The 57,671-nt window shown below is 70.5% G+C and carries 34 protein-coding genes and 2 pseudogenes (2 of these 36 only partly in view); 17 read left to right on the top strand and 19 right to left on the bottom strand.

Features of this window, described 5'->3' with window-relative positions; translation table 11 throughout:
* A protein-coding gene (locus ACQP1V_RS34125; RefSeq protein WP_433426049.1) for a GntR family transcriptional regulator crosses the window boundary here: on the bottom strand, positions 1-530 show its 5' portion. 40 nt of this gene lie to the left of the window's left edge; 530 of the gene's 570 nt are visible here — the first part of the coding sequence; its start codon is at positions 528-530; its stop codon lies beyond the left edge, outside the window.
* 605 nt (positions 531-1,135) lie between these two features.
* Between ACQP1V_RS34125 and ACQP1V_RS34120 the strand changes: the two genes are divergently transcribed.
* The 9 genes and pseudogenes from ACQP1V_RS34120 to ACQP1V_RS34080 form a co-directional block, all read left to right on the top strand.
* Entirely contained in the window at positions 1,136-1,351 is a 216-nt protein-coding gene (locus ACQP1V_RS34120; RefSeq protein WP_433414429.1) for a hypothetical protein, read from the top strand.
* 262 nt (positions 1,352-1,613) lie between these two features.
* A complete protein-coding gene (locus ACQP1V_RS34115) occupies positions 1,614-3,068 on the top strand; it encodes a transposase (RefSeq protein WP_433411367.1) in 1,455 nt (484 codons plus the stop codon).
* Positions 3,069-3,450: 382 nt separating this feature from the next.
* Positions 3,451-4,590 carry an AAA family ATPase gene (locus ACQP1V_RS34110; protein WP_433414427.1) on the top strand — a complete coding sequence of 380 codons (1,140 nt, stop codon included), beginning with the start codon at positions 3,451-3,453 and terminating at the stop codon, positions 4,588-4,590.
* A 2-nt stretch (positions 4,591-4,592) separates the two neighbouring features.
* Positions 4,593-4,994: a hypothetical protein gene (locus ACQP1V_RS34105; RefSeq protein WP_387417518.1), complete on the top strand. Its 402-nt coding sequence runs from the start codon at positions 4,593-4,595 to the stop codon at positions 4,992-4,994.
* Positions 4,991-6,682, top strand: coding sequence for a hypothetical protein (locus ACQP1V_RS34100; RefSeq protein ID WP_433414425.1), 1,692 nt, complete (start codon positions 4,991-4,993; stop codon positions 6,680-6,682). The genes ACQP1V_RS34105 and ACQP1V_RS34100 overlap by 4 nt, the downstream gene beginning before the upstream one ends.
* Positions 6,679-9,345 carry a bpX6 domain-containing protein gene (locus ACQP1V_RS34095; protein ID WP_433414423.1) on the top strand — a complete coding sequence of 889 codons (2,667 nt, stop codon included), beginning with the start codon at positions 6,679-6,681 and terminating at the stop codon, positions 9,343-9,345. Before ACQP1V_RS34100 ends, ACQP1V_RS34095 begins: the two co-directional genes overlap by 4 nt.
* A 219-nt stretch (positions 9,346-9,564) precedes the next feature.
* Positions 9,565-9,900 carry a hypothetical protein gene (locus ACQP1V_RS34090; RefSeq protein WP_433414421.1) on the top strand — a complete coding sequence of 112 codons (336 nt, stop codon included), beginning with the start codon at positions 9,565-9,567 and terminating at the stop codon, positions 9,898-9,900.
* Positions 9,901-10,277: 377 nt separating this feature from the next.
* A complete protein-coding gene (locus ACQP1V_RS34085; protein WP_433414419.1) occupies positions 10,278-10,625 on the top strand; it encodes a hypothetical protein in 348 nt (115 codons plus the stop codon).
* Between the two features lie 142 nt (positions 10,626-10,767).
* Positions 10,768-10,914 (top strand): annotated as a pseudogene (locus ACQP1V_RS34080) (IS256 family transposase); the annotation flags it as partial.
* Between the two features lie 40 nt (positions 10,915-10,954).
* Here the strand turns inward: ACQP1V_RS34080 and ACQP1V_RS34075 are convergent.
* The 4 genes from ACQP1V_RS34075 to ACQP1V_RS34060 all read right to left on the bottom strand — a co-directional run bounded on the left by ACQP1V_RS34075 (position 10,955) and on the right by ACQP1V_RS34060 (position 13,695).
* A complete protein-coding gene (locus tag ACQP1V_RS34075) occupies positions 10,955-11,584 on the bottom strand; it encodes a hypothetical protein (protein ID WP_387417537.1) in 630 nt (209 codons plus the stop codon).
* Entirely contained in the window at positions 11,581-12,096 is a 516-nt protein-coding gene (locus tag ACQP1V_RS34070) for a sigma-70 family RNA polymerase sigma factor (protein WP_433414417.1), read from the bottom strand. Before ACQP1V_RS34070 ends, ACQP1V_RS34075 begins: the two co-directional genes overlap by 4 nt.
* A gap of 730 nt (positions 12,097-12,826) precedes the next feature.
* Positions 12,827-12,955 (bottom strand): hypothetical protein, encoded by a 129-nt coding sequence (locus ACQP1V_RS34065; protein ID WP_433414415.1) that lies wholly within the window; start codon positions 12,953-12,955, stop codon positions 12,827-12,829.
* Between the two features lie 440 nt (positions 12,956-13,395).
* Entirely contained in the window at positions 13,396-13,695 is a 300-nt protein-coding gene (locus ACQP1V_RS34060; protein ID WP_433414413.1) for a hypothetical protein, read from the bottom strand.
* 1,028 nt (positions 13,696-14,723) lie between these two features.
* On the opposite strand from ACQP1V_RS34060, the gene ACQP1V_RS34055 reads away from it, so the two are divergent.
* Entirely contained in the window at positions 14,724-17,120 is a 2,397-nt protein-coding gene (locus ACQP1V_RS34055; protein WP_433414412.1) for a DUF4132 domain-containing protein, read from the top strand.
* 211 nt (positions 17,121-17,331) lie between these two features.
* On the opposite strand, the gene ACQP1V_RS34050 is transcribed toward ACQP1V_RS34055, so the two are convergent.
* Positions 17,332-18,465 carry an IS630 family transposase gene (locus ACQP1V_RS34050; RefSeq protein WP_433411369.1) on the bottom strand — a complete coding sequence of 378 codons (1,134 nt, stop codon included), beginning with the start codon at positions 18,463-18,465 and terminating at the stop codon, positions 17,332-17,334.
* Positions 18,466-18,565: 100 nt separating this feature from the next.
* Here ACQP1V_RS34050 and ACQP1V_RS34045 point away from each other — a divergent pair, with 100 nt between their 5' ends.
* Entirely contained in the window at positions 18,566-18,901 is a 336-nt protein-coding gene (locus tag ACQP1V_RS34045; protein WP_433411371.1) for a hypothetical protein, read from the top strand.
* A 102-nt stretch (positions 18,902-19,003) separates the two neighbouring features.
* On the opposite strand, the pseudogene ACQP1V_RS34040 reads toward ACQP1V_RS34045, so the two are convergent.
* Positions 19,004-19,180 (bottom strand): annotated as a pseudogene (locus tag ACQP1V_RS34040) (IS3-like element ISMxa1 family transposase); the annotation flags it as partial.
* Positions 19,181-19,244: 64 nt separating this feature from the next.
* Positions 19,245-20,126, bottom strand: a complete 882-nt coding sequence (locus tag ACQP1V_RS34035) for a serine hydrolase domain-containing protein (protein ID WP_433414410.1) — start codon at positions 20,124-20,126, stop codon at positions 19,245-19,247.
* Between the two features lie 274 nt (positions 20,127-20,400).
* Here ACQP1V_RS34035 and ACQP1V_RS34030 point away from each other — a divergent pair, with 274 nt between their 5' ends.
* The 4 genes from ACQP1V_RS34030 to ACQP1V_RS34015 are packed head-to-tail and all read left to right on the top strand — an operon-like array spanning position 20,401 to position 26,376.
* Entirely contained in the window at positions 20,401-20,706 is a 306-nt protein-coding gene (locus tag ACQP1V_RS34030) for an acyl carrier protein (protein WP_387418363.1), read from the top strand.
* The gene (locus ACQP1V_RS34025) at positions 20,703-24,650 is read left to right on the top strand and encodes an amino acid adenylation domain-containing protein (protein ID WP_433414407.1); all 3,948 of its coding nucleotides are present in this window, start codon (positions 20,703-20,705) and stop codon (positions 24,648-24,650) included. The genes ACQP1V_RS34030 and ACQP1V_RS34025 overlap by 4 nt, the downstream gene beginning before the upstream one ends.
* Positions 24,647-25,378 carry a thioesterase II family protein gene (locus ACQP1V_RS34020; RefSeq protein ID WP_433414405.1) on the top strand — a complete coding sequence of 244 codons (732 nt, stop codon included), beginning with the start codon at positions 24,647-24,649 and terminating at the stop codon, positions 25,376-25,378. Before ACQP1V_RS34025 ends, ACQP1V_RS34020 begins: the two co-directional genes overlap by 4 nt.
* The gene (locus ACQP1V_RS34015) at positions 25,357-26,376 is read left to right on the top strand and encodes an LLM class F420-dependent oxidoreductase (protein ID WP_433414403.1); all 1,020 of its coding nucleotides are present in this window, start codon (positions 25,357-25,359) and stop codon (positions 26,374-26,376) included. Before ACQP1V_RS34020 ends, ACQP1V_RS34015 begins: the two co-directional genes overlap by 22 nt.
* Here ACQP1V_RS34015 and ACQP1V_RS34010 read toward each other — a convergent pair.
* The 9 genes from ACQP1V_RS34010 to ACQP1V_RS33970 are packed head-to-tail and all read right to left on the bottom strand — an operon-like array spanning position 26,345 to position 51,923.
* Positions 26,345-27,616 carry an MFS transporter gene (locus tag ACQP1V_RS34010; protein WP_433414401.1) on the bottom strand — a complete coding sequence of 424 codons (1,272 nt, stop codon included), beginning with the start codon at positions 27,614-27,616 and terminating at the stop codon, positions 26,345-26,347. The genes ACQP1V_RS34015 and ACQP1V_RS34010 overlap by 32 nt on opposite strands.
* Positions 27,597-31,160 carry an AMP-binding protein gene (locus tag ACQP1V_RS34005; protein ID WP_433414399.1) on the bottom strand — a complete coding sequence of 1,188 codons (3,564 nt, stop codon included), beginning with the start codon at positions 31,158-31,160 and terminating at the stop codon, positions 27,597-27,599. The genes ACQP1V_RS34010 and ACQP1V_RS34005 overlap by 20 nt, the downstream gene beginning before the upstream one ends.
* Complete coding sequence (locus ACQP1V_RS34000; RefSeq protein WP_433414397.1) at positions 31,157-34,129, bottom strand: condensation domain-containing protein; 2,973 nt, start codon at positions 34,127-34,129, stop codon at positions 31,157-31,159. The genes ACQP1V_RS34005 and ACQP1V_RS34000 overlap by 4 nt, the downstream gene beginning before the upstream one ends.
* On the bottom strand, positions 34,122-37,223 hold the full coding sequence (locus ACQP1V_RS33995) for a condensation domain-containing protein (RefSeq protein ID WP_433414396.1): 3,102 nt from the start codon (positions 37,221-37,223) through the stop codon (positions 34,122-34,124). The genes ACQP1V_RS34000 and ACQP1V_RS33995 overlap by 8 nt, the downstream gene beginning before the upstream one ends.
* Positions 37,220-40,348, bottom strand: a complete 3,129-nt coding sequence (locus ACQP1V_RS33990) for a non-ribosomal peptide synthetase (RefSeq protein WP_433414394.1) — start codon at positions 40,346-40,348, stop codon at positions 37,220-37,222. Before ACQP1V_RS33990 ends, ACQP1V_RS33995 begins: the two co-directional genes overlap by 4 nt.
* Positions 40,341-40,526: an MbtH family protein gene (locus ACQP1V_RS33985; protein ID WP_067144059.1), complete on the bottom strand. Its 186-nt coding sequence runs from the start codon at positions 40,524-40,526 to the stop codon at positions 40,341-40,343. Before ACQP1V_RS33985 ends, ACQP1V_RS33990 begins: the two co-directional genes overlap by 8 nt.
* Positions 40,523-45,865 carry an SDR family NAD(P)-dependent oxidoreductase gene (locus ACQP1V_RS33980; RefSeq protein WP_433414392.1) on the bottom strand — a complete coding sequence of 1,781 codons (5,343 nt, stop codon included), beginning with the start codon at positions 45,863-45,865 and terminating at the stop codon, positions 40,523-40,525. The genes ACQP1V_RS33985 and ACQP1V_RS33980 overlap by 4 nt, the downstream gene beginning before the upstream one ends.
* Positions 45,862-50,469, bottom strand: coding sequence for an amino acid adenylation domain-containing protein (locus tag ACQP1V_RS33975; RefSeq protein ID WP_433414390.1), 4,608 nt, complete (start codon positions 50,467-50,469; stop codon positions 45,862-45,864). The genes ACQP1V_RS33980 and ACQP1V_RS33975 overlap by 4 nt, the downstream gene beginning before the upstream one ends.
* The gene (locus ACQP1V_RS33970; RefSeq protein ID WP_433414388.1) at positions 50,466-51,923 is read right to left on the bottom strand and encodes a thioesterase domain-containing protein; all 1,458 of its coding nucleotides are present in this window, start codon (positions 51,921-51,923) and stop codon (positions 50,466-50,468) included. The genes ACQP1V_RS33975 and ACQP1V_RS33970 overlap by 4 nt, the downstream gene beginning before the upstream one ends.
* Positions 51,924-52,627: 704 nt before the next feature.
* Here ACQP1V_RS33970 and ACQP1V_RS33965 point away from each other — a divergent pair.
* Positions 52,628-53,902 (top strand): FAD-dependent oxidoreductase, encoded by a 1,275-nt coding sequence (locus ACQP1V_RS33965; RefSeq protein ID WP_433414386.1) that lies wholly within the window; start codon positions 52,628-52,630, stop codon positions 53,900-53,902.
* A gap of 54 nt (positions 53,903-53,956) precedes the next feature.
* Here the strand turns inward: ACQP1V_RS33965 and ACQP1V_RS33960 are convergent, their stop codons facing one another.
* On the bottom strand, positions 53,957-56,596 hold the full coding sequence (locus ACQP1V_RS33960; protein ID WP_433414384.1) for an ATP-binding protein: 2,640 nt from the start codon (positions 56,594-56,596) through the stop codon (positions 53,957-53,959).
* A gap of 113 nt (positions 56,597-56,709) precedes the next feature.
* On the opposite strand from ACQP1V_RS33960, the gene ACQP1V_RS33955 reads away from it, so the two are divergent.
* The gene (locus tag ACQP1V_RS33955; RefSeq protein WP_433414382.1) at positions 56,710-57,270 is read left to right on the top strand and encodes a hypothetical protein; all 561 of its coding nucleotides are present in this window, start codon (positions 56,710-56,712) and stop codon (positions 57,268-57,270) included.
* Positions 57,271-57,359: 89 nt separating this feature from the next.
* Here ACQP1V_RS33955 and ACQP1V_RS33950 read toward each other — a convergent pair whose 3' ends face one another.
* Positions 57,360-57,671 carry the final stretch of a winged helix DNA-binding domain-containing protein gene (locus tag ACQP1V_RS33950; RefSeq protein WP_433414380.1) on the bottom strand. 801 nt of this gene lie beyond the right edge of the window, so only the last 312 of its 1,113 coding nucleotides appear in the window; its start codon lies off the right edge, out of view; the stop codon is at positions 57,360-57,362.

Below are 57,671 nucleotides of genomic sequence, written 5' to 3'. Positions count from 1 at the left end.
CGTGCGGCGCGAGTGCCCTCGTGCTCGGCGATGGCGTCGCGGATCAGCCGGTGGAACAGGTGTGAGCGCTCCATCTCGCCCCGGTCGAACTGGCGGAACGCCTGGAACACCAGGGGGACGTCGACCGTGCGGGCGAGGAGCTGGGCGAGCCGCTCGTGCCGGGCCGCGTGGATGATCGCGCTGTGGATGCGCCGGTTCGCCTCGCTGAGAGCCCGCACTCCTTCGAGCGTTCCGCCGGCGGCAACCTCGATCGACTCCGCGAACAGCGCGATGCCCTCGTCGATGCGGGCGAGATCCTCGTCGGTGATCCGGGCCGCCGTCAGCTCCGCGGCGAACGACTTGAGGAGCGCGCGCAGGGCGTAGAGATCCGCCAGCTCCTCCACCGAGACGGAACGCACCACCGCGCCCCGGTTGGGCTCGCTGCGGACGAGTCCCTCGGCCTCCAGCATGCGCAGCGACTCGCGCACCGGCGTGCGGGACAGCTCGAACTCCTTGGCGATGCGCTGCTCGATCAGCCGCTGCCCCGGCAGGTATCGACGATCGCCTGGCGGATCTGCTCGTAGGCGGTACGCGTGTTGCCCTTGGCCTCGGTCAACTCGTCCCTCGCTGCGCTGTGCTCCGACCCGGTCCCGCTTCTCGCTGGATTAGACGCAATTCGCGGGGATCAGGTCGTGGATCCATGAACCCGGCGCGGGGCCGCCACCAGGAGCTTGTCCCGTACGGCCTCGGCCACGGCCGTCGCGCCCTTCTCGCCGCGCAACGAGCACGCCTGTCCGCCGGGCGATATGGGCGTTGGAGTAGCCGTGTGCTGCGTCGAGCACGATGCGGACGCGGATAACTCGCTGGTGAGGGGCGGTGTGGGAGTAGGCCAGCTGCTTGAGGCAACGCCGTTCGGCGGTGGTCAAGACGATCTGGCGTGCGCGGGGGGCGGACACGGGCAGGCGCAGCACTTTCCATAGAGATCTGCCAGGTGACCCGCCGACAATGCCCTGAAATGCGCCGAGTGTAGGCGTACGACACGCCGAATCGGCATGATGACCTCCATGCCCGCGATCCCCGAGTCGACCAAGACCTCCCTGGCCCAGCGGCTTCGTGCTACGCCAAGGAGGCCTGGCCCCAGCTGGCCACCGTCCATGTGCGCTACCGCGCGTCCTTCGGCTACGTCGAAGGGGAGTTGGCCGACGGTGAGATGCTGCCGCTGATGAGGTTGCGCTACGGCGGTTCAGCTCACCGCTGGGGCCTTGCCATCTATTCGGCCGGCAAGGACGGCTATGAGGACCAGATCTGGTTCACCGGCAGCCCGGAAGAGTCCCTCGACCTCGTCTGCGACATCTACGTCACGAACGCCTGACCGCTGATCCAGCCCCGCACAGGATCAGCTTTTAGGTCAACCCCCGAGGGACTTCCGCCGCCGACCACTAAGCTTGCGATTTAAGCAGGTCCGGGTGTTGGTGCGGTCTGGGGTGGATAGCGCCCGATAGCAGGACTATCGCGACATAGCGGGATGCACCGGAATGTGACCGTTGTGGTACGGCGTGTCGCACCCAGGAGAGCGGCCACCATCTCCATCTTCGGTGTTGTCGAGACGCCGGAGACCCGAGAGGTGGCCGCAGATGCTCACTATCGCATCGGTGCGCGAGGTGACGGAGCACATCGGCGCATCCAGTCGGTCACATCTTCGTTCCCTGATCGATTTCCGGGCCGGCCTCCACCGGCTCTTATGGCGCCGGGCGGACGCGTTGTTCGAGCTCACCGACGCGATGCTGTGCGCTCAGGGGCCGGTGCGCTCGCCGGTGGAGTTGTCGATGGAGCCGGAGTTCCGCCGCGGGCACGGCTCGGTCTATGCCGCTTTGGATCAGGGCCGGATCGACACGGGCGGGCTGCGGCGCCTGCTGCTCGGGGTGTCTGCCGCGGCCCGGCCGGGCGAGCCGTTGATGTTCGCGCTGGACGTCACGCCGGACGCGCGACCCGACGCCGAATACGCCGATGAGCGGGTGATGGTGCAGGTTCGCGGCAAGGGCGGGGACAAGTTCCTGCCCGGCTGGCCCTACAGCCTGCTGGTGGGCGTGCAGTGGGGAGACTCCTCCTGGGTGGACCCGATCGAGGCGCGCCGGCTGCGGCCGGGCGAAGAACACACCGATGTCACCATCGAGCAGATCACCGGCCTGCTGGCCGACCTGGAGGCGACCGGCCGGCTCACCGCAGGCGATCCGCCACCGCTGATCATGCTGGACGCCGGGAACTACGCCACCGACATCACCCACGCCCTGGCCGGCCGGCACGTTCAGATCCTGGTCCGGCTGCGCGCCACCCGCGTCTTCTACGCCGACCCCGAACCCCGCCGACCCGGCGAAATGGGCGCGGGTAAGCGTCACGGCCGGGAGTTCTCCTGCTCGGATGCGGCCAAGCGGCACGCCCCGGACATCGACTTGACCGCAGGCTCGGTCCGGTACGGCACCGTGACGGTGCGCGCCTGGAAGGGCCTACATCAAAAGCTCACCCGCACCGGCCGCTGGGCCGGCCACTCCGCCGATGAGCGGCTGCCCATCGTGCGCGGCACCGTCCTGCAGATAGTCGTGGACCGGCTGCCCGACGGCCGCAGACCCACCAAAGATCTCTGGCTGTGGCACGCCGGGCCCGTCGAGGTCGACCCGGATCTGGTGGATCTGTTGTGGAAGGCCTACCTGCGTCGCTTCGACCAAGAGCATTTTCACCGGTTCGCCAAGGTCTACCTGGGCATGGCCCGCGCCCATCTGGCCTCGGCGCAGGCCACCGATCGCTGGATGCATCTGATCATGGCCGCCTACGCCCAACTTCGGCTGGCCAGTCCGCACGTCGATGATCTGCGCCGTCCCTGGCATCCACGCCCCGAACGGGGAAAGCCGCTCAGCCCGTACCGGGTCCGCCTCGGGTTTCGCCGTCTCCGCGCAAAACTCGGGACACCCACCGACTCACCGAAACTCACCCGACCCGGCCCCGGACGTCCCAAAGGATCAAGGAACCGGCCGAAGGACAAGCGTCCGCCTTACCGAAAGACCGTAACGACCGACAACGAACACCGAGAGTGACGTTAAATCGCAAGCTAAGGCAGCGCCTGCTGGTCTCGGATGATGGCCGGCGTGTGGACGTCGTGGCGTTCGCTGAACAGGTGGCGGGTGGTGGATCGGTGCCGGATTGGCTGCCGCGTGGCGGAGAAGGCCCGGACCTGTCGCGGAGATCGTAGAGATCGCCCTCCATCGCTCGCCCCTCGCCCCGCGCGACCTCCGCAGCTCTGATCCAGGAGTAGGGGTGCCGAAGAACCAGCCGCTCCGCCAGCGGGCAATTTTGCCTCCGGCAGGGCGGTGACTATCTCTTCACCAGGATTCGAAGGCGTGATCCTGTCCCGCCAGCCGCACCAGAATGCACCAAATTAGGTGATTCTTCGGCGCGGCCTTTCGTACACTCCAGCCGGTGGAGATCGATTCTGAAGTGAGCATCAGCCTGGAGCAGGATGCCGCCGCAGTGCGCAACGCGGTAGCCGCGGCACGCACCGGATTGGTTGAGCGAGAGCTGATCGCTGAGTTGGTCGCGCTGTGCGCGGTGGCGGGTGAGCACCTGCTGGTGATCGGTGCGCCGGGGACGGCCAAGTCGGAGGCCGTCCGTCGTGTCGCCGGGAGCTACTTCGAGTACCTGCTTGGGCGTTTCACCGAGCCGAACGAGGTGTTCGGTCCGGTGGATCTGCGCCGTCTGCGGGACGGCGTGGTGGAGATCGAGACCACCGGTATGTTGCCGGAGGCGGATGTCGCTTTCCTGGACGAGGTCTTCCTCGGATCGACTGCGATCTTGAATACGTTGCTGGGCATCCTCAACGAGCGCGTCTTCCGGCGTGGCCGTACGGCTGTCGCTTCACCGCTCAGGGTGTGCGTCGGCGCGGCCAACACGCTGCCCGACGATCCGGCGCTGGCGGCGTTCGCCGACAGGTTCCTGGCCAGGCTGTTCGTCGAGCCGGTCCCCGATGCGCGGCTCGAGGAGTTGCTGGAGGCGGGCTGGCGGTTGCCTCATGTGGTCAGGGAAGAGCCCGCAAACCTGATGGATGCGGTGGATCGATTGGCCACAGCGGCACGGCGATGCCAGATGTCGTCGGTCCAGCCGCTCATCGGTACCGCGATCCGCCGGCTGCGCGCGGCTGGGATCCACTTGAGCGATCGGCGGGCGGTTCGGGTTCAGCGGCTCGTTGCGGCGGCGGCCGTGCTGGACGGTCGGTGCTTCGCCTCGGCGGCGGACCTGTGGGTGCTACCACTGATCGTCCCGACCGCGGACACGCAGGCGGCAGCCAGGGAGGTTCTGGTCGACCTGGTGGAGAAGGCGGGCAACCACAGTCTGGCGTATGCCGCGGAGGAGTTCTCGCGTGGTGCGCAGGCGCGAGCAGGCAGATTGGCGGAAACCGGCCGCGCCCTGCTCAACGAGCTGGACGATACGCCGCCCGACCGCGATTTGCGTCTGCGCGTCGAGGCGACGCTGCGAGAGATCGATGCCTGGTTTGCGACCACTGACTTGACTGAGCCGCTCAGATCGGTCAGGGCGAGTCTGGCGGCAGCGGTGAGTGTGTGAGCATGGGTTTCGCTCTGGGATGGGTGCGACGGGAGCCGCCCCTGCGCGCGGTGGCGGTGGCCGGTTCGGGGTCGGTTGCGGTGTCTCTCGCGGGATCGGTTCGTTCACGGGTAGCCGAGGGTGCGGCGTTGCGGGTCGCGGCGGCCGATGACTGGCTCTTGGTGCTGGGCGACAGTGAGGATCTGCCGTGGGCCGACGGTGCCTGCTACCTGGGTCTTGACGGCGGGCTCCTGGTTCCGACCACGCGTGCGCCGATGCCGTCGGCCGTACTGTGGCGCGATCATCTGCTAGCCGGCGAGCGGGGTGGGAAGCTGGCGGTGCTGATGCCGGGTCAGGCTCTGGTCACAGACGTACCGATCCGCCCCGTCGATCCCACCAGCATCCCGCTGCTGGTGGGGAAATGAGACTTCCCACCGCTCTGGCGCCTTGGTCGGACTCGTTGTCGCACCTCACCCCCGATCTCGCGATGGCGCTCGGGCCACTGGTTCGAGGCATCCACCAGCTGGTCTCCAGACGGGAGTCGGCATGCGTCGAGCAGGGCAGCCTGGACGGCTTCGAAGGGGTGTCGAGGCGCGGCCATCCAGAGCTCATGCTCGTGTCCGAGTGGCTGCTCGCGGATGAGGCGCCGGTCGAATTCCTTCGTCGCGCGGCCCAGCGAGAACTCCTGCACCTGGCCCCTGCTGTACGCAGGCCGTCGGGCCGGGGACGGGTGGCGATGCTGGCCGACACCGGCCCTGGTCAGGCTGGGGCAGGACGTCTGGTCCAACTTGCCAGCTTGATCGTGCTGCACCGACGCGCCGTGGCTCTGGGAACCGAGCTGGCGGTCGGCATACTCGGCCAGAAGCCCGGCGGTTGGATGACCGGTGACCTGCCCGAGTTGTTGAAGGCCTGGCTGGACGGTCGACGTCCTGTGGAACCGGACGTCGACGACGTCTCAGCGTGGACCAGTGATGTCACCGAAGCCGACGAAGCGTGGATTCTGACCGGTCCCCAGCTCTCCTCGAAGCTTCCGGCGCGACGCCGAGTGGTCAGCAGCCGTGAATCGGCGTGGGGAGAGCATGGAGTAACCCACGTGCGCGTCGAGTGCAACGACATCAGCACCGAGCTCGCCGTGCCCGACGGGCCTGTCGCGGTGCGGGCGCTGCGAGGTCAGGAGTTCAAGCGTGCGCCGGTCGCCGTCAACAAACCGGAAGGCGCCACGACACTGCGCTTTCCGATTTTCCCCAGCTCGGCGCGGCGGATTCTGGCGCGCGGTGAGACCGCGAACGAACTCGTCTCCGTCCAGGTGCCCCAGACCGCAGGCCGACGGGCGGCCACACCGCGCCTGCACCGTCTCGCTGGGCCGATCCTGGCCGCCTCCGTTCTCGGTAATCGCATCGTCGTTGTGATCGAGCAAGACCGAATGCTGCGCGTGCACGTGATCGGGAATCCGTTGGGCAAGGTGAAGTGCGTGTCCGTCCCGATCGAAGCCCTCGATCTCGACCTGAGGGATATCGAGCAGATCTGCTCGGAAGGACTTGCCCCGTTGTTCTACCAGTCCGGAGACGTCATCAGCCCACTCGGCGGTGACGACTGGTGGCGACTCAGACCGGACAGCCCCGCCTACCGGACGGACCTCGTTGCCATCGCGCCGTCGACCGGCAGCCAGTTCGATCAGCCCCACTTCGTCACGTGGGGACCGCACGGCAAACACGTGTCCGTCCCCGGAAGCTTCAAGCGGATCGAGCCGGAAGACGATGTCGTGGTGCTGGGCGGCGGTGGATACGCACGATCGACCGATGCTCAAACATGGCACGTCGTCCACCCGCGCGGTGTGCGGGCCGGCATCACAGTCGAACCGGAATCCAGCGTCCTCGGGCTTGCCTTCGACGAAAACGAGCCGATGCTGGTGACCGCTGGTAGGGGCGGAGTCCTGCTCCGATTGGTACGCCCGTCGGGCACACGGGCCCTGACCGGCTGGTCAGGGCTGCCAAGCCTGCCCGTCATCCATCCGACCCAGCCGCTGATCGCGGCAATGGACGAAACCGGCCGGCTGAAGGTGGGCGACCTCATCACCGGAGAGACCCTGCTTCGGGTGGCGACGAGCAGATGAGCGCTCAGGACGGATTCCGCGGCCGAGTCTGCGCGGCGGGCTTCATCGTCGATGTCCCGTTGATCGGCGAGCCGGAGGCCCGTCGTCGTGTGATCGAACACTGGCAGGACGGTGCCGAACTGCGCGTGCTTCCCGACGCGCGCTGGCTGCTACGGCTCCCCGAACACGTCGATGTGCGAGCGGAACTGGCTCCGGGCCTACCGGTCCGCGCCGTCGCGGGCAGCCTCGTGTCACCCGGTGCGGACGGCTCTCAACCCGGAGAGATCACCTGGATGCACGCGGGCGACACGCGGACGGAACAGATCGAGGCACTGCCCGTTCTTCGCCCCGCCGATTGGCTGGACTCGACAGGACTACGGATCACTGAGCTCAAGTCGATCCAAGCCCCAGAACGGTCAGTCTCCCCGGTCGAGCAGTTGGACAAGGTCGAAGCGCCCGATCTGCGGGCTGCCGCCAAGATCGGACGCTCGTCCTCCCGCGCCGAACGAGCGATGGCGCAATTGCACGGCAGCCGCGCAGGCGAACCCACGGGGAGGGTATGGCACAGCCTGCTCGCAGGTCTTCTGCCCTTCGTCGGAATGATCGGAACCGCGGCTTTGGCGGTCGCTGTCATAGCGCTCATTGCGGTCATGCTCCGAGGCTCCGGCTTGCACATCGGGCCTTTGGGAGTGGTGGGGATCACGATGATCCTTTACCGCCTCCTACGTCGCGGCCGAGCCGACACGATCACGGGGAGGGCGGGAGGGTACCGCGACCCACGCTGGCAACGCGTCCGTAGCGCATTGGCCCGGCTGACTCTCAGGACTCCCGCCGTGCCGCTCGTGGAGCGCCGTCATCAGAGATACCTGCGGGAGCTCGCACGCGCGTTTGAACAACGCCGATGGGACGATGCGCTGCGCGAAGCGATCGCGCTCGGTGGCGCCGACGCGGAAAGCCGCCTGTTGACCATGCGACTCCCCGAACGTCGAGGTGAACTACGTCCATCTCCGACCGCTGGTTCGGGAGCAGCGGCCTTGCCTTACGGCCCGACGATTTATCAGCACCTTCACGGTCTTTATCGGACCGCGGCGAAGGAACTGGAGAGTGGTGGGCGTGTGGAGGAGGCCGCGTTCGTTCTGGCCGACCTCCTCAACGCCCCCGGCGAGGCGGTCGATCTCCTCGAACGCCACAAGAGATGGCGGATGGCCGCAGAACTCGCCGAGGGGCGCGAACTGTCGCCAGATCTCGTGGTACGGCTGTGGTGGCAGGCGGGTAACCGCGACCGCGCCATCGACATCGCCCGATCTCGTGGCGCGTTCGCCACGGGGATCCTCCATCTGGCTCGCGTCGATGCCGACGCCGCCCGGGATCTCCGCAGGGCCTGGGTACACGACAGACAAGCCGCCGCAGACCATGTGGGCGCGGTCGAGGCCGCCTGGCCTGAGGAGACACTGCGTCCTCTGGTCGTCGCCGACATCCAGGCGGGAATCGCGCTCGGGGGCCCTGACGCGGCATACCTGTTCGCCTATCTCACTGCTTTCCGGCCCAGTGAAGCCGCATGCCGTACGGCGCGGGCATTGTTGGGCGGCAGCGATGCCGATGGCCTGGTCGCCAGGGCCAGATTCGGCACGGCGTTCGCACAGCTTCAGTGCGCCGATCCGGCAGCCGACCGCGCCATTGCCACCGCCGGGCTGCGGGCGCTTGTCCGGGACGGGGGCTGGGCGCTCGACGGGAGCACACTCGATCGTGTGACCAAGGCGCTGTCGGGCCGGGCGGATCCGCTGGCCGCTGCCGACCTCCCCAGACCCGTACGTCGCCGCCCCCGGCCGCAGGAGGAGCTGTTGTCCGTCACCGCGGGCCCTCCCGGGACGGTCGCCGTCTTCGACGCCGCCGTTCTGGGCGGCGGGGCAGTACTCGTCGCCTGTGGTGATGCGGGTACATTCCTGCTTACCCGGGATGGCCGAGTGCGAGCACGCTGGGGTATCCCGGCGCACCAACTGGTTGTCGCCGACCATGGTGGCACGGCGCTCTTAGTGACGCATCGCGAGTCCGTTAGCGATGTGCACCGGCTGGACCTTGTCACTCGCAGGGCCCGTCACTGGACCAGCCTGCGCGTCCACAAGATCCTGTCGTCCTACGATGGCGGGCTGCTGATCGCCCTTGGCGAAGAAGGCATCGTCGTCTTCGATGTCCTCGCCGTCCATCCCCGCGTGGTCTGGCGCGAGATGACGGACGCCAGCACGATCCTGTCCGCCAACCGCACGCCTTCGAGCATCACGGCTTTGGGATTGATCCCTGTGGCCGGCCGACCCGGCAGTCACCTACTTCAGGCATGGAGATGGGACCTGCCCACGTGGACACTACGCGGACGGACCTCTGTGGAATCGGACCAATCGGTCGGTGTGCAGGTCTTGGCCTCCGGCGGCGTGCTGAGCCCTCATCTCCACGGTGATCCGGTGGTTTCGACAGACGGAGACGTCTACTCAACCGTCTCGGCCAGCATTGCGAGCGTGAGGGGACCCGCAGGAGACGTGATGTTCCGTGCAGTCTTCCCTGAGACTGATGGCCAGGCATTGGGGCTACGGTCTCATGCCGGCATCACAACGGTCTTTGATCACAGGGGCCGGGTCGTGGCCGTGGATACGTGCGGTGATGTCCAGGCCAACCTCCGCGTGCGAACGTAGTGACCACGGGCAGCAACTCGCTGGTCAGGGGCAGGCCCAAGGGAGTATCCACGAGGCGCTCGCGCCCAGACGATGCCGCGTCCGCACGCGGGCGGGGCCCATCGTGGCCCGTACCCGATCGCGGGCGGTGGAGCGCGTGCGGCATGGCCCAGGCGGCCGCTCGTCGGCCAGGTTCGATCGATGTTTGCGCCGCCCCGGCCGCACGGCCACGCTTACCAGATGGCCGACCTGGACTTCTTTATCGACGTGGTCGTCAGCGGCGCGGTGCTGGGGGCAGGCCTAGCCGACTCACCGGAGGAGGTGACCCGCGCGCTGGGCAGTGACTTCGCTGAGGATCGTGGCCGTACGGGGATGTGGCGTGACTACGGTCTCGTCGAATTCTCCTGGGCGCGGCGCTCTAGATCAGATCCCTGGTACGCGACCGGCTTCACCGTGCAGGTGCACCGCCTGGCAGCTGGCATCGAGGCCGCCGAAAATCTTGTCCGCCGATACGGGCCGTTCGGTGGACGGGTGCGGTTCGCGCGGCTGAACGCCGAGCTGGAGCGCCTAGACTAGGACATCGGCTCGAGGAGTGCGCCACCGGTGCGGACTACCGACGGTACCGGCTGACCGAGTCGCGGACATGTGTCACCGTCGCGGCCACTGCCTGTAGGGACCTGCTCGACGCCGGGGACGTCTGGTCGATCAGCGCACCAGACTCGCCCGAGGAGGCGGTCTCCGTACGGCTGGACGCGCAGCGCCAAGCGGTCAAGGATGGCCTGACCCATCTGCTCCGACTCGGCGGCGACCGGCGCGAGGACTGGCTCGACCGCCGCCAGCCGCCGCCGGATGAGCGGGCCAACTGGTGGCTGTACCTGCTCCTGGTCATTGACCGGCAACTCGGTGGTCGACCAGACCGGCAGGCGGCCTGGGCGGAGCTGAAACTGTGGTTGTTGCGTCAGGGGAGTGCCCGGGGCATCTTCACCCCGATTGAGATCGCCGAGAAGACGGCGTACTTTGTGGCCGGACTTCGGCCCGCAGGGAACGAGTTAACGGCGGTGCTGCCGTCCGCCGACGACGTCGTCCAGGCCTGCCTAGATGCCATCCCGGAAGATCTCGACCACGTGGCCGTGCTCAACGAGCGTCGGGACCTGCGCGGACTCGACCGCATACGGATGCTCCGCTCCAGGCAGGCGAGGATTCTGATCAGCGCCGCTCAACTGCACCTGGACGAGGTCCGGGATGAGCACCTCGCCAGTCGGCTCCGCAAGTGGATTGCCGTCAAACCCCGCCTCGTGTAGGGATCTGGGAGGCGATCTGTGGGTCACGTCCCCTCGGGTGGTGTAACTCCAAGCTGATAACGCAAGCCCCGGACATGGGGCGAGCCATCGTGTGACGGTCAGCGAGTTCCCGACCAAAGGTTCTCGCGAAGGACATCACACGATGGCTCTGGACCAGTCTGCCCTGCTCGACCTGTTGGAGTCTTTGAAAGCCGCCGACGCCGACGACGTCATCCGCCAAGCGCTCCAAAGCATGCTTCAAGCACTCATCGAAGCCGAGGCCGCCGTGCCAGGTGCCCCCGCCCAAAGGGGTCACCTGGCCATGTGCCGTCTGTTGAATCCTTGGTGATCTAGGACTTGGATGCAGGCTTGGGCGGGACGTCCGTGGTGCAGGTCAGCGGGGCATCGTCGGGCACCAGATGCATCCAGACCGCGACGGGGCTCGGGGAGTCGGGCTGGTAGCCGTCTGTCCTCATGCCGATGATCAGCTTGGTTGCTGGGGGCATCGCCGATGGCGTGATGACCATGGCGGTTCCGTCGGACTGCTTTCCGTCCCCGACGACCTTCTGGAAGTCCGCTTCCAGGTCCTGCGACGCGTCCGATGGCTGGCACCACTTGTTGATCGTGATCTGGGCGGGGATGCCGGCCTGGGCCAGTGTCCGCTGCATGATTTCCGGATCCAGTGACTCCTGCTTGGTCATTTTCACGGTGACCGTGCCGTCGGGGTTGGTGTCGACGGAGAATGCGGCCAGGTGCACGTGCACCTGATTGCCGGCGGCGACCGGCGGTGCGTTCACCTGGGGGCTGTTGATCGCCAGCGTCAACGCCAGGCCCGTCGCCAATGCGCCGCCGGCCGCCGTCCCCGCGATCCTGCGGCGGCGGCGAGACCGGCCCGCCGCCACGAGCTCCTGCACCGGCCTGTGCATGTGCACCTCGGCCATCGCGTCCCGCACCGCGCCGAGCACATCATTGTCGTTCATCGTTCGCCCTCCTGGCTGTTGACTGTTGCGAGGTCGCCGCGCAAAGCCGCGACAGCGCGCGACAGATGTGCGGTGACGGTTCCCGGAGCGATCCCGAGGGCCCTGGCGGCGGTTTCGGTGTCCAGATCGAGGAAGACGCGCAGCGCGACCACCTCCCGCTGCCGTCGCGGTAACCGCCGCAGCGCCACCAGCAGAGCGGGGTCCACGTCGGCCCCGTCGGCCGCTGCGGGGTCCACGGCATCGTGGCCTCCCAAGGCGACCTCGTGGCGGCGCCGCCGCCACCAGGTGACCCGGGTGTTCAGCGCCACGCGAACGATCCAGGCGTGTGGCGCCGGATGCCGGCTCATCTTCCGCCACGACATCCACGCCCGCGTGAACGCCTCAGCGACCAAGTCCTCCGCCAACTGCCGGTCACCCGTGGTGGCCAGCACCGCCCGGAGGCAGGCATCCCGGCTTTCCTGGTAAAACTCCTCGAACTCCAGATGCTCCACATCCCCTATACGCACAAGCACAGCGAGACGCTTACCGCACTTCTCACATCCCATCGGGAGACTGCGACCGCTTGGACGGCTCTCCGTAGACCCGCGACGGTCAGACCACGAAGGCCTCACTCTCTGGTTCAAGGACGAGCTCAAGGAACCCGTCAGGCTAAAGACCAAACCATCAATCCGCGAGAACGCGCCAGGCACTCCAGAGCCGACCAATCGGCGTGCGGGATATACGCGGGATGATCTCCGTCTTCGGCCACTCCCCGACGCCTCATTCAGTAGATCGGCGGCTATGTGGAGCTGGAGAAAACTCATCCACTTCTCATCCGACGGTCGGGGGTTCGAATCCCTCAGGGCGCGCTCTCCAGACCAGGCCACATCCCGTGTGGCCTGGTCTTTTGCTTTGGCGCGGCATGTGCCGCGTATGCACCCGCAGGCCGCCGAACGCAGCCGGATGCCACTACTTCCGGAACATATCTGGAATGATCTTGGGGGTGTTTTCGCAGGTCGGCCCGTGGATTTTACGAGCTCCCGGAACGATTCCGATCCCCCGAGCACGCCGAAGGGTCCCGGCGTGAACCGAGACCCTTCGTTTGAATGCTCATGCGGCGCCTCATCCGGCGAGGGCATCCATGATCCGTTGGTTGGCCACATCGCGTTGCCCGTCGATGCACTTGGCGTAGACCCTCAGCATCACGTCCACGCCATGGCCAGCACGTTCCGCGGCCTCCGGGGCGTGGACCCCGGCGTTCAGTCAGAGTGAGACCGCCGCGTGCCGCAGGTCGTACGGCCGGGCCGCCAGGGGAGAGGCGACCTGGTCGGGTGTGAGCGCGTATGTGCGGGCTTCCTTCCAGACCGTGGCGTAGGCCGAGCCGGAGATCACGCCGCCCGTCCTCGTGCGAAACAGTCGTCCGTCGTTGCCGACGCCGTACCGGTCGAGGTGGTCGCGGAGAATGGTCGGCCGCCTCAGCGGGTCGAAGGCCGCCGAAGTACATGCAGGCGAAAGTGTCCTCCAGGACACTAAGGACATTCGCTGCGGACATCGGCACTAGCTCAAGGCAGCCGCGAAGATTGATGGAAAGCTCATCCAGACCAGGGCTGCGGGGCCAAGGTCGTTCCTCCAGTTGGGGGCTCCACCTTGGCCCCGCAGCCCTGGCCCGCTTCCCCTTCGGGCGGGACGACGGCAGACGGGATGATCAGGCCGAGAAAGGTACGCAGGAGCATGGTGGTAACACCTCGGCGGCGGACATCGCTGTTCATCCTGCTAATGGAGATGTTCTGTGTCTCCCGACATGCCTATCCCTACGCGGGCAGAGCGTCCACTCAGCAGGCGATGGCCGACCATGTCTCAGGGTGGGCATTGCCCTGGACGATCCAGCCGACGGTCGCGCCGGCAGAAATAGACTTGCAGCTCCCCATACCGCCGTAGAGGACGCTGAAGGGCTTGCGCTTCACTGTCGTGCTGCCGCAGTTGTGGTAGTGCAACGACAGGTCGACACCGCTCTGCTTAGCGTAGGAGAGCCCGCATGGGAAGCTCGGGTCAGCGTTTGCCGGGGAGGATGCCACGAGACCGGCAGCTACGGTCAGCCCCGCGACCAACATGGCAGTGGTCCTCTTCTTCATCGCTCTTCCTTTCAATGGCGGACGCAGGCCTCAAGGTCGTCGTCGCTCGAATAGCCAGGTGGCTGAACAGGAACTCGTCCCGCATTGCTTGTGGCGACACCTCGTTACTGCGGACCGCCGTGCTGTGGCCAAAGGTTCAGTCAATGTAGCACCATTGAACCCTTTTCAAGATCTCGCGCGACTCGCAGCTTGGGGGACAGGAGGAGTTTGGCGCAATCGCTCTTCGTCTCTGTCTTCAGGCAGGAAGCTGCCATGATCGCGTGCCAGATCCGTGCCAGATGCCACGGGAAATCAGGGGGAATCACGGGAACTCACGGGCAATCAGCGCGAGAGGCCTGCCATCGCGTTTCCGCTGGTGACGGGCCTCTTCTCGCTGATGTGGCGGGTGCAAGGTTCGAACTTGCGTAGGCTGAGCCGACGGTTTTACAGCTCTTCGGCCGTCGTAACCTTGCCGGGTGGAGAGCGGCCAAACTGCGCTGCGCTCCGGGAGTATGGGCGAGCATAATTGGCCAGCCATTCGTCAGGTTCTTAGGCCCCTAACCTGGCCACAGTGCTGCACGCGACCGTGGGCGTTCATCGATCTACCGGGTCCGCTGAGTCCCAAGAATGGACTCAGTGTCACGGATCTGCAATGGATCGGCAGGCCGAACAAGCACCTCACCAATCGGCAGACCAGCGACAACAACACCTTGCGATGGTCGCCGCCGCCCCTCTTAATCGGCGGGTCCGGGATTCGAGTCCCTGGCGGCGCACCGCACCGTAACAGCGCATCCGCGATTTTCGCGGATGCGCTGTTCGCGTTTCCGGGCCCCGGCTCGTGCCGGCCTCCGGATTGTCGGTGCCCGTTGATAACTATGGCCCGTTACGTTGACCGACCGACGACGATGGAGCTCCCCCCATGGCTACGGCCGCCTTGAGAGACGAGAGCGCCACCGGCAGGCGCTCAGTTGAGATCGCCCTTCCCGCTCGGCCCGACGCGAGCCCGGCGCGCGAATTCATCCGCCTCGTGCCGCGGGCCGGAGGCTGACATGGGCGTCCTCGACAACTTTCCCAAGTCCCAGGACTACCTGCTCAACTACGGCATTGAGGGGCTGCCGCGTGAGCTGTTCGCCCTGTACGACGCGGGCAGACGGCCTGGCGCCGACGAGGCCGGGCGCAGGGCGTTCGGCATGTGGGCGCAACTGCGGCTCAGCCTGGGCGACAAGGGCGGCCACGAGTACCCCGAGGAGGTGCTCCGGCTGGTGCGTGAGGTGGCCGATGGCGACATCCCCTGGACGTTCGAGGACACGCGTGTCCTGTGGGAGATCGCCGACGCGCTGTCGAGTTGCGGTCACACCGGGCACGCCGAGCTGTACCGGATTCCGCTGGCCGCCATCGCGGCGCTCGGATACTCCGAGCGCCGTCAGATCCTTGGCGACGCGCCGCCGTGGCACCCGGCCCACCGCAGCCCGGGCCGGGCCGCGTTACGCAAGGACCTGGAGCGCGTCCTGACCGAGCCCCCAGAGCACGGGCCGGCTGGGGTCGTGCGCAGCCTGGTCTGGGACGGCGACCCCATCGCCCGTGCCATGGCAGGGAAGTACGCCGCCCGGCTGGCTCACCCCGCCGTGCTGCCCCTGCTGAAACACTGGCGCAAGGCCAAGGCCCACAAGCCCAGCGAACGCTGGCTCGCCAAGGTCCGTACGCTGCTCACTGACGACGGCGTGGCAGTGCTGCGCGAGATCCTCTCCCGCGTGGCCACCCATCGCGAGAACCGCGAGCCCGGCGGCAGGGTCTTCCTCGCCCGCCACACCGCCCTCCCGCTGCGCGGCATGCTGTGGACCTGTGAGGTGATCGACGCGCCCTGGGTGTCCACGCTGCTCGGCGACGTCGCCATCAACTGCGGCATCGGGCGCAACGGCACCGGCGGCGCCGCCGTCTGCCGCAACGAGAGACTGGCTAACGCCGCACTGAACGCGCTGGCCAAGCGGGGCGGCCTCGACACGGTGGGCGTGCTCGCGCGCGTGCGAGCCAAGCTGCGCAGACCAGCCCTGCTGGCGAAGGCGTCCGATGCCCTCGACGCGGTGGCCGTACAAGAGGGGCTGAGCCATGAACAGCTCGTCGACCGGACGGTCCCGGCCTTCGGGCTCGGCCCCGACGGGGTCCGGGAGGAGCAGGCCGGCGACTGCGTCGTCCGGCTCGACATCGACGGGCCGGCGCTGCGGTTCGTCAACGCGTCCGGGCGCGTCGTCAAGTCGGCGCCCCAGTCCATCCGCAAGGATCCCGTGCTCGCCGATCTGAAGGCCACGCTGAAAGACCTCAAACGCACGCAGGCCGCCGAGCGGCTGCGCCTGGAGCAAATGCTCATCGTCGAACGCGAGCTGTCCTGGCAGGAGGCCGAGCAGTACTTCTTCGACCATCCGGTCACCGGCCCCTACACCCGCGCTCTCATCTGGCGGGTCCCCGACGGGTTCGCCGGGCTGCCGGTCAGGAGCGGTGGCGGCTGGGCACTGGCCGACGCGAGCGGCAGATCCGTGCGTCCGGGCGCCGACACGCCCGTCCGGTTGTGGCACCCAATCCAGGAGAGCGCCGAGGGGGTGCGCGGCTGGCGCGACCACCTGCTGAAGCGGGGGATCAGGCAGCCGTTCAAGCAGACGTTCCGCGAGGTCTACCTGCTCACCCCGGCCGAGGAGCGCACCCGCACCCACTCCGACCGTTTCACGGGCCACTTCGTGCGCTACGGGCAGGCCAAGGCGCTGCTGGAGCAGCGCGGCTGGAGCGGGCTGTCGATCGGTCACTGGGACTACGAATGCGGCGGCGACATCGGGGCGGCCGTCAAGACGCTCGCCGGCTGGCAGGCGAGCTGGAGCATGCGGGTCGCCTCCGACCCCCAGCGGGACGCCTGGGGCACGGCCTCCTGCGCCGCCACCGACGCGATCCGGTTCCGTCACGCGGATCTTCCCGGCGACGCGCCGCTCACCGAAGTGCCGCCGCTGGTGTTGTCGGAAATGCTGCGCGACGCCGACCTCGCCGTGGGGGTCGGGTCCCTGGGGCTCGACCAGCAGGCGGCGGCCGGGCACGACGGCTACTGGCAGTCGTACGGGTTCGGCGAACTGAGCGAGACCGCTCGCACGCGGCATGACGTGCTGGCCCGGCTGCTGCCCCGGCTGAAAATCGCCGACCGAGTGGAGCTGACCGACCGGTTCCTGCGCGTGCGCGGGCAACTGCGCACCTACCGGATTCATCTGGGGTCGGGCAACATCCTGATGGAGCCGAACGACGCCTACCTGTGCATCGTCCCCGGCCGCGACCGCTCCGCCTCATCGGTGTTCCTGCCGTTCGAGGAGGACGGCGGAATGTTGTCGGTCATCTTGTCGAAGGCGTTCCTGCTGGCAGACGACACCAGGATCAGCGATCCCAGCATCACCCGCCAGCTCGTCGCTACCTAGTGCCCCTCCCGTCAATCTTTGCCCCGTCGCGTCGCCCAGGGCGGCACCTCGCGGCGTTGTCGTCGTCGGCCGTAGGCTCCGCTACGGCCTCCTCCTCCGCCTTGCGATGCACCACCCTGGACACCGCTCCGTCCGGGCAAACCTTGCCGGTCACGGCACTAGTGCAGCGCCGCAAAGATCCTTAAGGGGTCCGAGTCGTAACGGTACGTGCTCAACTTGCTGTCTTCTTCAAGAGTGCGGCACGTGTCCGTTCCTGATCGCGCCGGGTGAGGTAGCGGATGTGGTCGGCGCGTGCGTCGTAGCGCCACCGGTACGGCTGCGCGGTGGCGTTATGGCGGATCGTGAACGTGTCGATCTGCTGCATCAGGTTCTCGCGGGAGGTGAAATCACCGCGGCGGAGAAGGCGGCGGGTCAGCACGGAGAACCACATCTCGATCATGTTGAGCCAGCTGGCGTGCTTGGGCGTGTAGGTGACCGTGAACCGGGGGTGGGCGGCCAGCCAGGCGCGGGTGGCCTTGGAGGTGTGGCTGGCGCCGTTGTCCAGGATCAGGTGGATGTCCAGGGCCGGGTCGATCATCTGATCGAGCAGGATGAGGAAGGCGATGAAGGTCGCAGATGTGTTGCGGTCGATTCGTTCGGCCAGGATCTGGCCGGTCAGGACGTCCATCGCGGCGAGGATGGAGACGGTGCCGTGGCGGATGTATTCGAACTCCCGCCGGGCGGCATGGCCGGGCCGGCCGGGCCGAGCGCAGATCTCGGGGTGTTTACGGGATTTGGCTTGGATTCCGGTCTTTTCGTCCACGCTGAGCAGGACCGCACCTTCGGGCGGGTTGAGGTACAGGTCGCAGACGGCGCCGGCCAGGTGCCAGAACTGCTCATCGTCGAGCCGGTTGAGCCAGCCCCGGACGCGGTGCGGCCGCAGGTCGGCCTCGGCCAGGATCCGCCCGATCTGGGAGGCGGAGATTCCGGTATCGGCCAGGTGGGCGGCGATCGTCGTGTGCGTCCAGGCCGCCTGTCCCTCGGGCGGGGTGCTGGTTGCGCAGGCGATCACCCGTAACCGCACCTGGGGGCCGTAGAGTTCGGGGCGGCCCGGCCGGGGCAGGTCGACCAGCCCCTTGATGCCGCCCGCGGCGAACCGGTCGCGCCATTTACGGACGGTCGTCTCTGTCGTGGACAAGCGTTCGGCGACCGCGGCCACCGGCAGGCGCTCGTCGGCGATCAGCACGATGATCCGGGCGCGCAGCACCAACGACTGCGGGCTGGAGTGCCTGCTGATGATTTTGTTGAGGCGCCTCCTGCGGCGATGACCGATGGTGATGACGACCTCGCTGACCGGTCCAGCCATGAACTCCCATCCTTCGGTGGTCACGAGTGATCGCCCGAGGATGCAGTGCTGACGGTGTCGAAGCGGGACCAACACACCGCTATCGGCCACAATCGTCACCATGCCGGTACCGCCCAAGCAGGTCAAAGTCCTCGTCGAAGAGGACGCCGATTCCTATGCCTTCACGCACTGGCCTCAGCTGGGAGAGGTGACCGTCCGCTGGAAGGGCTCTTTCGGCTATCTGACCGGGCATTTCGATGACGACGAAAGCGATGAGGGTTTCCCGCTGGCCCGGATCGAGTACCTCGGCGATCCCGACGCCTGGGGGTTCGCGATCTACCGGGCCAGTAGCGAGGATTACGAGCCCTCGATCCTGCCGAGCGGCAGCCGCGTCGGCACGCCCAGCGAGGCACTGGAGTGTGCCTGCCGTGTCCACCTTGCAGAATCAGAGGGTTGACTCCGAGTGATCACCTGAACCCCTCAGGGATCTTTGCGGCACTGCACTAGATGTACTGACCACGGACGTTGGTGACAGCAGTCAGGATCAGCGACACGCTGTCGCGGTCCAGACCCGGTTCGGCTCGGGTGCGATGAACTGGCGTTTGACCAGATCGGAGGCGGCTGCAGCGCGCCCGTCCGCGATCGTGGTGCGGCAGCCTCTACGCCTGCTCACCCCGGCCAGCCCAGCCCGGCGCATAAGCCGGGCCACCCGCTTGCGACGGACCCGGACCCCGTCGAGTTCACGCAGGTCGGCGGGGTCTTCCGGATCGGGACGGCCGCTGTGATTCGAAGTGCCTGATCTATGCGAGCAGAGGCTCCAAGGTGCTGGCGTCCGTCGCCTCGGTATTGCTGAGGACCACGATGCGGCGACCCAGTTCCGGAATGCTGGCGGCGTACGCCTTGAAGCCCGCGTTGTGGCCGCTGTGGTGCCACCACCGCCGGCCGTTGACCTCACCAACGAAGACGCCGTAGCCGTAACCGCTTTCATCGGGGCCATTGCCGGTCCGCGCCCGTTCGGTCAACATCAGCGTGCGGTACGGTTCGCTCAGCAGACGGCCGTCCTGGAGGGCATCGAGCCAGGCCAACACATCCTTGGCCGTAGACCAGACGTCTCCGGCCCCCATGCCCACCACGTCCAGTTCCCAGGTCGGCAACGGCCGGCCCTCAGCGTCGTGGCCGCGCGCCAGGTTCGGCCGCGCACCGGGCGCGCCCGCGAACGTCCCGGTCAAACCGAGGTGATCAAAGATGCGGTCTGCCAAGAAGGCCCGGTAGGGCGTATCGGCGGCCCGTTCGACGACGTGCGCCAACAGCACGTACGCCGGGCTGCTGTAGCTCCAGCCTTCGCCCGGCGGGTATTGGAGTGGTACGCAGTGGAAGGTCTTCAGCAGTTCGCTGGGCTCGACCCGCTGAGCTAGGTCGATCATGGGATAGTCGTCCCAGTGGCCGAGGCCGGAGGTGTGGGTGAGCAGGTGGTGCAGCGTAATGTCTCGCCACTCCTCCGGGCAGTCGTCGATCCAACGGCCCACGGGATCGTCGAGGACCAGCGTGCCGTCCTCGACGAGCAAGAGCGTGGCAGCCGCGGTGAACTGCTTGCTCACAGAGGCCAGCTGATACAGCGTCTCCGTGGCGTTGTCCACGATGAAGTCCTCACCCTGCCGCACCAGAATCTCCGCTCGCGTCATGGCGTCGACCCTAGACGCCTTCGCGCCGAGGCGTGGACGCAGGAGTCGTCCCCGACCCCGTGCAACCAAGGTCAAGTGGCCGTCCTTGGTGACGACATCTCTGCCGACAACGACGTCAAGATCGCCGGGCGGTAGCCCACCGGGATTCCAGAGCCATGCGCGTGGCTCCGAAATCCCGAAAAATACGGGCTTGTGGTGAATGACGGGGCTCGGTAAGGATGCTGGGAGGCGGACGGTGATCCCGTCCGATAGCAGGCGAGACAAAGGACGCCGGATGACCCAGGCCGACGCGGTTGTATCTCTCGTGGAGCGAAGGTTAGGCCGCGTTCTCGATCCCGACCTCAACTTCTTCGACGCGGGACTCGATTCGCTCGCCCTGGTCGAGCTGCACGAGGAGATCACCAGCACACTGGGCCTGAGCCTGCCGGTTACCGCGATGTTCACCCACCCGAACCTGCGTGCCCTCTCGCACCTGATCACGCAGGGCCAGGCGCCCGCCAGGCAGGACGGCGCCCGTCGCCGTCCGCTGGGCGGCAGCCGCCGCGACGTGCGTGCCAGGATCCGTGAGGACGGTCGGTGACCCCACACGAACAGCCCGTCGCCGTGATCGCGATGGGGCGCTTCCCGCAGGAGGTGGGGGCGGCCGAGGAGGCCGGACACGATCCTGGAGCGCAGGTCGTCCGGCTGTACGGCGGGGTGGGCAAGGCCTGCGCGGCGCTGCTGGCCGGGGAGTGCGAGCTGGCCGTGACCGATGCCGGCGAGCTGCCGCCGGGTACGCTGCGCGGCACCCTGGTCCTGCGGCTCCTCGACCGGGCGTTGCTCGACGGCGACCTGGTGCACCGGGTGATCTGGCCCGACGACCTCGAGGTCGAGGAGGGCTATCCGCCAGTGCACGCTCCGGGCGACGGCCGCCCGCAGGTGGTGGTGTGGTCCGGCCGCACCCACGAAGAGGCCGAGTCAGTACGGCGAAGCCTGGCCGGCTTCTTCGCCGGACTATCGGAGGATCGCTACGCCGACGCGGCGGGCACCCTGCGGCAGGGACGCGTCCACCACCCCGTGAGAGGTGCGGTGGTCTGCCGGAGCGCCGCGGAAGCCGCTCTCGCGCTGGGCCGCGAGCACACCTACGAGCAGGGGCCGGTCTGCCTGTCCTTCTCCGATGAGACGGCCGGTCTGTACGGCGTGGAGCGCGTGTTCACCGAGGCCGTGGACGTGTGCGAAGAGGCCTTCGAAGCACGCGGCGTCGAGGTGCCACCCGCCTTCGCCACCGCCTACGGGCTGGCCGCCACCCTCGCCGCCTGGGGCATCCGCGCGGAAGCCCCGGACCCGGCACTCCTCGCGAGTGACCTTCCGCTGGAGGAGGCGCTCGCCGGCCTCGCGCAAGGGACGGTCGGAGCCGAGGTCCGGGTGGGTGGTGACCTCGCGGGGTTGCTGGCCGCCGTGGCCAGGTTCTGGACGGGCGGCGGCCGGGTGGACTGGGCCGCGCTCGATCCCGATCATCCGCTGCAACGCATCCCCATCCCGCGGCCGCAGCCGGAGCTGCCCGCCTCTGTGGAGGAGCCGCGTCCGCTGTCGGCGGTGCCGTACTCCTTCTGGGTTCTGGAGCAGCTCGCGCCGGACAGCGGCGTCTCGAACCTGGCGGTGGCGCTCAGGTTCGAGGCACCGCTGCGCAGGCTGCCGCTGCAGATCGCGGTGAACCGGCTGGTCAAGCGGCATCCGGCGCTGCGCCTGCGGTTCCCCGTGGTGGGCGGGGCGCCCGTCAGGCACCTGGTGGCGCCCGAGGATGCCCAGCTGAAGGTCGAGACGCGGGCCACGACGGAGGAGACGCTGGTCGCGGACCTGCAGTCCTTCCTGGACGAGCCCTTCGACCTGGGCCGCGACCTGCTCATCAAGGTGGGACACTTCACCCTGCCCGACGGCGCCGGGACCGTGGTGTGCCTGGTCGGCCACCACATCATTATCGACGGCACCTCCCTACAGCTCCTGGTGGAGGAACTGGGCCGCTTCTACGACAGCCAGACCGGGCACGGCACGCTGCCCCCCGAGTTGGCGGGGCCCGCGCCGATGCTGGAGCCGGGGGAGCCGTCAGAGGAGTCGATCGCCTACTGGCTGGACCGGCTCGACGGCGTCGACCCCGCCGCCATGGTGCTGCCGGGGAGTAGGCACTCGCCGGGCCGTCCGACGTTCGCCGGCCACACCTGCTCGTGGCAGGTCGACGCCGAGACCGTGGCGGCCCTGGACGGCGTGCGGGCCCGGCTGCGCACCACCGGCAACATCGTGCTGGCCGCCGCCTTCCTGCTGACGCTGCGCGGGCACGGTGCCGGCCCGGACCTGGTGATCGGCATGCCGGTCAGCACCAAGACGGGCGAGGAGCACAAGCACGTCGGCTACGCCGTGAGCACGCTGCCGCTGCGCGTCCATGTCGAGCTGGACGACGACTTCGAGCAGGTCGCCAGGCGCGTGGAGGAGGCTTTCGCGGAAGGGATCGAGCACGCCGGCGCCTCGGTGGAGGCGGTGCTGACCCGCCGCGGGCACGGTACGGACGACTGGCGCGTCCCGCTGTTCCGGCACATGTTCAACTACCGGCCCTGGAGCGACGAGAAGGTCAGCGTCCAGGGCGAGGTGCCCGGCTACGTGGACAACCTCATCGACCGCAGCCGCCTGGACCTGCAGTGCAACGTCATCCAGGAGCCGGACCGCCTCACGATCCGGATGGTGCACAGCACCGAGGTGCACGACGAGGACGAGATCGCCGCGTTCGCCGCGAGGATGTGCTCGGTCGTACGGCAGGCCGCCCGCGGCCCCGTCGAGGACGTGCTCTCACCGCAGGACCGGGCGTTGCTCGACCGGATCAACGACACGCACCGAACCTGGCCGGACACGCTGCTCGACCGCATCGTCCCCGGCAGCGCGGTGGCGGTCCGCGAGGGCTCCCGCGAGACCGGCTACGACGAGCTGCTCGGCCGCGCGGCCGCGGTCCGCCACCTGCTGCGCGAGCAGGGCGTACGGCCCGGCGACCTCGTCGCGCTGGCGCTGGACCGCTCGGCGGAACTGGTGGCGGCGGTGCTGGGGGTGTGGCAGGCGGGCGCGGCGTTCCTGCCGCTGGACACACGGCAGCCGGAATCCCGCCTCGCCTACCAGGTGTCCGACTCGGGCGCCCGGCTGGTGATCGCGGAGGGCACCCCCGGTTGGGCGGGCGCGACCCCGGTCGTCAGGATGCCCGACACCCGGATGGAACCAGAGCCCCCCGAGCCGGGCGACATCGCCTACGTCATCTACACCTCCGGCTCCACCGGACGCCCCAAGGGCGTGCAGGTCACCCACGGCAACCTGACGAACCTGGTGCTGGACTTCGCCGACCGGCTCGGCGCACCGACCAGCGTGCTGTGGTCCACCACCACCTCCTTCGACATCTCCTGGCTGGAGCTGCTGCTGCCGCTGGCCTCCGGCGGCATCGTGGTGGTGGCCTCGGACGAGGACCAGCTGAACCCGGCCAGGTTCCTCCAGCTGATGACCGGCGTCGAGGTCGTCCAGGCCACGCCGACCGCCTGGCGGCTGATCGCGCCGGAGGCCGTACGGGAGCTGGCCGGACGGACCGTGCTGTGCGGTGGCGAGCCGATGCCGGCGGCGCTGGCCAGGGACCTGCTGGGGCTGGGGTGCCGCCTGTTCAACGTGTACGGCCCGACGGAGACGACGATCTGGTCCACGGCCGCCGAGCTGCGCGCGGCCGATCCGGTGACCGCCGGCGCGCCCCTGGCCAACACGCGGATCTTCGTCACCGACGGGGGAGGCCGCGAGGTGCCGCCCGGCGTGCCGGGCGAGCTGTGCGTGGCCGGTGACGGGGTGAGCGCGGGCTACCTCAACCGCCCCGAGCTGACCGCGGAACGCTTCGGCCACCACGACCGGTACGGCAGGTTCTACCGGACCGGCGACCGCGCCCGGATCCGCCACGACGGCACCCTCGAACTCCTCGGCCGCGACGACCGGCAGATCAAGCTCCGCGGTCACCGCATCGAGCTCGGCGAAGTCGAGGCCGCCCTGCACGAGCACGACGCCATCAGGACCGCCGCGGTGATCCTGGACGGCGACCCGCAGACCGACGGGCGGCTCGTCGCCTTCCTCGAGGTCACCGGCCCGGCCGACGAGGGAGAGCTGTGGCGGTTCGCCAGGTCGCGGCTGCCCGACTACGCCGTCCCCACCCGTTACGTCGTCGTCGACCGGCTCCCCACCACCGGCAACGGGAAGATCGCCTACCGCGACCTCGTCGTTCCGGCGGAAGGCCGCACACAACAGCAGGAAGCGGGTGACGGGCTGGTCCAGCAGGTGGTGGCGCTGTGGCGCGACGCGCTGGACCGTCCTGGGCTGGGGGCGCACGACAACTTCTTCCTCAACGGCGGGCATTCGGTGCTGGCCGTACGGCTGGTCCGACCGCTGGAGGAGCTGGCGGGACGGCCGGTCTCGATGCGGGCCGTGTTCGACCATCCGACCCCGGCCGAGCTGGCCCGACACCTGGGGGAAGCCCGATGACGCCGTGGTTCGTCCAGGTCAAGGAGGGCGAGCGGGCGCTGGTCGCGTTCCCGCACGCGGGCGGCGGCCCCGCGTCGCTCGGCGAGCTCGCCGGCCACCTGCCGCCCGAGGTGGGGCTGTGGTCGGTCAACCTGCCGGGGCGGCAGGCCAGGCTCGCCGAGGAGCCGCGCACCGACCTCGACGGGCTCGTCGACGAGCTCGCCCACGACCTCGTGGCAAGGGGCCCGCACACGCTGTTCGGCTACTGCAGCGGCGCGCTGCTGGCCTTCCTCGTCTGCCGCCGCGCGGTCGAGCTGGGCGGACGACCGGAACGGCTGATCGTCGCGTCGTTCGCCGCGCCGGACGTGACGTTGCTCCTGCGCAGGCTGCCGTCGCTGCCGTCGTGGCTGTTCTGGGAGCAGCTGATCGCGCTCGGCGGTGTCCCGGCGGAACTGGCCGATCGGGAGGCGCTCTGGCCGGTGCTGGAGCCGGCGCTCCGCGCCGACTTCGGGCTGCTGGCCGGCTATCACCACCGGCCCGGGCCACCGCTGCCGGTGCCCATCTCTGTCCTGTACGGAATCCGGGACGCCTCGCTGACCAGGGGCGGCCTGCTCGGCTGGCGCAGGCAGAGCGTGCACCGGCCCGCGCTCAGGGAGCTCGACTCCACCCACTGGCTGGCCGAGGACACCCCGGACGTCCTGGCAGCCGCGATCGCTGAGGAGATGGGATGCGCCTCGGTTACAGCATGAGCTACTGGGGCGGCGCGGGCCTCGGCCCGGCCGACCACCTGGCGCTGGTACGAGAGGCCGAGGCGCTGGGCTACGACTCGGTGTGGGCGGCCGAGACCTACGGCACCGACCCGGCGAGCCTGCTGGCCTGGATCGCCGGGCAGACAGAACGCATCGCGCTGGGCACCGGCGTGCTGCAGATGACCGGGCGCAAGCCCGTCGTCGCCGCCATGACCGCGGCCACCCTCGACCAGATCTCCGGCGGGCGGGCCAGGCTCGGCGTGGGGCTGTCAGGCCCGCAGGTGGTCGAGGGCTGGCACGGCGAGCGCTTCGAGCGCCCGCTGGCCCGCGCCCGGGACTACCTCCAGGTGGTGCGCAAGGCGCTCCACCAGGAGCCGGTGCGGCACGACGGGCCCACGATGACGCTGCCCCTGCCCGGCAGCGAGGGCAAGGAACTGGCGCTGGCCGTGTCGCCGGTGCAGGAACGGCTGCCGGTCTACCTGGCCGCGATGGGGCCCAGGACCGTCGCGCTGGCCGGCGAGCTCGCCGACGGCTGGCTGGCCATCCACTTCCCGCCCGACCACCTGGCCAGGATGGCCAAGCACCTGAACCGCGGCGACCTCGACGTGGCGCCCATGGTGCTGACGCTCGTCGAGGAGGACCAGGAGCTGGCCTACGACATGATGCGGCCCATGCTCGCCCTCTACCTGGGCGGCATGGGCTCGCGCCGGACGAACTTCTACAACCGGCTGGCCGCCACGCTCGGCTTCGAGCAGGAGGCCGCCCGCATGCAGGAAGCCTTCCTGGACGGGCGGCAGGGCGAGGCCATGGCGATGCTGCCGGACGCGCTCGTCGACGCGATGACCATGTGCGGCCCGGCCGGCAAGGTGCGCGAGCGGATGGCGGCCTACCAGGAGGCGGGCGCGACCACGCTGATCGTCGGCCTGGTCACGCCCACCCGGCGGCTGCGCAGCCGCCAGCTACGGCTCATTGCGAGCCTGGCGCCGGCATCTCCTTGAGCTTGGCCAGCGGAGACCAGGCCATCGCCGCGACCGGCACGAGCGCGCCGATGGCCACGACCACCCACAGCGCCACGCGCGTCCCCACGGCGCCGGCCAGCAGGCCGGCGCCCAGCGCGCCCAGCGGGGCCGGGATCAGGCCCAGCGAGTAGATCGAGGCCACCACGCGGCCCTGCAGCTGCGGCGGGGTGATCGTCTGCACCAGTGAGGTGTTGGTGACGAAGAAGATCTGCGAGCTGACGCCGCTGACCAGCTGCGCGAGGACGAGCATCGCCACCGACACCCAGACGTTGCCGGTGGCCAGCGGGATGAGGAAGAGCGCCAGGTTGCCGTACACCATCGACCACACCAGCACCTTGCCGATCGCGTAGCGGCGCATCACCTTGACGGCGATCAGCGCGCCGATGATCGCGCCCACGCCGCCGCCGGCCAGGATGCTGCCGAACCACGCCGCGGGCACGCCCAGGTCGCGGATCACGTACAGGGCGTAGATGGAGTTCATCGAGCCCAGGATGAACAGCGAGTACACGGCCGAGGAGATGGCCAGCGGCCGGATCAGCTCGTGCCGCATCACCCAGAGCACTCCCTGCCAGATCGCCTTGTGCACCTGCCCGGCGGTGGTGTCGTCCGGCTCGGGCCGCGCTTCCGGCCGCTTGATCAGCGACACCGCGATCGCGGAGGCCAGGTACGACACCGCGTCGATGATCAGCAGCGCGGGCGCGGCGAGCACCTTCAGCAGCGCCGCGGCCAGGCCGGGTCCGAACGTCTGGGCGGTCGACTCGGTCAGTTGCAGCTTGGAGTTGCCCTCCAGGAAGTTCTCCCGTGGCACCAGGAACGGGAAGTAGCTGCGGTAGGCCGTCTGGAAGAGCGTGCTGAGCAGCCCGAGAGCGAAGATGACGCCGTAGATCCAGGTCAGCGTGAGCATGTCGGCGAACCACGCGATGGGGATCAGCATCAGCAGCACGAAGCGCGCCACGTCCGTCCAGATCAGGATGGGTCGCTTGCGCACCCGGTCGGCCAGCACGCCGAAGACCAGGAAGAACACCATCGGGAGCCGCAGCAGGAAGCCGACGACGCCCATCTCCGCCTCGGAGGCGTTCAGGACGGTGACCGCGATGACGGGGAACGCGAAGAGGCTGATCGCCGAGCCGAACTGCGACAGGCTCTGGCCCGCCCACAGCCGCAGGAAGTCGGGGTACTTCCACAGGCTCGACCGCTGCTCAATGGTCGGGGATGCCATGATCCATCCACTTTCTGATCTCGGTGGCCGCTCCGGCGACCAGGGGTTCGTAAAGGATCGGGACGCGTTCCTCGGGGATCTCCACGTGCGCCAGCCGCCCCTTGGCGACGGAGGGCCAGCCGCCGTCCTCGCGCCTGGGCGCGAAGAGCGCGACGTCGCCGTCGTACGGCTCGTGCCGGTAGCCGCCGACCGCGTGCGCGTTGGCCCGGAACACCGCCAGGTAGCGGCGCGCCTGCTCGACCTCGGCGGTGTCCGGGGCCAGCCGGTCGGCCGCCTCGGCCGCGCCCATCACCGCCAGCAGCCGCTCCTCCGGCGACCGGGCGGCCAGCTCCGCCGCGTCCAGCCCGAGGGTCTCCTCGGGCCCGCCGGCCAGCGCGTGGAACAGCAGCACCGTGTCGTCCTTCAGCGACGCGTCCGCCACCGGCTCCTCGGCGTTGGCGTAGAACAGCACGACGAGCGGCACCTGCTCGCCGCGCTCGCGCAGCCGCCTGGCCACCTCCAGCGCGATGTTCCCGCCGATGCAGAATCCGCCCAGCACGTACGGCCCGGCCGGCCGTACTGCCAGCAGGTCGGTCACGTAGGCGTCGGCCATCTCGGCGAGCGTGGCGTGCGGCTCCTCGCCGGGCACGAGCCCGCGCGCGGCGATGGCGTACACCGGCTGGTCGGGTCCGAGCCGCCGGGCCAGCGGGTGGTAGCGGAAGACCTGGCCGCCGAGCGCGTGGATGAAGAAGATCGGCGTACGGTCGCCGTCCGGGTTGAGCGGCACGACGTGGCTCGGCGGCGCCAGGTCCTCGGGCTGACGCAGCACCCGGCCGAGCGCGCTGATCGTCGGCGCGGCGAGCACGGTGGCGACCGGCAGGTTCCGCCCCAGCTCCTGGCGGATGCGGGCGGCCAGCCGCAGCGCGCTGATGGAGTGGCCGCCGAGCTCGAAGAAGTCGTCCAGGATCCCGGCCGCGGGCACCTTCAGCACCTCCTCGTACAGCCTGGCCAGCCGCGCCTCCACCTCGTCGCGCGGCGGCACGTACGGCTTGCCGCTGGTGGCCTCCGGCGCGGGGAGGGCGGCGCGGTCGAGCTTGCCGCTGCGGGTGAGGGGGAAGGCGTCCAGCTGTACCCAGCGGCGCGGGATCATGTGGTCCGGCAGCAGGTTTGTCAGGTCGGGGATGTCGCCGATGTGGTAGCCGACGAGGCGGCCGTCCACGAGTTTGACGGCGGCGCCGGAGACGGCTTCGATTTCGCCGAGTTCGACGCGCATGCCGCGGATTTTGATTTGGTGGTCGGTGCGGCCGAGGTATTCGAGTTCGCCGGTGGGGAGCCATCGGGCGAGGTCGCCGGTTTTGTAGAGGCGTTCGCCGCCCGGTGCGGGGAGGAAGCGTTCGGCGGTGAGTGCGGGTTTGCCGAGGTAGCCGCGGGCGAGTTGGATGCCGCCGATGTAGAGCTCGCCGGGTGTGCCGATGGGGACGTCGCGCAGGTTCGCGTCGAGGACGTGCAGGGTGGTGTTGTCGATCGGCCGTCCGATGGGGACGACGGTTTCGCCGGGCTGGCAGGGGTGCCAGGAGACGTCGACGGCTGCTTCGGTGGGGCCGTACAGGTTGTGCAGTCCGGGGATGTCGATGCCGGGTGGGAGGGCTTCGCCGGAGCAGATGACCCGCTCCGGCAGTTGGATGTCCTCTTCTTCCAGGAAGGCGTGGAGCATTGAGGGGACGAAGTGGGCGGTGGTGATGGCCTCGGTCTTGATGAGGTCGCGTAGGTAGGCGGTGTCGCGGTGGCCTCCGGGGCGGGCGATGACCATGGTCGCGCCGGTGATGAGTGGCCAGAACAGTTCCCACACCGAGACGTCGAAGGTGATCGGGGTTTTGTGGAGAACCCGGTCGTGCGAGGTGAGGTGGAAGGTGTCTTGCATCCAGCGGAGTCGGTTGACGATCGCGCGGTGGGAGATGCCGACGCCTTTGGGGCGTCCGGTGGATCCTGAGGTGTAGAGGACGTAGGCGAGGTTGTCCTCGTGGGGGTGGCCGCCGGGGGTGGTGTGGGCGTCGGCGAGCATGCCGTTGCGTCGTTCTTCGGGGTCGTTGGGGTCGAGGGGGAGGAACGCGCCGCCGGCGGCCAGTACTGCGAGGAGTTGGACGGGTAGGTCGAGGCCGCGTTCCATGCAGACGCCGACGGGCTGGTCCACGTGTACGTCGAGCCCGGCTGCGATCTCGCGGGCGCGTTCAGCCAGTTCGCGGTAGGTCAGTCGCCGGCCTTCGAAGATCACGGCTGTCGCGTCCGGGGTGCGGGCCGCTTGCTCGAAGACCAGTTCGTGGAGGAGTCCGCCGGGGTGGTCGCGTGTGGTGGCGTTCCAGCGCGCGAGTAGCGTCGCATCCTCCGGCGAGATGGTGATATTTCCGGACAAGGCGCGGAGGTAGTGGTCCCGGATCGCCGCGATCTGGTCGGCGGGGAACTGCGTGGTGTCGTAGGAGATCGTCAGCACCAGCCCCTGCCCCGGAGTCCGGACGAAGGCCGCGCTGAACGCGAAGTCGGTCTGCTCGAAGAAGTCCTGGCCCTCGATGGGGGTGGCGGCGCCGCCGTACACCTGGAAGTCACGGAAGTCGACGTGCGTGTCCAGCAGGCGCGCGCGATCGCTGGCCCGCTGGATCTCGAAAAGCGGGAAATGCCGGTACGGCAGCGCCGCCACCTCCGCCTGGAACACCCGCTGCACCAGGTCGGGAGCGTCGGCCCGCACGCGCAACGGGATGGTGTTGAGGAACAGGCCGAGCACCTCGCCGCCCGCCTCGCTCTCCGGGCGGCTGTGCGTGAGCATCCCGGTGAGGACGTCCGGTTCGCCGGTCAGCAGTCCCATGACGCGCACGTGCGCCGCGAGCAGCACCGAGCGCAGCGGCACCCGCGCGTCTGCCGCCTCCTCGGCCAGCGCCCGCGTCAGGTCGCCGGGGAGCGTCGTGGCCAGGACCTCGACGTGGCGCGGCCCGCCGGTGGGGTAGCCGGGCCTGCGGGGCAGCCGTCCCTCGGGCGCCCCGGCGATCGCCTCCCGCCAGAACTCCGCCGCCTCCGGCTGAGCGAGCACCGCCTTCTCGGCCGCCACCAGGTCGCGGAAGCGCGCCCCGGGCGGATCCAGCGGCAGCCCCGGTGTCGCGTAGCGCGCGAGCAGCTCGCTGACCAGAGTCGCGACGCTCCAGCCGTCGAGGATCGCGTGGTGGAAGTACACGGTCAGCGCGAACCGGTCCGCCTGCGGCAGCACGTGCACGCGGAGCAGCGGAGGCTGCGTCCAGTCGAACGGCCCGTACTCCGGCGCATCGCCCGACACCGTCAGCGGGATGTCCACGCTGTCGTGCACCAGCTGGACGGGCTCGCTGAACCCGGTCAGGTCGAACGACGTCCGCAGCACCTCGTGCCGCGCCGACAGCTCTCCCAGCGCCCTGACCAGCGCCGCCTCGTCGAACGTCCCGCGCAGCGTGAGCGTGGTGTGGTCGTGGAAGGTCACCCCGTCCAGTTCGCTGTGGTACAGCATCCCGGCCTGGAGGGCGCTGAGCGGGTAGGCGTCGATGATCATCGCGTGAGCCTCTCTCTGTCCGCCGGGCTGAGCAGGTCGAAGGCCGCCGCCGCGGACTCACGTACGGCCCGCCGCGGCCGCAGTACGGTGGCCAGCTCGGAGACCGCCTGGTGGGTGAACAGCTGCTGCAGTTCCACGTCGTAGTCCAGGCCCCGCAGCCGGGCCACGACCCTGAGGCTGCTGATCGAGTCGCCGCCCACGGCGAAGAAGGTGTCGTTCCTGCCGACCCGGTCGAGGTCGAGAACCTCCTGCCAGACCTGCGCGACGGCTCGCTCCGCCGCGCCGCGCGGGGGCTCCCAGGGCAGGTCGGCCGGGCGGTCGGGGGCGGGGAGGGCGGCGCGGTCGAGCTTGCCGTTCGGGGTGGTGGGCAGGCGGTCCAACCGGACCCATGCCGTCGGGATCATGTAGTCGGGCAGCAGGTTTGTCAGGTCGGGGATGTCGCCGACGTGGTAGCCGACGAGGCGGCCGTCCACGAGTTTGACGGCGGCGCCGGAGACGGCTTCGATTTCGCCGAGTTCGACGCGCATGCCGCGGATTTTGATCTGGTGGTCGGTGCGGCCGAGGTATTCGAGTTCGCCGGTGGGGAGCCATCGGGCGAGGTCGCCGGTTTTGTAGAGGCGTTCGCCGCCCGGTGCGGGCAGGAAGCGTTCGGCGGTGAGTGCGGGTTTGCCGAGGTAGCCGCGGGCGAGTTGGATGCCGCCGATGTAGAGCTCGCCGGGTGTGCCGATGGGGACGTCGCGCAGGTTCGCGTCGAGGACGTGCAGGGTGGTGTTGTCGATCGGCCGTCCGATGGGGACGACGGTTTCGCCGGGCTGGCAGGGGTGCCAGGAGACGTCGACGGCTGCTTCGGTGGGGCCGTACAGGTTGTGCAGCCCGGGGATGTCGATGCCGGGTGGGAGGGCTTCGCCGGAGCAGATGACCCGCTCCGGCAGTTGGATGTCCTCTTCCTCCAGGAAGGCGTGGAGCATTGAGGGGACGAAGTGGACGGTGGTGATGGCCTCGGTCTTGATGAGGTCGCGTAGGTAGGCGGTGTCGCGGTGGCCTCCGGGGCGGGCGATGACCATGGTCGCGCCGGTGATGAGTGGCCAGAACAGTTCCCACACCGAGACGTCGAAGGTGATCGGGGTTTTGTGCAGGACCCGGTCGTGCGAGGTGAGGTGGAAGGTGTCCTGCATCCAGCGGAGCCGGTTGACGATCGCGCGGTGGGAGATGCCGACGCCTTTGGGGCGTCCGGTGGATCCTGAGGTGTAGAGGACGTAGGCGAGGTTGTCCTCGTGGGGGTGGCCGCCGGGGGTGGTGTGGGCGTCGGCGAGCATGCCGTTGCGTCGTTCTTCGGGGTCGTTGGGGTCGAGGGGGAGGAACGCGCCGCCGGCGGCCAGTACTGCGAGGAGCTGGATGGGCAGGTCGAGGCCGCGTTCCATGCAGACGCCGACGGGCTGGTCGACCTGCACGTCCAGCCCGGCCGCGATCTCGCGGGCACGTTCAGCCAGCTGTCGGTAGGTCAGTCGCTGGCCTTCGAAGATCACGGCTGTCGCGTCCGGGGTGCGGGCCGCTTGCTCGAAGACCAGTTCGTGGAGGAGTCCGCCGGGGTGGTCGCGTGTGGTGGCGTTCCAGCACGCGAGTTGGTCCCGCTCCCCGGCGGGCAGCAGGTCCAGGCGTCCCACCGGCACGTCGGGCTCCGCCACCACCGCGCGCAGGAGGGCGGCGAACCGCCCCGCCAGCCGTTCGACCGTCGAAGGCAGGAAGAGGTCGGCGTTGTAGACGAAACGCCCCTCCACCCGGTCGCCCCGCTCGGCGGCGTACAGCTCCAGGTCGAACCGGGTGGTCGTGCTGTCCGGCTCGAAACCTTCGCCGCCGTCGCGGTAGCTCTGCAGCGCGAACAGCACCTGCGCCACCGGCGGCCGGCTGACGTCGCGTTCGGGGTCCAGCTCGGCGACCAGCTTCTCGAACGGCAGCTCCTGGTGGCCGTAGACCTCCAGCGCCCCGTCCCGCGTACGGCGCAGCACCTCGGCGAACCCGGGATCCCCCGCCAGCCGCGCCCGCATCGGCAGCAGGTTGACGAACAGCCCCACCATGTCCTCGAACTCCGGCCTGGTCCGCCCGGCCACCGGCGACCCCACCGCGAACTCGGTCAGGCCGGACCAGCGCGACAGCAGCACCTGGAAGGCGGCGAGCAGCCCCATGTAGAGCGTCGCCCCCTCGGCCGCGCACAGCGCGCGGAACTCCGCGACGTCCAGTTCGAGGTCGTGCCAGCCGCCGCGGAATCCCTGCCGGGGCGGGCGCGGCCGGTCCAGCGGCAGGTCGAGTACCTGTAGCCCGGCCAGTTCCGCGCGCCAGAACGCCAGGTCGCCGGCCAGCCGCTCGCCGCTCAGCCGTTCCCGCTGCCACAGCGCGTAGTCGCCGAAGCCGAGCCGCGGTTCGCGCTCGGGCGGGGTCAGGAGTTCGCGCAGGATGAGCTCCGCGGACCAGCCGTCGGCGACGATGTGGTGGACGGCGATGAGCAGCGCGTGGTCGTCGGGAGCCAGCCGTACGAGGGTGGCGCGGAGCAGCGGGCCCGCCGCCAGGTCGAAGGGGAGCGCGGCGTCGGTGCTGAGCACGTGCCGGGCGGCCTCCTCGGTCGCCGCGTCCACGACGCGCAGCGGGACCGCCACGTGGTCGGCCACGCAGACCTCGGGCCGGCCGGAGGTTCCGGCGGGGAAGGTCATGCGCAGGCTCTCGTGCCGGGCGACCACGGCGTCGAGCGCCCGCCGCAGCCGCTCCACGGAGAGCGGGCCGCGGAGCCGGGCCGAGGCGGGCAGCACGTAGGCGCTCGTCCCGGGGGCGAACTGCTCCATGAACCACAGCCGCTCCTGCGCGAACGACAGCGGCGGTCGGCTGCCCTCGGCCCGCCGCGGGATCTCCTCCGCCGCGCCCAGCCCCGCCACCGCCCTGCGGAAGCGGGCCTCGACGCGCGCACGCCGTTCATCCACGCTCGTCGGCCTCCTCGGCCAGATGCTCCAGCGCCGCGGCCAGCAGGCGCGGCGTCGGGTGGGTGAAGGCCAGCTTGAGCGGCACCTCCAGGTCGGTGGCCGCGGCGATGCGGGCCGTGGTCCTGGTGGCCAACAGCGAGTGGCCGCCGAGCTGGAAGAAGTCGTCCAGCACGCCCACCCGTTCCAGGCCCAGCACCTCGGACCAGACCAGGCAGACCAGTTCTTCCGCCGCGCTCTCCGGCGGCTCGTACGCCGTGCCGAGCTGCTGGCCGGGGGCGGGCAGAGCGGCCAGGTCGACCTTGCCGCCCGGGGTCAGCGGGATGCGGTCCAGCGAGACGATCGCGCTGGGCATCAGGTGCGGGGGCAGCTCGGCGGCGAGGTGATCGTGCAGGGGAGCCGGGTCCTGGACGACGTAGGCGACCAGCCGGTCGTCGCGGACCGTCACGGTGGCCTGCCGTACCGACGGGTGGGTGAGCAGCACCGACTCCACCTCGCCCGGCTCGATGCGGTAGCCGCGCACCTTCACCTGCCGGTCGAGGCGGCCCAGGATCTCCAGCGTCCCGTCCAGGCGGAAGCGGGCCCGGTCGCCGGTACGGTACCGGCGCGAACCGCCGGGACCGGGCACGAACCGCTCCGCCGTGAGGGCGGGCGCGCCCCGGTAGCCACGCGCCACGCCGCTGCCCCCGATGAGGAGCTCACCCGCCACGCCGGGCGGGACCGGAAGCCCGTCCGGAGCGACCACCTCGACCGTGGTGCCCGGCAGCGGGAACCCGACGGCCGGTCGGCGTGACGCCTCGGTGGGGTCCATCTCGGCGGTGGTGGCGATGATCGTGGTCTCGGTGGGGCCGTAGCTGTTGACCAGCCGTACGCCAGGGGGACCTGACTCGTACCAGGCGGCCAGCGCGGGACCCGGCAGCGGGTCCGCGCCCAGGATGAGCAGCCGAAGGCCGGGCGGCCAGGCGACGCCCATGCCCACCAGCTCCTGCCAGTACGACGTCGGCAGGTCGAGCACGGTGAGCGCGGAACCCTCCGGGGTCTTCAGGAAGTCGGGCAGCGGCTCGTCCGGGCACAGGACGAGCTCGGCTCCGGCGGCCAGCGCCGGGTAGATCTCCTCAGCGTGCGTGTCGAAGCTCGGCGAGGCGAACTGCAGCACGCGGTCGCCGGGCCCGAGCCCGTAGTGCTCCCGCATCCAGCTCACCCGCGCCGCGAGTGCCTCGCGTGGCACCTCCACGCCCTTGGGACGGCCGGTCGAACCCGAGGTGTAGATCACGTACGCCAGGGATCCGCGTGCTGCGGCATACGTGGATTCTTCGGGAACGTGCAGATCGTCCAGCACCAGCGCCGCGTCCGACGCCATCCAGCGCAGCCGCTCCGGCGGGTAGGCCGGGTCGAGCGGCAGGTAGGCGCAGCCCGCCTTCCCCACGGCGAGCATCGCCGCGATCAGCTCCACCGAGCGCTCGGCGCGCAGGCCCACGACCGCGTCCCTGCCGAGTCCTCGCAGACGTCCTGCCAGCGCGGATGCCATGGCGTCCAGCTCGGCGTAGGTCACCCGGCGGGCTCCGTGGCTGACCGCGATCGCGTGGGGGGCCTGCCGTACGCGGTCCTGGAAGAGGTCGAGCACGTCGCGCGCGACCACCGGAGCCGGGTCGGCGGCCGGTGGCCGGTCCTCGGGCAGCAACATCGCGGCGCGCAGCGCGGACAGCGGCGCGCCCGGGTCGGCGGCGACCGCCTCCAGGATCCGCTCCCACCGGCGCAGCAGCCGCGTCGCGGTCTCCTCCTCGAACAGGTCGCTGGCGTAGGAGAGCATCGCCCACAGGGAGCCGTCGAACTGGGTGATGTCCAGCATCAGGTCGAACTTCGCCTGCGTCGCGCCCGGGTCGAACATCTCCGCCTCGATGCCGGGCAGCGGCAGCGCGGCCGCCTCCTTGTCCTGGATCACGAACATCGCCTGGAACAGCGGCGTCGTGCTCAGGTCGCGGCGGATCCCGAGGTCGTTGAGCAGGCGCTCGAACGGGATGTCCTGGTGCGCGAAGGCGTCCAGGACCGTCGCCCTGGTCCGGGCGAGCAGCGCGCGGAACGACGGATCGCCCGACAGGTCGCCGCGCAGCACCAGCGTCTCGGGGAAGAACCCGACGACGTCCTGCAGCTCCGGACGGTCGCGCCCGGCGATGACCGAGCCGATCGCGAGGTCGTCGGTGCCGCAGTGCGCGCCCAGCAGCAGCTGGTAGGCGGCCAGCAGGACCATGAACAGCGTCCCGCGCTCGTCCCTGGCCAGCTGCTCCAGCCGCGCCGTCAGCTCCGGCCCGATCCTGCGCGCGCAGTAGTCGCCGCTGGGTTTCCGTACGGCCGGCCGCGGCCGATCCACCGGCAGGTCGAGCGGTTCCACCCCGGCCAGCTGGGACCGCCAGTAGTCCAGCGACTCCTGAGACGGTTCGCGCCCCCGCTGCCAGGCCGCGAAGTCCCGGTAGTCGACCGACGGAACGCCCAGCCCGGCCGCGTCCCCCGAGTAGCAGGAGACCAGCTCGGAGAAGACGAGCTTCAGCGACCACCCGTCGGCCACGAGGTGGTGCAGCACCAGGCAGAGCACGTGATCGGTCGCCGACAGCGTGATCAGGTGAACCCGCACCAGCGGCCCCGTGGCCAGGTCGAACGGTGCGTTGGTCAGCTCCGCCACCAGCTCCGTCGCGCGCGCCTCCCGCTCGGACGCGGGCAGGTCCCCGAGGTCCACGAGGACCGGTTCGAGCCGCAGCGACGGCTCGACGACCTGGACCGGGCTGCCCTCCACCGCGGGGAAGCGGGCCCGCAGCATCGGATGCCGCGCCGCCACCGCGGTCAGCGCCCCCGCCAGGTCCTGGACGGACAGCTCGCCGCGCAGCCGCTGCACCAGGTACATGTTGTAGGAGGTGTCCGCGGGGTCGAGCTGCTGCAGGAACCACAGCCGTTCCTGCCCGTAGGAGAGCGGCGCGGGCGCGTCCGGGTCGCTGCGCGCGGGAATTCCGGCGGGCCGCGCCTTCGGCTGCCGCCGCAGCTTGCGCTCCAGCGCGGCCCGCTGCTCTGGGCTGAGCCTGGCCAGCCGCCCTTTCAGGTCACTCATCCGTCCGCGTCCTCCGCCAGGAGCTCGTCCAGCTCGACGTCCCCGAGCTGGAGTTCCAGTACGGCCAGCGCATGCTCGCCCACCGTGGTCAGCTCGAAGCAGACCCGCAGATCCAGCTCGATCCCGTACGTCTCCCGATATCTGGTGATCAGCTGTACGGCCAACAGCGAATGCCCGCCGAGCGCGAAGAAGTCGTCCTCGGCACCCACCCGGTCACGCCCGAGCAGCTCACCCCAGAGCGCGCACAGCTCCTCCTCCAGCGGCGTCTCCGGCGCGACATAGCCGGTCCCCAGGTCGCCGCGGCCGGGCCCGGTCGGCGGCGGCAGCGCCGCGCGGTCGAGCTTCCCGCTCGGGCTCAACGGGAACTCGGTGACGTGCACGAACGCCTGCGGCACCAGCGCCGTCGGCAGCCTGCGCGCCAGCCCGGTCCGCAGCTCCTGCCACTCGCCCGTCCCGTCCACGTACGCCACCAGCCCGCGACCGCCCGGCGCGTCGTCACGCAGGGCCACGACCGCCCTGCGCACCCGCGGGTCCTCGGCCAGCGCCGCCTCGATCTCGCCCAGCTCGACCCGCCAGCCGTGCACCTTCACCTGGTCGTCGAGTCGGCCGAGGAACTCCAGCTCCCCGTCCGCGCGCAGCCTGGCCAGGTCGCCGGTGGCGTACAGGCGGGCGCCGGGCGGGCCGTACGGGTCGGGGACGAAGCGCTCGGCCGTCAGCCCGGGGCGTCCCGCGTAGCCGCGCGCCACCTGGACGCCGCCGATGTGCAGGTGACCGGGCACGCCGACGGGCATCGGCTCCAGGTGCTCGTCCAGGACGTGCAGGCGGCAGCCCGGCATCGGGCGGCCGATGGGGATCACCGTCTCGCCCGGACGGCAGGCGTGCCAGGAGACGTCGACGGCCGCCTCGGTGGGGCCGTACAGGTTGTGCAGCTCGGCGTGCGGCAGGCGGTCGAAGAAGCGGGCCGCCATCCTGGGGGGTAGCTCCTCGCCGCTGCACACCACGCGGCGCAGCGACGTGCACGACTCGATGTTGGCCTCCTCCAGGAAGAGGGCGAGCATCGACGGCACGAAGTGCATGGTGGTGACCGCGTGCCGTTTGATCAGGTCGCGCTGGTGGGCGGGGTCCCGGTGGCCGCCGGGCCGTACGGGGACCAGGGCGGCACCGTGCAGCAGCGGCCAGAACAGCTCCCACACCGACACGTCGAAGCTGGTCGGCGTCTTCTGCATCACCACGTCGTCGACCGTCAGGCCGAACGTCTCCTGCATCCAGGCCAGGCGGTTGACGATCGCGCGGTGGGTGTTGACCACGGCCTTGGGCCGGCCGGTCGAGCCCGAGGTGTAGATCAGGTACGCGGCGTCGTCCGGTCCGGCCACCGGCTCCAGATCGTCGGAGGGCAGCTCGTAGTCGTCCTCCAGCAGCACCGTCCGGAGCGGACCGGCCGGCTCCAGGTGGCGCTGGGTGAGCAGCACCCGCGCGCCGCAGTCGGACAGCATGAACTCCAGCCGGTCGCGCGGGTACTCGGGGTCCAGCGGCACGTAGGCTCCGCCCGCCTTCAGTACGGCCAGCAGCCCGACGACCAGATCGGCCGAGCGTTCCGCGCAGACCGCGACCGGCTGGCCGCGCTCGACGCCGGTGTGCCGCAGCCGCCGGGCCAGCCGGTTGGCGCGGGCGTTGAGCTCGCCGTACGTCAGGGTGACGTCGCCGGACACCACCGCCGGGGCGCCGGGCGTCGCGGCGGCCTGGGCCTCGACCAGCGCGTGCAGGGTCCCGGGAGCGGCCTCGGGACCGCCCGCCCCGAGGGCGAGCACCCGCTCGCGCTCCTCCTCCGCGAGCACCGGCAGCGCGGGAACCGCCCGGTCAGGGTCGGCGACGGCGGCCTCGACCAGCGTCCGCAGGTTCGCCTCGAAGCGCTCGATCGTCCCGGGGTCGAACAGGTCGGTGGCGTACTCCAGCCGCGTGTGCAGCCGCCCCTCGCGCACGTTGAGGTCGAGCTGGAGGTCCACCTTCGCGGTGCCGTTGGCGATCTGGCCCTCGTTGGTGCCGGTGGCCAGGTTGAACATCACCTGGTACAGGGGCGGCACGCTCAGGTCCCTGGCCGGCTGCAGGTCCTCCACGAGCCGCTCGAACGGCAGTTCCTGGTGGTCCAGCGCCTCGGCCACCGTCGCCCGCACCCGCGCCGCCGCCTCGCGGAAACTGGGCGCGCCCGACAGGTCCACCCGCAGCGGCACCGCGTTGACGAACATGCCGATGACCGGCTCGGTCTCGGGCAGCAGCCGCCCCGCGATCGGCGTGCCGACCACGATGTCGTCGATCCCGGACCAGCGCGACAGCACCGCCGCGTACGCGGTGAGCATCACCGTGAACAGCGTCGTGTTGAGCTCCTTGGCCAGCCGCTCCACCCCCGCCGACAGCTCGGGGGAGTAGGCACCCAGCCGCATCTCCCCCCGGTAGGTACGGCGGGCAGGCCGCGGCCGGTCGCCCGGCAGCGCGAGATCGGCGGGCACTCCGGCCAGCCGTTCACGCCAGTAGGTCAGCTCGGTCTCCAGGAACTCGCCGGAGAGCCTGCCGCGCTGCCATACGGCGAAGTCGGCGAACTGGATCGGCAGCTCGGGCAGCTTCGGCACGCGGTCCTCGCCGAGCGCGTCGTAGCACTCCTCCACCTCGTTCATGAAGATCATGCCGGAGACGCCGTCGAAGACCGTGTGATCGAAGACGGTGACCAGCCGCAGGTCGTCCTCGGCCAGCTTGACGTGCCTGGCGCGGTACAGCGGCGCCCGCTCCATGTCGAACGGCGCGACCGCGTCCGCCCTGGCCAGCCGGGTGAGCTCCGCTTCCGCCGCCGCCCGCGGCAGGTGGGTCAGGTCCGTCTCCGTCAGCGCCGTGGGCTCCGCGTCCGGGCTGACGAGCTGCACCACCTGCCCGTCCCTGAACTCGAACGTGCTGCGCAGCGCCTCGTGCCGCCGCACCACCAGGTCGATCGCCCGCTCCAGCCGGCGCGGGTCCACCGGCTGCCTGGCCGCCATCGGCATGATCATGCCGATGTTGTAGACGGCCAGGTCAGGTTCGAAGCGGGAAAGGAACCACATCCGCTCCTGGCCGGAGGAAGCGGGGAAGGCATCACTCACTGTGCATCGCCTCTCGCAGGCTCTTGGGCCGCATGTCGGTCCACACCCGCTCGATGTGTTCCAGGCACTCGTCCTTGGTGCCGGAGAAGCCGGCGTCGTACCAGCCCGACGGGTTCTCCCGGTCGGCGGGCCAGATGGAGTACTGCTCTTCGTCGTTGCGAACGACCTTGGTGCTCATGCGGAACTCCGGGGGAGGCGGGGGATGGTCTGGGCGGCGGGTTCTGCGGTGGTGGCGGCGGAGATCAGGGCGGCGACACCGGTCACGGTCGGCTCCTCGAACAGGCTGCGCATCGGCAGCCGCACCCCCAGCTCCTTGCGGATGAGGGCGATGAGCTGGACCGCGATGAGCGAGTTGCCGCCCAGCTCGAAGAAGTCGTCATCGACGCCGATGTGGTCGCCGCCGAGCACCTCGCCCCACAGCCGGGCGATCGTCGCCTCGGCGTCGTTGCGCGGCGCGACATAGCCCTCGGCGGGCGCCTTGTCCTGCCGGGCCGCGACCGCCGCCGGATCGAGTTCCGTCTCCACGGTGTCCTGGGTCAGCGAACCGACTCCGGCCACGAGGTCGGCCACCGTACTGGCCGCCACCACGACCTGGGGCCCGAGCGGCGCGGCCAGCAGCCGGCGCAGGGAGAGCGCGCCGTCGGCGGGCCGGATCCCGGCCGTGTCGTCGTCGGCCGCGGCCGGGGCGGCGCGCTGGGCGTCGGCGCTGGTGACCACCCCGGTCACCACGGCGTCGGCGTCGATCCGCCGCATCACGTAGTCCGACACCTGCACCAGCACCGTGCCGTCGGGCCCGATCAGCGTGACGTCGACGACCAGCACCTCGTCGGTGTCGGTGCTGGTGATGCGCAGGTGGCTCCAGAACGCCTCCGGCAGGCTCTCGTACACGGTGATGCGGCCGTAGCCGAGCGGCAGGTAGTGGCCCTCGACCTCGATCCAGCTGAAGGTGGTGGCGGCGTCGAGCAGCGCCGGGTGCAGCCCCCACTGGTCGAGGTCGGACATCAGCGCGTCGTTGGCCTCGAACAGGCCCAGCGACTCCTGCTGGCCGGTGTGCGTGGCGGTCAGCGTCCTGCTCCAGTGCCCGCCCAGCGTGAGCAGGCCGGACAGCGGCACGCTGCCCTGCCCGTCCGCCGTCGGCACGCAGCGATCCATGATCGCGCGCAGGTCCACGCGGCCGGCGGGCGGCGGGCTCACCTTGGCCGCCGTCCCTGTCGCGTGCGTACGGTGCGACCCCCCGATGATGCTCTGCACCTGGAACTCGGCCCCGTCGGCCTCCGGTCTGAACACCACCCGCACCTCGGCGGTCGCCCCGTCGGCCACCGACAGCGGCTCGACGAACACAACGTCACGCAGCTCCACGATGTCGCCGCCGGGCAGCACCGCCTCGGCAGCCGTCCTGGCCAGCTCCAGGTGCCCGGTGCCGGGCAGCACCGGGACGTCGGCGATGCGGTGCTCGTCCAGCACCCAGTGCGTGCCGGGCGAGATCGTGCCGCTGCACCAGTCGAGCCCGTCACCGGCGTGCCTGGCGGTCAGGACCGGATGGTCGATCGCCTTGATCCGGTCGCCGCGCCGCAGCGCGGCGAATCCGGCCGGCGCCGCGGTCTCCGCGGCCATGCCGACCTCCAGCCACCTGCCCCAGTTGACGCTGACGAGCTGAGCCGCGTTCCAGCCCCGCCCGGCGCCGGCGTACGCGTCGAGGAAGTTGTTGGCCGCACAGTAGTCGATCTGCCCGAACCCGCCGGCCACCGCGGTGATCGACGAGCAGAGCACCACGGCCTCCAGCTCCAGGTCGCCGAACGCCTCCTGGAGGGCCAGCGTGCCGAGCACCTTGGGGCGGAGCACGGCCTCGGCCGCCTCCCGCTCCTTGATCTGCGCCATGCCGCCGCCGGGCAACCCGGCCGCGTGCACGAGCACGTCCACCCGGCCGAACGCGGCCAGCGTCTCGTCCCTGACCCGGCGCATGTCCGCCGGATCCGTCACGTCGGCGGCGAGCGTCAGCACCCGCGCCCCGGCGGCCTCCATCCGGCCGATCGCCTCGGCGGCGCGCGCCTCGCGGGCCGAGCGCGGCGGCCCGTCGGGCAGCCCGCTCCTGGACAGCAGCACCAGGTTGACGCGGGCGCGCGCGGCCAGGTCCTCGGCGAGCGAGACGCCGATGCCGCCCAGCCCGCCGGTGATCACGTACACCTGGCCGTCGCGCGGCTCGGCCGGCTCGGCCGTCACCTCCACCTGCTCGTACCCGAGCAGCCACCGCTTGCCGCCGCGCAGCGCGACAGGGGCCAGCAGCCCGGCCGGACCGGGTTCCGGCTCGCGGCCCAGCTCGGCGGCGACCGCGCGTACCGCGTCACGGTCCTGGGCGTCGATGTGGCGGACGCGCAGCCACGGCGTCTCCAGCGGGACGACGCGGGCGAAGGCGGCCAGCGTGGCGTGCTCCGGGCTGGTCAGGTCGTCGCCGACGACGTCCATCGTGCCCGCGGTGACCAGGTCGAGCTGCACGCCGCCCGGGGGTTGCGCTGCCGAGAGGGCCTGGACGAGGGACAGGACGCCGAAGAAGCCGCGGTCCTGGGCCGACCAGATGTCCTCGTCGCCGGTGAGGGACCAGGCGTGGACGATCCGCTCGGGGATCTCGCCGAGCGCGTGGAAGAGGGCGTCGTAGTCCTCGCGTTCGGCCGGCCGTACGGTGAAATATCCGTCAAAACTGCCGAACGCGGGGCCTGGCCGTACTGCGATGGCCTCGGGGCCCACCAGCGCGGCCGAGCCCTCGTCCACGAAGGCGAGGCAGCGCGTGATCGGGGTCGACGGGCGGGCGGGTGCCCGGTGCCAGACGGGCACGCCGTACCACCGCTCGGGCGGCAGCGGACCCTCGGCCTGCTGCGGGCGGGCGACGCCGCCGGTGAACGCGCCCTGCGGGTCCGGGTCGATCCAGGCGCGCTGCCGCTCCCACGGGTAGCTGGGCAGCGAGACGCGGTAGCCGGGGGCGCCGAAGTCGTTCAGCTCGATGCCATGGACCCAGAGCGCGCCGGCGGCCCGCGAGAAGACCGCGACGTCACCGGCCCGGTCGCGCGGTCCGGGCAGCGACGGCAGCGGGGCGATCGCGGCGGCGGGCAGCTGCGTGGCGGCCAGGCCGGCCAGCTGCCGTCCAGGTCCGCACTCGATCATGACCCACTCGCCGTCGGCCAGCAGCGTCGAGACGCAGTCGCCGAAGCGGACGGGTTCGCGCACGTGCCTGGCCCAGTAGGACGGGTCGGTGGCCTCGGCCGCGGTGATCCAGGTGCCGGTCACGTTCGACAGGAACGGCAGGCTCGGCGCCGACAGCTTGGTGGCCGCGACCAGCTCGCGGAACTCGCCGAGCATCGGCTCCATCATCGCCGAGTGGAAGGCGTGCGACGTCCGCAGCGGGGTGCAGCCGATGCCCTCCTCCTCCAGCATCTCCGCCAGCTCCCTGACCGAGTCCGACGGGCCCGACACCACGCAGGTGCCCGGGCCGTTGATCGTGGCCACGGACACGCCGTCGGGCAGCATCGGCGCGACCTCGTCCGGCATCAGCTGTACGGCCAGCATCGACCCCGGCGGCAGCGCCTGGATCAGCCGCCCGCGCGCCGCGACCAGCCGCAACGCGTCGGGCAGCGTGAACACGCCGGCGACGGTCGCGGCGGCGTACTCGCCGATGCTGTGGCCGATCATCGCCGCCGGCTCGACGCCCAGCGACAGCCACAGCCTGGCCAGCGCGTACTCGACGGTGAACAGCGCGGGCTGGGTGAGCGAGGTCTGCCGCAGCGCCTCGTCGGCCTCCTCGCCGGTGGCGAAGATCTGCTCGCGCAGGTCGAGGATCTCGGCGCACTCGTCGATCGCCTCGCGGAAGACGGGCTCGCTCTCGTAGAGCTGCGCCGCCATGCCGCCGTACTGCGCGCCCTGGCCGGAGAACAGGAAGGCCACCTGCGGCGCGCGCTTCGGCTTGGCCCCGGCGACGACGCGCTTCTGGTCGGCCAGCGCCGCCACCGCGTCGGCGGTCGAGGTCGCCACCACCGCGGCCCGGTGCTTGAGCTCGCGGCGGCCCACGCGCAGCGTGAAGGCCACGTCGGCCAGGTCCGTGTCGGGGTGCTCGGCCAGGTGCGCCGCCAGCCGTTCGCGCGCGGCGGTCAGCGCGGACTCCGTCCTGGCCGACAGCTTCAGCAGGTGCGCGGGCCGCTCGCGGGGCAGCGGCGGTCGCGGCGGCGCCTCCTCCAGCACGGCATGCGCGTTCGTTCCGCCGATCCCGAACGAGCTCACGCCCGCCCGCCGCGGGGACCCGTCGCTCTCCCACTTGGTCGGCGAGGAGACGACGTAGAACGGGCTCGCCGGGAAGTCGATCTTCGGGTTGGGGCTCGTGTAGTGCAGTGTCGCCGGGATCAGCTGGTTCTCCAGCGCCAGCACCGTCTTGATCACGCTGGGGATGCCCGCCGACTGGCCGAGGTGGCCGATGTTGCTCTTCACCGAGCCGATGCCGCACCACTGCGTGTCGGCGGTGTACTGCGAGAACACGCTGGACAGCGCCGCCACCTCGATCGGGTCGCCGAGCGCCGTACCGGTGCCGTGCGCCTCGACGTAGGTGACCGTGCGCGGATCCACGCCGCCCACGCCCAGCGCCTGCGAGATCACCGCGGACTGCCCGTCCATGCTCGGCGCGGAGAAGCCCACCTTGCCCGCGCCGTCGTTGTTGATCGCGTTGCCCAGGATGACCGCGCGGATGTTGTCGCGGTCCTCGATCGCCTCGGACAGCCGCTTCAGCACCAGCACGCCGCCGCCGCTGCCCCAGATCGTGCCGCCCGCGTTGGCGTCGAAGGAGCGGGTGCGACCGTCGGGCGAGACGATGCCGTCCTCGTCGTAGACGTACCCCTCGCCCTGCGGCAGGTCCAGCATGGCCGCGCCGGCCAGCGCCATGTCGCACTCGCCTGTCCGCAGCGCCTCGCACGCGATGTGCAGCGCCACCAGCGCGGTCGAGCACGCGGTGTGCACGGTGTAGCTGGGGCCGCGCAGGTCGAGCTTGTAGGAGGTGAGGGTCGCGCAGTAGTCGACGTGATTGCCCACCATGATCGCCAGCCAGCCGGCGTTCTTGTGCGCCTGGGCGTTGCTGCGGATGTTCCGCCACTGGTAGTTGTCAGACCCGGTCCCGGCGTAGACGCCGATCTCGCCCGGATAGCGGAACGGGTCGTAGCCCGCGTCCTCCAGCGCCGTGTGCGACAGCTCCAGGAACATCCGGTGCTGCGGGTCGCGTACCTCGGCCTCCCTGATCGACATGCCGAAGAACGCCGAGTCGAAGCCCTCGTAGTCGTCCAGCACCATGGCGGCCGGTACGAAGTTCGGGTCGGCCAGCAGGCTCTCGGCCGTGCCCATCGCCCGTTGCTCTTCCAGGGTGTAGGTGGTCAGCGACTCGACGCCGTCGGCGAGGTTGCGCCAGAACTGCCGCGCGTCACCCGCTCCCGGGACCCGGCACGACAAGCCGATGATCGCGATCGGCTCAGCCGTGGGCTCGTCCGTCATGGGGCAGTCCCCTTCTCGTTGCGTTTCCTCAACCTGTCTCGCCGTACGGCCAGCCGGCGCGCGGCCCGGTCCAGCCCGGGACTGCCGCCCGCGCCGTCCAGATGGGCGGCCAGCGCCCGGATCGTGGGATGCCGGAACAGCTCCACGATCGGCACCTCGCGGCCGATCGCGGCCTTCAGCCGTGCCTGCACGGCGGCCATGGCGAGCGAGTGGCCGCCGATCTCGAAGAAGTTGTCGTCGGGCCCAATCCGTGGCACGCCCAGCACGGCGTGCCACACCTGGGCGACCGCCCGCTGCGTGGGGCCGTCGAGGCGGCCTTCGGGCCGCTGCTGGTCGACCGGCCGCCCGCGCAGCGCGGCCCGGTCCACCTTCCCGTTGAGCGTCAGCGGCAGCGCGGGCAGCGACACCAGCTCGGTCGGTACGGCATGCTCGGGCAGCACGCGGCCCAGCTCCTCCAGGACCCGGTTCGCCGCCAGCCCGGGCCGCGCGGGCACCACGTAGCCGGTCAGCGTGCCGCCCTCGACCCTGGCGACGGCGGCGCGCACGTCCCTGCAGCCGGCCAGCGCCGCCTCCACCTCGCCGAGCTCGACCCGGAACCCGCGCACCTTCACCTGGTCGTCGGCCCGCCCCGCCGGGGTGATCGTGCCGTCGGGGTTGCGCCGCCCGAGGTCGCCGGTGCGGAAGCGGTCGCCGTCGAACCGCTCGCCGGTCAGCGCCGGATCCAGGTAGCCGGTGGCCAGGTGGCGGCTGCGGACAACCACCTCGCCGAGTTCGCCGACCCCGGCGCGCCTGCCGTCCGGGGTCACCACGATGATCTCGCTGCCCTCGACGGGCCGCCCGATCGGCACGACCTCCGGGTACGGCTCGGCGAGCTCGTGCCAGGCGTGCACCTGCGGGGTCTCGGTCGTGCCGTAGCAGGCCACGAGCCTGGCCCGCGGCATGAGCGTCCGTAACGTTCCCGCTTCCGCGCCGGTGAGGCGGTCGCCGCCGATGGCGGCCAGCCGTACGTCGGGCAGGGGCGTGCCGGTGCCCGCCAGCATGGCCGCGAGCTGCGGCGTCAGGTGCAGGACGGTGATCGCGTGCTCGCGCAGCCAGGTGACGAGCTTGGCGGGGTCGCGGGTCAGTTCCTGCTCGGGCACGAACAGCTCGGCGCCCAGGGCGGCGGGGACGAACATGTCGCGCAGCGCCGGATCGTGGGCCAGCCCGGACAGCAGCGCGAACCGGTCGTGCGGCTTCAGGTCGAAGGTGCGGATGTACCAGGAGATGAAGTGGGCCAACGGCTTCTCGCCGGTGACGACCGGTTTGGGGTCGCCGGTGGTCCCGGAGGTCATCGACAGGTATCCGGACCCCGGCAGGTTCGTGCTGCCGTCGCGCAGTACGACCTCGTGGTCCTTGAAGACCGCCCGGGCTCCCGAGGCGGCGATCTGCCTGTCCTGCACGGCCGGCGGGTAGGCCGAGTCGATCACCACCCACCGCGCTCCCGCCGCCAGTACACCGAGCAGGATCCCCGGCAGCTCGGGCACCCGCGAGGCGACCACGGCCACCACGTCGCCCGGCTCGACGCCCTTGTCACGCAGCGCCGCCTCCGTCCGCCGCCGCGTCCGCTCGTGGGCGTCGCCCGCCAGCTCCAGCAGCCCCGGCCCCGTCCAGTCCGGCAGCTCCGCCTCGGGGAGGTCCCGGTCCACGCGTCCGGTCAGCAGTTCCTCCAGCTGGCCGACGTAGCCCTCGACCAGCGCCGCCATGCGCTCGGCCGTGTAGAGGTCGGGGTTGTAGACCAGCTCCAGCGTGTATCCGTCGCGCTGCTCGCTCACGTACATCGTCAGGTCGAACAGGGCCCCCGGCAGGCCGGGCCGTAACGTCTCGCTCGCGCACCCGGCCAGGTCCAGCCGCGCCTGCGCGAAGTTGTACATGTTGAACATGACCTGCGTGATCGGGTTGCGGCTCAGGTCGCGCGGCAGCCGCAGCGACTCCAGCAGCTGCCCCAGCGGCACGTCCCGGTGCCTGATCGCCGCGCCCAGCTCGGCCGCGCACGCCCGCACCTGCTCGGCGAAGTCGCCCCGCGGCCGCAGCCGCAGCGGGAGGACCTGCACGCACATCCCCACCAGCGACTCGAACGCCACGTGCGGCCGGTCCGCGTACGCCGCCCCCACCACCAGATCGTTGCGTCCCGACAGCCCGGCCAGCTGCCGCCCGAAGGCCGCCAGCAGCACCGCGTACGGCGTGGCCCCCAGCCGCGCCGCCAGCTCCGCCACCCGCCCGGCCAGTGCCGCGTCCAGCTCACCCCGGCAGGCAGCGCCGTGGAAGGTCTGCGCGGGCGGCCTGGCCGCGTCCCTGGGCAGGTCCAGCACCAGCGGAGCGTCGCGCAGGTGCTCCCGCCACCAGCCCAGCGCCTGGCCGTCGCCGTTCCCGCGCAGCCAGCGCACGTAGTCGGCGAACGTGTGCTCGGCCACCTCGACCGGCTCGCCGCGGTAGGCGGCGGACAGGCCCCGGTAGAGCACATCCTGCGACCAGCCGTCGAACACCAGGTGGTGCGCGGTCAGGCAGAGCACGTGCTCGTCGGGGGCCAGCCGGATCAGCCGCGCCCGGAACAGCGGCCCGGCGGCCAGGTCGAACCGTTCCCGCGCCTCCTTCTGCAGCGCTCCGGCCAGCTCCGCGGGGGAGAGGTCGTCGACCGGCAGCGGCACCTCGCCCGGCGGCGCGACCGTCACGTCGGGGATCCCGTCGCGCGAGCCCACCCTCCAGCGCAACGCCTCGTGGACCGTCACCACGGTGGTGAGCGCGCGCTGGAGCGCGGCGACGTCGAGCGGGCCGCGGATCCGCTCGGCCATCGCGATGTTGTGCGCGGTCGACTCGGGCGCCAGCTGTTCGACGAACCACATCCGGCGCTGGGCGGGGGTGAACGCGGCCGGGCTCCCCGTGGGCGGGGCGGCGGTGGTCGCGCGCTGCGCGCGCTCCACCAGCGCGCGCAGCGCGCCGTAGGTCCGGCCCTCGTACACGTCCTGGACCGACACCACCCGGCCCAGCTCCGCGCGTACCGCGGCCACCAGCCGCATCGCCCGCAGCGAGTGCCCGCCGCGCTGGAAGAAGTCGTCCTCGTCGTCCGGGGCGGGCGCCTCGAGCACCCGCGCCCAGATCCCGGCCAACCCGGTCCCTGTTCCCTGCTCCCGCTGGGACTGCGCCCTGAGGGTGGCGAGGTCGACCTTGCCCGAGGCGTTCAGCGGGAGGATGTCCAGCCGTACCAGCCTGGTCGGCAGCATGTACGGCGGCAGCCGTACCGCCAGATCCTCGCGCAGCACGGCCAGGTCGGGCGCGTCCTCGGGCGTCACGTAGGCGACCAGCTCGCCCGTGAAATCCACCACCGCCTGCAGCACCTTGGGGTGGGCGCGCAGTGTCGTCTCCACCTCTCCGATCTCCACGCGCTGCCCCTGGACCTTCACCTGGCGGTCCAGCCGGCCCATGAACGCGATCTGGCCGTCCTCCTGCCACGCCACGCGATCGCCTGTCCGGTACAGCCGCGCGCCCGGCTCGGTCGAGAACGGGTCGGGGATGAACCGCTCTGCCGTCAGCCCGGGCCGGCCCACGTATCCGCGGCTGATCTGCGGGCCGCCGATGCACAGCTCGCCCGGTACGCCGGTCGGGCACTCGTTCAGGTCCTCGTCCAGGATGTGCGCCCGGCAGCCGCGCAGCGGCCGCCCGATCGGCAGCGGCCGCTCCCACACGCCCTCGAACCGGCCGCCCACCACCGTGACGGTCGACTCGGTCGGGCCGTACCAGTTGTGGAAGTTCCCGTGCGCCGACCACCGCGCCACCTGCTCGGGCGGGGGCGGCTCGCCCGCCGTCATCACGTCCTGCAGGTACGGCAGGCGGCTGGGGTCGACCAGCGGGAGCACCGCGGGCGGGAGGAACCCGTAGGTGACGTCGTGCTCCTCCAGGAAGCGCTGCAACCGCGCCGGGTCCACCCGGTCCTCGTCGGGCACCAGTTGCACGCAGCCGCCGGCGGCCAGCGGGGTCAGCATGTCGAACACCGAGGCGTCGAAGCCCAGCGCGGAGAAGGCGAACGAGCGGCAGCTCGCGTCCAGCGCGAAGTGCGCGACCGTGGAGGTGACGAAGGCGACCACGTTGGCGTGGCTCACGACCACGCCCTTGGGCCTGCCGGTGGAACCGGAGGTGTAGATGACGTGCGCGGCGTTTCCCGGAACAGCGCGGTTCGGCGGAGCGGCTCGACGGGGCTGGTCCGCGTTCACGAGCGCGCGCCCGCAGCCCTCCAGCAGCTCCGCGCCGCGCTCGTCGACGACGACCACCTCGACTCCGGCGTCGTCGAGCACCTCTTCCAGCCGCAGGCGCGGATGCCCGGGATCCAGCGGTAGGTACGCCCCGCCCGCGAGGTGGATGCCGAGCACGGCCGCCGGCATCAGCGGGTTACGGCGGGTGCACAGGCCCACCCGGCTTTCCGGCCCGACGCCGAGCTCCTGGAGCCGCGCCGCCAGCGCCCCGGCCCGCTCGACCAGCTGGGCATAGGTGAGCACGTTCTCCCATTGCCGGACCGCCGGGGCATCCGGGGTTTTCGCAGCCTGAGCCGTGATCAGAGTGCTGAGGAGTGTCATCCTGCGGCCTCCACGCCGGGCCGTACCAGCCGGCCTTGCCGTACCGTCTCGAAACGCAGCAGGAAGCGCGGCGCGCGGACGGCGATCGCGGCGATCGCGCGCCCCAGCGGCAGATGCGTCACCCGCCACTCCGCCAGCCGCGCCACCTCGGGAGCCGTCTCGGGCACCCACGTCGTGCCTGGCCGCTGCCCCGCGAACCCGAACAGCGCCGGATCCACCCGCAGCCCGTCACCGGTCGCCTTCAGCACCGCTTCCTTCGCCGTCCACGTGCGCAGCGCGCTGTGCAACCGCAGCTCCTCGGGCAGCGCGGCGAACTCATCGCGCTCCCTCTCGTCCAGCACCTTCTCGAAGAAGGCCTGCTCGTCGGCCGGCGGGCGGAGGCGCTCGAGGTCGGCGCCCACCTCCCGGCCCGTCGCCAGCGCGACCAGCACGAGCCCGCCCGATTGGCTGAGGCTGTAGACGGGCTGTGTCCCGGTGCACGGCTTGCCGCCGGGCCGGGTACGCAACTCGCCGACGCCCGGCTCGATCCCGTACTCCCTGAGCAGCCGCCGCAGCAGCACCGACCTGCCGACGAACCAGCGCCGATGGTCCTCCTGCCGGAACCTGGCCGCTCGTGCCGCCTCCCTGGGCGACAGCTCGTCGACGGCCGCGCACATCTCGGGCAGTTCCTCGAGGTTGGCCAGCCACACATGCACCTCGTCCGCGGCCAGGCTCTGCTGGGGGCCCGCTGCGATCGTCCGCGCCACCTGATCGCCGTGCGTGGCGAGGAAGAGGTGCGCGGCGTCGAGCGTGTGCAGGCGGAAGGTCGAGGTGGTGTGGCGGGCCCAGCCGAGCATGGTGGGGTGGACGACCTCGCGGTCATGAGCGCCGGCGAAGGCGACGATGGGGATGTCGAGCGGCTCCTGCCTGGCGAAGCGGTAACGGCGCAGCCACTCCATGTCCGTCCGCAGGGCGGGGACGAGCAGAGCCTTGACCTCGGGCTGCGTCCGTAACTCCGCGGGCGCGCCCAGCCGGTGGATCAGCTCTTCGATCAGGTCCTCGTCACCCAGGCCCGTCCACCGCCCCAGCGTCTCCTGGTGCTCCGGCGGGTGCGCGGCGCCGACGTAAAGGCATTCGGGCGCCGGCACGCCAAGCCGCCGCAGCTCGCGGACCACCTCGAAGGCGACCCGACCGCCCATGCTGTGCCCATAGATCGAGTACGGCGTGCGGTGGTGGGCGGCGATGGACCGTGCGATCGACTCCGGGGAGAGGGCCCCGGGTTCGGCCACCTGGCCTTCACGACCGGGGAGCATCGCCACCCGTACGTCGAAGACTCCGTCGAACGCCTGCCTCCACGCCCAGAAGGCGGAGACGTCTCCACCGGCGTAGGGGAGGCAGAAGAGGAGCCGGGCGCCGGGCGGGTATCGCGTTAGCGAGGCGAACGGTGTCTCGGGCAGCACGTGTTGCTCTCGCATCGCTACGCGAAGTCACCCCCGACAGGTCCACCGCGCCGTGCGAGGTCGTCGCGCGGGCAGCAGGAAGTATGGGCCGCTCGTCAGGGTTCGTCCTGGCGAGGGTCGGCCAACGCCATAAGCCATGCCATTCCTATTATTTTGTCCGAAAGCCAGTCAAGGGGTGAAATTCCAACCAATGATGGAATGGAGGTTTCGGGCATTGGGAAATTTCACTGCCTGTGGGTGCGCCGGTGGATGGTGAACCTCTCCGGCTGGGCGGATGATCTCTACCTGCCCCTGCGTCTGGGTGTCGGTCATGCTCTGTGAGGATCTCGCTCCCCTACGGAATGTCCGTAATCAAGGTTTCGGTCTTCGTGTCGATAGGACACCTGTCCATGTTGACTAATTGATCCGAGCTCTATTCCGCATATCGGTCAAATAACTGGTGATCTTGCTGACAGCGGCCTTGCGGGATGTTGACAGCCCACGGTCCGCGCCTGCGCGAGGGGTCGAGATTTGGCCTGATCGGGCGAGCTCTACGGCGACGAAGTCGCCTGAGGGTAGATCGGTGCGATGCCGGTTCGTCCGGACGGTCCTCCGTCGGGCGTATCCGTCACCGGGATGGGTCCCCTTAAGTCGGATGCCTGATGCCCCGGTAGTGGCCGGATCCCTAACGTTGCGGGCATCGATCCGTGATCAACCCCCAAGCTGCCTCGGAGGGCACCATGTCGTTCCACGTTCTGATCGTCGGTGGCGGCATCGGCGGGCTCACGCTCGCCCAAGGGCTGCGCAAGGCCGGCATCTCGGTGACGGTCTACGAGCGGGACAGGTCCAAGGACGACCGGCTGCAGGGTTACCGTATCCACATCTCCCCCAAGGGATGCGCCGCGTTGCACGAGTGCCTGCCGGAGGAGCTGTATGACCGGTTCGTGGCGACCACGGGCAAGCCCAACACCACCCTGGGCTTCTATGACTCCGCTTTCTCCGAGCTGCTGACCATCGGGGACCCGGACGCGCCCGAGCACCACATCGACAGCTTCAAGTCCGTCAGCCGTATCTCGCTGCGTGAGGTACTGCTGAGCGGCCTGGAAGGCATCGTCCAGTACGGCAAGACATTCACGCACTACGAGCAGCGTCCGGACGGCAGGGTGCGCGCTCACTTCGACGACGGCACTCATGCCGACGGCGACCTGCTGGTGGGCGCGGAGGGGGTCAACTCCCGGGTCCGCCAGCAGTTGTTGCCGGAAGCCGAGCGCATCGACACCGGCGCGCTATCGGTCTCGGCCAAGGTCCCGCTGGACGATGAGACCCGCAAGCTTCTGCCCAGGCAGCTGTTCGCAGGCTCGGGGTTCCTGTTCGGGCCGCAGGGCAAAGCCGTCTTCCTGGCGGCGCACGAATTCCGCACCCGCAGCTCGGTGGCCCAGGCGCCCAGCGGGGGCTTGCTACTGGACAACAGCGCCGACTACATCATGTGGAACATCGTCACCACCTGGGACAAACTGGGCGACCGAGTCGAGCTGGAGCGCATGGACGGCGCCGAACTGCAGCAGGTCGCCGTCCAGGCGCTGAAGGGCTGGAGTCCCCGGCTGCACAAGCTGATCGCACGCAGCGACCTCGGCAGCGTCTCGATCTTCCCGCTGAAGACCTCCACCCCGGTCAAGCCGTGGCAGACCACCAACGTGACGCTGATCGGCGACGCGATTCACAACATGCCGCCCACCGCGGGCGTCGGCGCCAACACCGCGATCCTGGACGCCCGGCTGCTGTGCGCGAACCTGATCGACCACGTCAAGGGGCGGCGGACATTGCTGGACGCGGTGCATGCCTACGAGGTCGAGATGGTCGACTACGCCTTCAAGGCGGTCGCCCTTGCCATGCGGAACCTGAAGATGGGCGTCAGCGCCAGCCCGGTGCAGCGCCTGTTCACCAAGACCCTGTTCCGCTTCTTCAACGCGGTGCCGCCGCTGAAGAAGCAGATGTCCGCCTCGATGATGAAGTAGCCATGCGGATCGTCTTCGCGAGCCCGCTGATCCCCGTGGAGATCCCCCTGCGCGTCACGACAGGATGAGGCCGGCCAGCTCGGTCCGGGTGGTGACGCCCAGCTTCGGATACGCCTTGTACAGGTGGTGCCCGACGGTCCGGGGGCTGAGGAACAGCTGGGCGGCGATCTCCTTGTTGCTGGCTCCCGTCGCGGCCAGCCGTACCACCTGAAGCTCCTGCGGCGTGAGCCGCGACAGCGACGCGGCGTCGGCGCTCCTGGCCAGGGACTCACCGGTGGCGCGCAGCTCCGACGAAGCCCGCTCCAACCAGGGCAGGGCGCCCAGCCGTTCGAAGGTGTCGGCCGCCTCCCGCAGGACCGTACGGGCCTCCTGCTTGCGCCGCTCGCGCCGCAACTGCTCACCCAGCAGCAGCCGCGTGCGCGCGGCGTCGAAGGGCCGGTCGGCGGCCTGATGCAGGTCGATCGCCGTGGCGAAGCCCTGCCCGTCGCCCTCCAGCAGCGCCCGGCAGCGGGCCAGCAGGCCCTGCGCCCACGGCTGCCCGGCGGCCGCCGTCCAGAGCGCGAACCGGTCGTGGGCCGCGCGGGCACGCTCCGGCTCCTGCAGCCTGACCAGGACCTCGACCAGGTCGGGTGCGGCGGCGGGCTGCTGCCGGGCAGCGCGGGCGAGGTGATCGGCCGCCTGCTCGTAACGGCCCCGGGCCAGCTCCAGCAGGCCCAGCGCCCACTGCGCCCACACCTGGCCCGAAGGCGTCGCCGCTGCCCGCTCGGCAAGCGGCCGGCAGTCCTCCTCAGTGCCGCGGACCGCGGCGAGCCAGGCCCGCACCCCGCACGCCTGCGCCTCCAGATGCCTCTGGCCGGTCTGCGCCGCCACCTGCTCGGCGTGGTCGGCGTCGGCGGCCGCGTCCAGGTGACGGCCCCTCAGGAGCTCGACGCCGGCCAGCGCCAGGTGGGCGTGCGGCAGCCAGGCCACCATGCCGAGCGCGGCGCATTCGGTGGCCAGCGCGCGAGCCATGCTCAGAGCCGTGGTGTGGTCACCTACGAGCAGGGCGATCGACACGGCGTTGTTACGCAGGCCGTGCTCGCCGTGATCGACGTGCCTCGCACCTTCGACCACCTCGCGCAGCAGCGGCAGGGCCCGTGCCGGATCGTCCCCGAGCAGCGCCGTGATCCCGGAGGCCATGGCCAGCGCCGGTCGTGCCGGGTCGGTGCCGCCGCCGAGGGAGGCCAGCGTCTCGGTGGCCCGGCGCGCGAGCTTGAGGTCATGGGCGTACCAGGCGTTGCGCACAACCTGGATCAGCAGCGAGGTGGCCCGGTCGGGATGCGCGGCGGCCAGCGGCGTGGCCGCCTCCAGCAGGGTGAGGCTCGCGGTCTCGATGGCGCCGTGCTCGACGTCGACATCGGCCCGGAGGTTGGCCAGATGGGCCAGGACGAGCTTGTCAGCCGTCAGGCGTACCGCTTGGTCGGTGAGCTGGGCGGCCCGGCGCAGCCGTCCGGCGGAGATGGCCGCCTCGGCGGCCTTGGCCAGCCGCACCGCGCGGTGGTCCGCCTCGGGGGTGAGAAGCGCGGCACGCTCCCACGCCGCCGCCGCGGCCGCGTACCCGCTGCGCCGCAGGAACGTCTCGGCTGACCGCTCCAACTCGGCGGCCAGCTCCTCATCCGGTTCGGTCACCGCCGCGGCCAGGTGCCAGATCCGCCGCTCGGGCTCGCTGACCTCCGCCAGCGCCCGGTGGACCGCCCCGCGCCTGGCGAAGCCCGCCGTCTGATAGACCGCCGACCGGACCAGCGAATGGCGGAAGCGCACCCGTCCTCCGGACACCTCGATGAGCCCGGAGCGTTCGCACTCCTCCAGAACCTGCTCATCGACGCCCAGGCGGGCCGCGGCACGCAGGATCAGGGCCGGCTCGCCCGTGTCCTCGGCCGCCGCTACCAGCAGCAGAGTCCCGGCCGGTTCGCTCAGCGCGGTGACGCGTTGCCCGAAGGCGTCCAGCAGCCGCCGCGTGAGCGGCAGCTCACCCCGATCGCCGCCGGACGCGCTCCGGGGCAGTTCGATGAGCGCCAGCGGGTTGCCACCCGCCTCCGCAAGCACGCGCTCGCGCACGTCCATGGCCAGGCTCGGAGCGATCGCGTCCACCAGCTCACCCGCCGCCGAGGCCTCCAGCGGGCACACCCGCAGCTCGGGCAGACCGGGGGCGTGGAACTCCTCGCGCGCGGCCAGTAGCAGGGCCACCCGCTCGCTGCGCAGCCGGCGCGCGGCGAACAGCAAGGCGTCGGCCGAGGCCCGGTCCAGCCATTGCGTATCGTCCATCACGCACAGCAGGGGCCGCTCCGCCGACACCGCCGAGAGCAGGGTCAGCACCGCGACTCCGACCAGGAACCGGTCACCGGCCCGCGCCGTGGTCATGCCCAGGGCGCCGCGCAACGCCGCCGCCTGCACCTCCGGCAGCTTCTCCACCTGCTCCAGCACGGGCATCAGCAGCAGATGCAACCCGGCGTAGGGCAGCTCCGCCTCCGACTCCACGCCCACGCCACGCAGCACGGTGAACTCCGCACTGGCCTGCTCCACGGCGTGGTCGAGGAGTGCGGACTTGCCGACACCCGGATCGCCGCCGAGAACCAGGACACCGCTGACGCCGTCAGCCGCGTCGCGTAGGACCCGGTCGAGCGCGTGTTGTTCGCGAGTCCTGCCATAGAGCATTCCGAGATCCTACTTAGATCGACTTAAGTTACAGCGACCGCTAAATGACCGATTAGTCGGATCTCGTGCCTGCGTACCGTCGTGATCAGCGACAACGCGACAGGAGAGTGGTAATGAAGATCGTATTTGTCCCGGGGGCCGCCGATCTCACCCTTCAGGTGGACCCGGCCATGGCCGAGCCGTACAAGTTCAGCTTCGACGGGGTGCTGCCGGAGGTGCGGCCGGTCACCGACGGAGTCGTCGTCGACTTCCCGCGCAGCTTCCACATCGGCGACCGGCGGCATGGCGGCCAGATCGTGCTTGACGCCGCCACGCCGTGGGTCATCGAGGTGCAAGGCCGCACCTCGCGCGTGGACGCCGACCTGCGCGAACTGTGGCTGGCCGGGCTTGACCTGCAGGGCGGAGTCGAGCACGTGCACGTGAACCTGCCCGAGCCGCACGGCTCGGTGCCCGTCCGCGTCGCCGGAGGCGCGGCCGACCTTACCTTCCGGCGCCCCGCCGGCGTTCCGGTACGGCTGGCCGTGGCCGGCGGTTCGGCCCGCTTGGCCATCGGCGAGCAGCAGTTCGCGACGGCCCAGCCCGATTACGTGTTCACCGACTCCCGGTTCGAGGAGAGCGAGGACTGCTACGACATCCTCATCACCGGAGGAACCGAGGCACTCACCCTCGTGTGACGGATGCGACGAGAGGCGCCGGCGATTCGGTTCGGCAGCCAAAGATCATGCGGTGGCCGCAGGGCCGGCACGCCTGAACACGCGACGGGTCACGGCCAGCGCACCTCCGGGGTGCGTTCCACGAACTGCGCGTACTGCTCGAACGCCCGCTCAACCTCCACCTGGTCGCTCCTGTGGAGCGGTACGAGCGGCTGAACGGCGATCTGTACCCGGCTCTTCGCGAGGGTGCGTTTCCAGGTGGCCACGACCCGGCCGGCACGTACCACGGTGGACCGGAAGACCCCGTTGTTACCGGGGATGATGGCCGCCTTGTGCTCGTCGGCGACCATGAGCGAGCGGTCCTTGTAGCCCAACAGGTATTCGTCGAACCCCGGCAGCACGAGCACCTCGTCGTCGCCGGC

Source organism: Microtetraspora malaysiensis (assembly GCF_050947145.1).
GTDB lineage: Bacteria > Actinomycetota > Actinomycetes > Streptosporangiales > Streptosporangiaceae > Microtetraspora_A > Microtetraspora_A malaysiensis.
The sequence above is the reverse complement of the archived record's forward strand: the minus strand, read 5'-3'. Positions and strand labels throughout refer to the sequence as shown.

What these genes read in the sequence shown, in the direction of transcription:
- ACQP1V_RS34115 (WP_433411367.1), top strand. Translation starts at nt 1,614, where the DNA reads ATGCTCACTATCGCATCGGTGCGCGAGGTGACGGAGCACATCGGCGCA.
- ACQP1V_RS34105 (WP_387417518.1), top strand. Translation starts at nt 4,593, where the DNA reads ATGGGTTTCGCTCTGGGATGGGTGCGACGGGAGCCGCCCCTGCGCGCG.
- ACQP1V_RS34100 (WP_433414425.1), top strand. Translation starts at nt 4,991, where the DNA reads ATGAGACTTCCCACCGCTCTGGCGCCTTGGTCGGACTCGTTGTCGCAC.
- ACQP1V_RS34095 (WP_433414423.1), top strand. Translation starts at nt 6,679, where the DNA reads ATGAGCGCTCAGGACGGATTCCGCGGCCGAGTCTGCGCGGCGGGCTTC.
- ACQP1V_RS34090 (WP_433414421.1), top strand. Translation starts at nt 9,565, where the DNA reads ATGGCCGACCTGGACTTCTTTATCGACGTGGTCGTCAGCGGCGCGGTG.
- ACQP1V_RS34075 (WP_387417537.1), bottom strand. Translation starts at nt 11,584, where the DNA reads ATGAACGACAATGATGTGCTCGGCGCGGTGCGGGACGCGATGGCCGAG.
- ACQP1V_RS34060 (WP_433414413.1), bottom strand. Translation starts at nt 13,695, where the DNA reads ATGAAGAAGAGGACCACTGCCATGTTGGTCGCGGGGCTGACCGTAGCT.
- ACQP1V_RS34055 (WP_433414412.1), top strand. Translation starts at nt 14,724, where the DNA reads ATGGGCGTCCTCGACAACTTTCCCAAGTCCCAGGACTACCTGCTCAAC.
- ACQP1V_RS34050 (WP_433411369.1), bottom strand. Translation starts at nt 18,465, where the DNA reads ATGGCTGGACCGGTCAGCGAGGTCGTCATCACCATCGGTCATCGCCGC.
- ACQP1V_RS34045 (WP_433411371.1), top strand. Translation starts at nt 18,566, where the DNA reads ATGCCGGTACCGCCCAAGCAGGTCAAAGTCCTCGTCGAAGAGGACGCC.
- ACQP1V_RS34035 (WP_433414410.1), bottom strand. Translation starts at nt 20,126, where the DNA reads ATGACGCGAGCGGAGATTCTGGTGCGGCAGGGTGAGGACTTCATCGTG.
- ACQP1V_RS34030 (WP_387418363.1), top strand. Translation starts at nt 20,401, where the DNA reads ATGACCCAGGCCGACGCGGTTGTATCTCTCGTGGAGCGAAGGTTAGGC.
- ACQP1V_RS34020 (WP_433414405.1), top strand. Translation starts at nt 24,647, where the DNA reads ATGACGCCGTGGTTCGTCCAGGTCAAGGAGGGCGAGCGGGCGCTGGTC.
- ACQP1V_RS34015 (WP_433414403.1), top strand. Translation starts at nt 25,357, where the DNA reads ATGCGCCTCGGTTACAGCATGAGCTACTGGGGCGGCGCGGGCCTCGGC.
- ACQP1V_RS34010 (WP_433414401.1), bottom strand. Translation starts at nt 27,616, where the DNA reads ATGGCATCCCCGACCATTGAGCAGCGGTCGAGCCTGTGGAAGTACCCC.
- ACQP1V_RS34005 (WP_433414399.1), bottom strand. Translation starts at nt 31,160, where the DNA reads ATGATCATCGACGCCTACCCGCTCAGCGCCCTCCAGGCCGGGATGCTG.
- ACQP1V_RS33995 (WP_433414396.1), bottom strand. Translation starts at nt 37,223, where the DNA reads ATGAGTGACCTGAAAGGGCGGCTGGCCAGGCTCAGCCCAGAGCAGCGG.
- ACQP1V_RS33985 (WP_067144059.1), bottom strand. Translation starts at nt 40,526, where the DNA reads ATGAGCACCAAGGTCGTTCGCAACGACGAAGAGCAGTACTCCATCTGG.
- ACQP1V_RS33980 (WP_433414392.1), bottom strand. Translation starts at nt 45,865, where the DNA reads ATGACGGACGAGCCCACGGCTGAGCCGATCGCGATCATCGGCTTGTCG.
- ACQP1V_RS33975 (WP_433414390.1), bottom strand. Translation starts at nt 50,469, where the DNA reads ATGACACTCCTCAGCACTCTGATCACGGCTCAGGCTGCGAAAACCCCG.
- ACQP1V_RS33970 (WP_433414388.1), bottom strand. Translation starts at nt 51,923, where the DNA reads ATGCGAGAGCAACACGTGCTGCCCGAGACACCGTTCGCCTCGCTAACG.
- ACQP1V_RS33965 (WP_433414386.1), top strand. Translation starts at nt 52,628, where the DNA reads ATGTCGTTCCACGTTCTGATCGTCGGTGGCGGCATCGGCGGGCTCACG.
- ACQP1V_RS33960 (WP_433414384.1), bottom strand. Translation starts at nt 56,596, where the DNA reads ATGCTCTATGGCAGGACTCGCGAACAACACGCGCTCGACCGGGTCCTA.
- ACQP1V_RS33955 (WP_433414382.1), top strand. Translation starts at nt 56,710, where the DNA reads ATGAAGATCGTATTTGTCCCGGGGGCCGCCGATCTCACCCTTCAGGTG.